Consider the following 55,588-nt stretch of genomic DNA (forward strand, 5'->3'; position numbering starts at 1 on the left):
CGCGTGTAGCATCCTACTTCCGGCATGAATCGATTAAATATGCAGCATAACAGAACTATTTGTCCGCCGGGTTAATAACTGCTACTCCGAATAAGAATAAAACGCCACTCAAAGCATTTTTTTGAAGAATGACTTGGCTAATGCCTCTGAAGAGACTGATAAGGAAATATCTGACTTTTATAGGTGTTGGCTTTGCCATAATCTTTTTGCATAGCGATTCTTCGTGTAACTTAAATAGCTATCAGTCATCGTTTAGTGGTTCATGATCGAGCCCCAAAGATCTCCTTACTCTTCTCGGCTTTTTTATTAACGATTACAGTCCTAAAGATCCGGTATCGACCTCACGTTTCATGTTATCAAACGATAGTCTGGGGTGATAATGCTCTTCCTACCTATTTATAGGATTAAACCAAGGTGAAAAGCCAAAGTTGTCGTCCTTGTATAGGTTGCGGGTGGTGAAGAAGCGGATAATGTTAGCCTCCAGATATTAAAAGCCCAACAGACCGAGTCTACTCAGGTCGTCTCTTTATTCATCGGAGAGGTGCCATGACTGATTATCGAATTGGATGAAACTGATATGGACCCTGCTCGCTCACTTTCCCATTTGTTTGAATGGAAAAATCTGTGTTTGCACAGAATAAATAATAATTCACGTAATTATAGCTTTCGCCCACAATGAATATCTTTTGATGCCGGAACATATTTTTAATAATTACTATAAAATAAGCACCTTTAATACGTGTATGGTTGGCGGAGCGCTTTATAAAATACTAGAAGATAATGGGCATACTGGACGTGTCCTTGTTGGATTTTAAATAAATAACCCAGGGGCCATATGGCTATCCCGATATTTTCAATATCGATTAAATTTATATAGGTCATTACCCCGAAGTCTCAAATCAATGTGAGAAACCCGGTCTCGCCAAGATTTCCCCGCCTTTAATTTAGCAATTCTTGCAGAAACAAATTTCTCGACTAATTAAATATCTTGCCCTTGTCTAAGGCGGAGGGCAAATCTGTTTTTGCCCGTTCCATTCGGCCTTTAGAACTGGTCGGAATTTCAATAAAAATTCCGCTATCAAATTTGGAGAATACACATGCAGAATCCTTATCGGTGGCTTAGTTGCGGGCTTGCCGCAATTGTTAGTTTTTCAGCTATATCTCAGGCAGCTCTGGCTGGGGATAAAGACACCCTTATTACCAATCCGGCTACGCTGGAAGCTATGGGCTTTGAAAAAGAGGCGGATAACGTATATGTCGTTGAAGGCGCTGACCCGGAAAGGCCCTTTGATTCTTCCTTGTATTCCTCTGGCGACCTTGATACTCAAGAGGGGATATTCCCATCAGGGAGTACAGATTATTCACCCATTACACCGAAGGCATTTATTGGTCGGCAGGATACCACTGGATCGCAATGGTTATATTCTGCAGGAAATGGTGTTGAACTGAGCCGTCTAGGTACTGAGCAATTTGCAGACGCTCAGTTTTGGGACCTACCAAACGGTGGCACTTTGGAATTTTTTAGGTGGTGGTGGTCTGATAATGACCCGAATGCGGCGATGGCAACGTTTCTTTTTGAGGTTTGTCAACCTGCCTTTGGCGCCGGCGCTATAACATACACACTGGTCACTAATAGCACGAGCACTGATGCGGCAAATGGATCAACGGCGATTAACATACCAAGCCGCCCCATTAATACGCAAGGTTGTTACTATCTTGCTCGTGTACGGTTTGATACAGCAACCACTCTTTTGAGGCTGCAGAAAGTTCGACTCCAGTTTATTCATCCGTAAGACTGCCCACGCTTAGCAAATCCACTGGCAAAGCCCGGCCAAATGGGCCGGGCTTTGCCCCCTACCCTCTCTACTTAGGCTCAGGGGATTCCATACTTTTCTGCCAAGCGGTCAATATCTGATTGAGCTCGGGAATTATTTGGGCATTTCGCTCTGAACCATGGATTGAGATCAGAGTTTTTGTTACTAACAGGTACGTCTTTAACATCCCAGCAGCGATCCCCGATTTGAACAAATCTACCTGTTGAGGTCTTATATCTTGCATCTTTAGGTAAAAACTTACGCACTTTATTGCGGTCACGAATTAGCTTTTCTTCGAGTTTTGGGTCAAATACAGTGGATTGACTTCCGGCTCGAGGATCTGTAGGGACGCTCAACTGCGGGTTGATTACAGTGGGTACTGGATGTTTTTCTGGTCTTAACTTGGTCTTCACCTGCACCTTGTAATTTTCCCGAATTGTAGATTTTCTTCTCGGCTCAACTTCGCTGGATCTTTCTTTTGTATTATTCTCCGGTTTTTGAGGGCTTATTGAATGCGTAGAGTTAGGCTCTACCGTTAAATAATCAATCTTGGAATTTGCAACTGGTGGAACTTTTTTTATATCCCTGCGAATCAGTATAATTTCAATCGGGGTCCTGCTGGCTTCCCTGGTTTCTAGGGCTCGTGGAGCTAATGCTATTGGGATGCAGATCAGTACGGCATGTGCACCAAGAGAAAGTGTCAAAGAAATTATTAGACGCCAAGTTTCTGCTTTTTTACTTTTATTTTGCAAATCAACTCTATTACTCAGATCCATCGGTATTGATGACCATTTCCTTAATGGGGTTGGTCAATGTCCTTTAATAAAAACCAAATGCTGATTGTGAGGCAGCAGATATGACTCTTACGGGAGGGAAAAGTTCTTCCCTCATGGACTCAATTCCCTTGCCTTTTATTTTCAAGTGAATAGAGAGAAGAGACTGATGACTGTGGGGAAGGATGATAGTAGAAGCTTTTAAATACATTCGGTTGTAAATTTAATAAAGCTTGAGGATTGTGGCTACTGTTATCTGATGGTTTCTACTCCGACAACTGTGTGCCAACTAAAGTAAAGAAAACGGTACTCGTCGAAGACTATTTGGCCTCGTTTGGGCCTCACGGCCCTAACCCCAGTATAACGATTTTCATTCAAGTACGAACACAGTGGGCTATCTTCAATTTTTATGACAGCAGATGTAATCCGGTAAACTACCTGTGACCCACGGAGATACGTAATGCGCATACCAGCCACCCCGCCTGGTGATCTTAACGAGGAACAAAAACCACTCTATGAAGATATGGCCACTGAGATGAAAGGCTATTTCTCTGGTTTCATCAAAAAGCGCAAAGATGGGGCTTTGCTCGGCCCCTGGGCCCCGGCACTTCGCTATCCCAAATTTGGCAAACCCTGGTGGGATTACGTAAAAGCGATTTCGGATAATCCCTCGTTGCCAAAATCTGTACGTGAGGTTGCGATCTTGGCTACAGGTGCACATTTTAAAGCGGGTTATGAACTGTACGCTCACTCCGCTATTGGTGAACAGATCCATTTAGCATCCGATAAGATTGCCACTATTGCAGCTGGGGAGCGCCCGGTTGACCTGACTTGTGCAGAAAGTACTGCGTACTGTGTTGCGGTATCCCTTGCTGCGGGTGGACGTTTACCTGAGGCCACATGGCAAATGGCGGTAGAAGCTTTTGGTGAAGGCGGTGCTGCAGAGCTCATTTTCCTGGTTGCCGGATATCATCAGATTTCTGCACTCCTAAATGGTTTCGATGTTGGTATTCCCAGCGATAAGGATTAATGGAAGTTTAGGTTTGGTGCTATACAAGTCCGGGTACGAGCCTCAGACGTAGCTCTCGCCGCCCGACTCCTGGCTACAACTCTCACCCTGCGTTCCGAATTGACTATCTTTGTCTATCGCAATGTTGGTTTGAATGTCATAACCACTTTGTGTTCTTGGCCATCGTCGATTAGCGGGATCTTATTGGTGGAAATTTCTTCGTTATCCAGTGTCAGTTTGGCAATGTCCCGCGGACACCCGCCGCAGTGCTGTACTTCAATGGCATAGCGGCTGCCGCCAAAACGCAGAGACAGGTGGTAGTTATCCCAGGACTCAGGCAGACAGGGCTCGATGACAAGGTGATCGCCGTCGAGGATTTTTACCCCCAATAAAGCCTCCAGTGCGCTCCGATAAAGCCACCCAGAAGCACCGGAATACCAAGTCCAGCCGCCGCGCCCAACGTGAGGCTCTACACCGTAGACATCACCAGCCAGCACATAAGGTTCGGTGCGGTAGCGCTCTACGGCTGCAGGTGTGTTCGTATGGGTAATCGGATTTAACAAATTAAAGTAGTGCCAGGCACGTTCACTCTGGCCTAGTCCGGCGGCGGCCCAGACCGCCCAGGTGGCCGCATGTGTATATTGGCCACCATTTTCGCGGATACCTGGAGGATAACCTTTGATGTAGCCGGGGTCTTTCTTAGTGCGGTTAAACGCTGGTTTGAGGAGCAGTATCTGTCGCGCGACCTCGTTGACCAAATGCCTGTCGGCGGATTCCATTGCGGTGCGTGCGCGTTCGGTTGGTTCCTGCTGGGAGAGTACGGACCAGGTCTGCGCGATCAGGTCGATTCGGCATTCATCACTTTCCTTGGCGCCAATCGGAGTGCCGTCGTCGTAATAGGCGCGTCGGTACCAGGCCCCATCCCAGCCACTTTCCTCCACCTGCTGGCGAAAATTCTCACCCAGCAGGCGATAGTATTCCGCCAGGGCGGAGTCCCCAATATAGTCGCACAGAGGCGCCATATCGCGGCAAACCCGTAGGAGAAACCAGCCCATCCACACGCTTTCGCCGCGGCCGGTGGTGCTAATGCGGCTGAAGCCGTCGTTCCAGTCGCCGTTGCCGATCACTGGCAGGCCGTGGGGGCCCACTGCTCCGGCGCGCTCAATGGCGCGACAGCAGTGTTCGTAGAGGGACCCCGATTCGTCACTGTTATCGAACTCCGCGTAGCGCTCGTGCTCGTCCTTCCCAAGAGGTGCCCCAGAGAGGTAGGTGACTGGCTCATTCAAAATGGCGTAGTCGCCGGTGGTGCGGATGTACTGCGCTGTGACAAAGGGCAACCACAGTAAGTCATCGGAGCAGCGGGTGCGCACACCACGTAAAGGATTTTCGTGCCACCAGTGCAGTACATCGCCATCTTGGAACTGTCGTGAGGCCGTGCGCAAAATATGTTGGCGGGTCCATTCAGGCTCTGTCCACAAGAGCGCCTGGACATCCTGTAGTTGATCGCGAAAACCAAAGGCGCCGCTGGACTGATAGAAGCCGCTGCGTCCCCACAGGCGGCAGGCCAGGGTCTGATACGGTAGCCAGCGGTTTACCATCAGTTCGGTGGCCTTATCCGGTACTTGTACCTGCACGGAACTCAGATAGTTTTCCCAAAATTGCTCGAACTGAAGCTGCGAATCTGCGGCTCTGTTCGGGTCCTGAAACTCATCGGCCAAGGCCAGCGCCTGAGCGCGATCCACACCCTCCCCCATCGCGAAAAACACCTGTTGTGTCGCGCCGGCCGCTAAGTCGATATGAACCTGATAGGCGGCGCAAGGGTCGCCACCACTCTGCACTCGGCCGGTGAGGCCGATGCGAAACAGAGCCTCCGGTGCCTGCGAACTTCCGGCGCTGCCAATAAATTCGTGGCGGTCTGTGGTTAGGCCGTGGGGTGGTAGGCTGGCGGTGAGAAAGGCCACGCCGGGCTTGGCGTCTGGGACGAAGGCGTTGCGGGCCAACAGCGCATTGCTTTCGGAGACGAATTCGTTGACCAAGTGCGCCCAGCTGCCGCTTCGGGTCAATCCCTGCACCCACTCCACATAGTAAGTAGCTGTCAGGCGCCGAGGTTTGTTCCAGCAATTTTTCAGGGTGAGACGCCCAATTTTGACTGGGGCAACACGATCGACGGTGATATGCCAGGACTGTTCCAGGCCGTGGCTGTTATGGCGGTATTCGGTGTAGCCTGCGCCATGGCGCACTTGGTAATCGGCGTTGGCGGGGCGCGGTGCTGGGGTGGGACTCCAGACCTCAGCGCTCTCTTCGTCGCGCAGGTAGAGAACTTCGCCGCTGGGATCGCGCACCGGATCGTTATTCCAGGCCGTCAGCCGATGCTCCCCGCTGTTGCCGCTCCAAGTGCAACAGGAGCCACCCTCGGACACCAGGCAGCCGAAATCGGGATTGGCGATAACATTCACCCAGGGGGCTGGAGGCCGCTGGCCCGGCTCCCCAGCTTTGCCGGCCTGTAGATGCAGGACGTACTCGCGGCCATCGGCCGTGAAGCCGCCGAGACCATTGTCGAACAAGAGGTCCTTTGGTCGCTCCAGTACGGGGGTGGGTAGTGACGTATAGTCGGCAGGCTGCACTGGAACGAAAGGCGGTAGCGGCTGTAGCTGTGCCTGCAGTGCTGAGGCGCTGTTCTCAAGCTGTGCGGCGACAGAACCCGCAGTGGAATCGAGCAGTACGCGGGCCGCGGCCAGCAGGCCCATGCGGTCAGATTCAGGCAGTTCCTGTCCCGGTACCATTACCACTGAGCCATCCAGTTTACGCAGAGTGCGCCCACGGATATCGGCGATCATCTCCTGCAGTCGGTCGCGAGTCTGCTGAGAATAGCCGGCGGAATCCTCGTCGATTATCACCAGGTCAATCGCCAGGCCGCGGCCACTCCAGAGGGTGTGCGCCTGCAATACCAACTCGGCAAAATCGATTCCCGGCTCACTGCGGACTTCGACCAGTAGTATCGGATTATCCCCAGAAATACCCCGGCTCCAAAGGCAGCGCTGAATATGATGGCTGTGAGCCAAGACCCTGGAGGGCGGGCGGAGCCCCCCCGAGGGGGCCAGTACCGCCGACAGTAAATCCATCATCCAGTGTACGTCGACAGGAGAAATGTGCAGGTTGTGCAGCTCCTGTTCCGACTGCATACGTGCAAGGTCGAACACCCAGCGCGCTTTAGGGCGCGATCGATAGGAGCGAAGCACCGAAAGAAGCTCTCGCCGGGATTTGCTCGCCCCGGTCAGATAGATCACTTCGATTTCAGATTGTGGCGGTATGGTTACCTCTTGAGCCGAGGCGATTACCGGGTCGAGCACCGGTCCGGTGGTGCCGGTGAAACCGGCCATCCCATGCTCCAGTGCCAGAGGGCGAGCGGGTGAGCCACCGCGCCCCAAAAAGCGCATTCGGTCGGTCTCCCACCCCAGGCGGTGATGCACCGCATTGGAAACCAATGCACAGTGGGCCATGTAGATGGGCTTTTCATCACTGCTGCGAGGTCGACGACGATAGAGCATCACCTGTTCCTCGGGCAGGTACTGGCTCTCTACAAACAGTTTGGCAAAGGCGGGATGGCGTTGATCTTCGCGCTCTGGTGCGAGTACCACTTCTGCGTAATCTGCCAATAGCAGGTGGCGCTCACGATCGCTCTCGTTTTTGATGACCAGTCGACGGGCTTCGACATCATGCTGAGAGCTGAGGGCGATATGCAGGCGGCAGAAGAGATCCGATTCCCGGCGTTGAAACTCTGCGCTCTGCGGGGAGAAGTTGGTCATGCAGTGGCCGGCATCGCCACCACAGGGCGCTAGGCCCACGGAGAAGAGTTCGCCGCTGTCGAGGTCGCGGACATAATTCCAGTGGCCCCACTGGTGCTTGGTCGGATCCGCCTGCCAGCGTGTCAGAGCGATGTTGTGCCAGTAGCTTCCCCCCGCACCGTCCGCCCCTAACAGCAGGCTGTGGTGCCCATTGGACAGCAAGTTGTACTGTGGATAGGGCCGCCCAGGCAGAGCCGACCAGCTTCGCAATGCCCCTTCGGCGTGGAAACTGCGTTGCAATCCGGGCTGTTGCCAGGGCCTCAATGCGGGCCGCGCGGTGGGCACGCGTTCGTGCAACAGCGGTGTCAGACCGGCGATACGCACATCGCTGTGGAAGCGCGCCTGCATGATGTCGTCGTGCAGGTAGTTGTTGATCGCCAGCAGGATCATTCCCTGATGGTGGCTCATATAAGAACGCACAGTGCGCGCACGGCGCGGTATTGGCTTGGCGGTACGGCCGTAGTCGATCGCTTCATAGAGGCCGAACTGGCCATAGCCGCCCTCGGCACGCAGATGGCGCAGGTTTTCCATTACTGCGGCGGCGTCGAAGGGCAGCGCCATCATGGAGGCGTAAGGTGTAATGACGAGACGCTCGCCGAGGTCGCGGCGAAAACCAATGCCCGGCACCCCAAACGCGCGGTATTGGTAATGCAGTTGGCTGTCCAGCTCGTAATATCCGGACTCGGCGATACCCCAGGGCAAGGCAAAATTAGCGGTGAATTTGCGGTGTATCTCAATTGCATTGCGACAGGCCCGCCCCATCAAACTGTGGTCTGGGGTTTCCATCAACAGCCGCGGCATCAAGTACTCGAACAGGGTTGCGCTCCAGGACATCAGCACCACTCGCCGGTGCAGATGCCGGAATGGACGCTCCAGGTGACGCCAGTGACGCGCGGGGATATCGCCCTTGGCAATCGCCAGGAAGCCGGTCAGGCGCGACTCTGAGGCCAGCAGGTCGTAGTGATTGGGGTCCAAAGCGGCATCGGTGACGTTGTAGCCGATATGGAAAAGGTGTAGTTCGCGGTCATACAGGAAGCCGAAGTCCATTTCCTCAACCCACGCGCGCGCGCGCGTGGCCAAATCCGAGATGTCGAGGAGGTAGTTGTCAGCGTTTTCCCGCGCCCTAACCAGTGCGAGGTGCAGCTTGTCGCACCAGGCAATGACTTCATCCTGCCGTTGCTCAGCGCCGCCGATGAGGAGCGCCTGGAGCTGCTGCAATTGGGCCCTCGCCTCTGCGCAGACGTCCGTCATTGTCGCGAGTGAGACGGGCCTACTCAACAGGGTTTTAAGGGTGGTGAAGCTTTCGGTCACCCGTTCACCGCCGTCCCGGCAGGCTTTCGGGGGTGACTGCATCAGCCGCAGCCAGGGTTCAAGCTCTTCCTGATAGCGGCGTGCTGCGACGGCGTGGCGGTGCAACTCATCGAGCCATTGGCGCAGGCGCCCCAGGGCCTCAGCGCTGAAATTCTTTTCATCACCCTCAATCAGTTTCAGCATCTGCTCCTGCAGCCAGGGCACATCCCGTTCGTAGATATCATCGATGGTTTGCCACCAACGATTGTGTTCCGCTCCAGCTTGCAGGCGTTTGCGGAACTGCGCAATTTGCGCGTTGATCTCGTGGACGTCATCGGAAGCGGAATCCGGATCGACGGGCTGTAGGGTTTCCGCCATTGCATCGAGAGTATCGGTGATACCCAACACCAACTGGCGGCCGCTTAAAGGCTCAGTTTGCAGCACCTGCAGACCACTGGCCAGGGTCATTAAACTGCCGGCCAGATTTCCACTGTCCACGGTGGAGACATAACGCGGATTGAGCGGGCGCAATTCGCGCGTCTCGTACCAGTTGAGAAAATGTCCGCGATAGCGCTCCAGCCCGCGCATTCTGTCAAAGCTGTTATTCAGCCTTGCCAATAGCAGGCTGAGATCCAGGTAACCGAAATCGTAGGCACTGAGGATGGAGAGTAAGCCGAGGCCAATATTGGTGGGCGAGGTCCGCCGGGCCAGCACTGCGAGCGGCTCTTCCTGGTAGTTATCCGGCGGCAGCCAGTGGTCGTCTGGGCCCATGAAATGTTCGAAGAAAAACCAGGTGCGGCGGCTTAACAAGCGCAGTTCGCGTTTGTCCTCTTCTGTAAGGAAGGAGGTCTCCAATGGACGCGGCTGATTAATATGCTGCACCAGCTGCGGGGCGAACAGCCAGGCCAGTATCAGAGGCGCCGCTGGTAGTAAATTGGCGGGCGCGCCAAAAAGAAGACCGGCGATTGTCAGCAATGCAATTGCCGGGGATACCCACAGTTCCCGCCAGCTGCCGCTGGCGCTTAGGGATCTACTGACCGAGCGATTCACATGCGCTGCCGAGGTCCACTGCAGTAGGTGACGGTGAGAGACACCCAGTCGGTACAGTGTACGAACTATCGCGTCCAGTGCATTGACTGCCAGTACTGGTAAAAGGACCAGGGATAGTAACCAGTGTAAAAAGCGCTGCTGTAAGGCTGCCGGACCTCCCCGCAGGTGCAGGTGGGCGCGGCTGGGGTCGGCGATGCTGCGCCATATCATCGAGAGCAATTCCTGCCACACCGGCGCGGATGACAAAAACAACAGCCCCAGGGTCCAGGCCCAGGGGTGGCCCGGTAACCAACCGCTCCAGGCTAATAGGAAAAGTGCGAGAAGGCAGGGCGCATCCAGGCTGCGGCGCAGATTGTCGACGATCTGCCAGCGCTGAATAGGCGGTAGAGGGTTACTGACGTTTTCACCCGTATCGATAGAGACACGCTTGCGCAGCCAGGACAGCAATTGCCAATCGCCTCTTATCCAGCGGTGCGAGCGGCGCAGCATGGAGAAAATATTGGACGGGTACTGCTCGTAGAAAATGGCATCCGAAAGGAGCCCGACACTGCCGATGGCACCCTCGAGGAGATCGTGACTGAGAATGGCGTTTTCCGGGAGTTGCCCGGCCAGAGTCTGGGAAAAAACCCTGGGGTCGTAGATACCCTTACCGGTGAATATGGCCTCACCGAACAGGTCCTGGTAGGCATCGGATACCGCATGGGTATAAATATCCACTGTGCGATCACCGGAGAAAATCTGGCTGAATACGGTTCCATCGGAACTGGCCGGATCGGTTTCCACTCGCGGCTGGAGAAATCCGTAGCCAGCGACTACCCGCCGGCAGCTATCGTCGATGACGGCACGATTGAGCGGATGTGCCATGGCCCCGACAAGTCGCCGCGCAGTCTCCGGCGGCATCTGGCTGTCGGCGTCCAGCGTAATCACATAGCAGGTATCCTGCAGCAGTTCGCGGTCGCCAAAGCAAACGGTGAAACTGTGCTCTTCCTGACCCGACAGCAGATGGTTGAATTCGATAAGCTTGCCGCGCTTGCGCTCCCAACCCATCCAGCACTTTTCCACTGAATTCCAGCGCCGCTCGCGGTGCAACATGAGAAAGGGCGCCCTCCCCTCGCTATTGGTATGGCGCTGATTCAAAGCCTCAATGGAGGCTTTCGCGTTTTGCAGTAGCTCATCATCGCCTTGGGCATTTTGTGCATGGGCATCTGCGAAGTCGCTGAGGACGGCATATACAAGATTCTCATCGCCATTGTTGAGGTAATTAATCTCCAGGCACTCAAGAATTCTCTGCATATCCTCCGCATCAGCAAACAGTACCGGCATAACGACCACTGTGCGGCACTCTCCCGGTATCCCCTTTGCGAAATCCATTTTAGCGAGCAGGCGTGGCGGCAGGCAGTGGGTGATCAGGCCATTGACCAGTGCCAGGGCCATACCGACCACAGGTACGACAGCAATAGCTACAACCAGCAGGGTTAAAGCGCTAGAGGTCCCACCGAAAAGCAAGTAAATAGCCAGAGCGAGAAGCGGTGGAATGGAGAAAAGCGCCAGCCCGGAAAAAAACACCGTGGGCGCCCGGTGTAATAACTGCCAATGCAGGCGTGCGAGGAAACCCGGTTGGTATCCCAGCGCGGCTTCCAGTTCAGGCCGCCCTTCGTCTATCAGGTAGTAACCCACATGCCGTGTGCGCATACCGGGCGCTTGCTCAGCGCACAGATCCACTAGACACTGTGCAACCTGAAGCTCGGTTTTGTCACTGCCACGGGCCAGCTTCTCAACTACATCCCGGTAACGGTCACGTGTTTCAAAGTCCATACCGCTATAGGCGGTTGATGGATCTGTACACAGAATTCGCTCTACGCGACTCAGGGATTCGACAAAATCCCGCCAGTTACAACTGCGCAGCTCCCGTAAACTGATAATGCCACTGGCGATGCTGACACTGAGTCCTTCCTCCAATTCTTCGTTTCCCGCCAGCGCATCCTCGGCGCGTTGTGCCAGGTGTTCCAGCAGACAAAGTCGCAGCAGTGCGGGCAGTGCCCAGAGTTCACCAGTCGTTAAAACCGCGTCTTCCTGGTAGTAGTCGACTAACTGGTGAATGGATTGGATATCCAGCGGCTGTGAGAAGTCGATAATCAGGGCATTGGCCAGGGCATGGATTCGTAAATCCGAGCTTTTATTGCGCGCGGTAACCTGGGGGAGCTGCTTTATGTAGTTCCCCGGCAACGACTCGCACACCAGCTGCAGAGCCTCCTGAACCACGTGGCGATTATCCAGCAGCCACTCCTCGCTGCGGGTACTCTTTTCGCCCGCTTCGACTCGTTCGGCCAGGTGTTGGTATATTTTCTCGAAGTGTTTTTCCAGCTGCCGCAAATGGGCTCTCAAACGATAACCTCCACCCGCGCGAGCGGGCTGGCGATGACGCTTGGCCAGTGCGGCTATATCTTCAAGGCGCTGCTGTTCGTTATCCCTGCTTGGGTTGTCGCTCTCTAACTGTGCGGCAGCCTCCGTTTTGGGCGTGATTTTCTGAGGTTTGGGGTGCACAAAGAATTTGTCCCCCTGGCCGGAATCCTTCCTTTTCCAAAACCGCAATTTCATCGATGTGCTTCATTTCTAACCGGGAGAGTCGGATGGCGAATTTGGCTGGCGTCAGTGCCGGCGCGAAGGGCTTGCAACTGGGATTCTTGTAGGTCCTGGAATACGAGCACCGGAAGATCACTGTGTGACATCACGGTGTGGCAAATTGTGCCTGTTACCTGTTGCTCACCAGTCTGCCAATCGTGCGCGCTCATGGCGATCAGATTGACCCCCTCATCAGCCGCGGTGGTATAAATGGTTTCGGCGACATTTTGGGCAACAAGTAATAGTGGGCGTACTTTGATGCCGTTTTCCAACTGTCGAGCTATTTCCTCCAGATAGGCCTCTCCTGCGCGGCGATTACACTCGACAAACTTTTCTCGAGTGGCGTGTTCCTCGCGCGTGATGGGCATACGCCGAGGCATTTCGGGTACAGCAATGACCTGCAGCAGGATCATTTCCATCTCTTGTCCACGCATCATGGAAGCTGCCTGGCAGGCTACCCACTCGGAATGTGAAGAGCCATCCATCGATACCAAAATACGGCGATAGGACATGTTTTCCTGATTCGGTGGTCTCAAACCAGGACGCACTATGATGAACGAGCGCCCCGAACCACTGAACAACTTTTGGGCGGTGCTTCCAAAGTCGAAGCGGCTAACCCCTCCCTTGCCATAGGCGGTAAAAACAATCAGGTCGATATCCATTTCATCGCAGTACTCGACAATCTGTTCGGCTGGGCGGCCCTCCACTACAGATTGGGTTACGGCAATTTCCTTTTCGGAGATACGCTCGGCAAGGCGGTTCAGGTAGCTACGTAATTCCACCCGGCGCAGGCGCCAATCCACTGGATCGATACTCTGTTCGTCAGACATTTGTACATGCAGGAGATGGATTTTCGCACCGCTGTTGCGTGCGAGCATCACCGCATGGGCGATGGCTTCCTCGGCAATGGAGGAGCCGTCAAGAGGAAGTAAAATGTGTTTAAACGGCATGTCAGTACTCCCAGCCGGGGGCCGGCAATGGATATTCGATGAATCTCAAAGAAATTGGCGACAGATGGTTTTGGCTTTGCGATTTTTCCCGGTTTTTAAGCGAAATTTGCATCGCGATCGCAGCTCAGTCTGGCTAAGGTCAAGGGTATTTCAACTTGCCGGGCACGGTGTTGTTTCTAGTGTCAACCTGAGAATCTGGGTACCACATAACTGAAAATGAAGGCTGTCGCTGATTCGCGACGCCAGTTTCGAAATGATTCTGGTGATATCACTGGCGGGTGTACGTCCTGGGGGGTCGACAGCCTGGTATTTAAATGCCGATGAGAATAATACGTAGCTGTGGGGAAAACCGTTTCAAGGTGAGGAGGTCTGGTAAAGATAGGTACAGGTTCCTCCTAGAACCCGGGGAAAGTTCACTGGCGTAATCCCATCCCTTAAGGTTTATCCCGAGTATTTAATCGGGCTCCAGGCGTGAACCGCTGAACGCTGCGTGCTTGAAAAGGCGTAAGCGTATCTGTTTCTCGGTCTCGACGATCGCAAAAAGCACTACCCCTATACCCACGATCAGTATTCCATCCGCAAATGATACCGCCTCTGTGGCGAATATTTTCTGCATTGGTGGGAGGTAGGTCATGGCAAATTGGCCCGCACACACCACTAGCACGGCAAGCCATACTACAGTGGTGCCACGTACGGCCTTCCAGGTCAGCGACGTGCCATACATGTTGCGAATAAAGAACAGGTGGAATATTTCCATCACCACTAAAGTGTTCATCGCCATGGTCCGCGCCATATCCAAAGAATACTGCCGCTCGGTGGCGTAGGTGTAGACCCCAAATACACCGCACAGAAACAAAATGCTTACCAATGCGATATGCCATACCAGTACATTCGTTAGCAGTGGTTCGCTGCGAAGTCGGGGTGGGCGGCGCATGGTGTTTTCTTCGGTGGGCTCAAAAGCAAGTGCGATACCGAGCGTAACGGCGGTAATCAGGTTCACCCATAATATCTGAATGGGGGTTATTGGCAGCACCATGCCAAAAACTAAGGCCACGATAATGGTTGAGGCCTCACCGGCGTTCGTCGGCAGGGTCCAGCTGATGACCTTCTTTATATTGTCATAAACCGTGCGCCCCTCTCGCACTGCGGCGCCGATAGAGGCGAAATCATCATCCGCCAGGACCAGCTCGGAGGCTTCCTTGGCGGCTTCACTGCCCTTTTGACCCATTGCGATGCCGACATCGGCACGCTTAAGTGCTGGTGCATCGTTAACGCCATCGCCGGTCATTGCCACGGTTAAGCTGTGTGCCTGTAACGCAGCCACCAGTCGCAGTTTGTGCTCGGGTCGGGTGCGAGCGAAAATATCTGTCTTCAGTACTTCCTCGCCCAGGGTTTTGTCATCCAGGTTATCGATGTCTGCACCGGTCATCGCCCTGTTGGGGCAGAGCAAGCCGATCTGCTGCCCGATGGCTTTGGCGGTTGCAATATGATCGCCGGTGATCATTTTTACCCGGATGCCGGCTTTTCGACACTCTGCCACCGCCGCAATGGCTTCCTGGCGAGGTGGGTCGATCAAACCGACGAGACCCAAAAGCGTCAATGTTCCCTGCACGTCCGAGTGTTCCAGAACCGTGTGTTCCGGCGTCACTGTCTTGATGGCGAGGGCAAGTACACGTTGGCCCTGTGCAGCGAGCGCTTCCGCCAACCTTCGCCAATCGTTTTCTTTCAGTTCTGAATCGCGCCCTACCGTTATGCGACAGGTTTCGCACATTGTCAGAATCTGTTCGGGTGCTCCCTTAACGGCGATAAGAGCATGGTTTTCATGATCGTGATTCAGAGTGGCCATAAATTTATGCCCCGAATCAAAGGGGATGATATCGGTGCGGGCCCAATACTTCCGTGTCTGCGCAGCATCCATTCCCGCCTTTGCGGCAAAAGTTAACAGCGCGCCCTCCATAGGATCGCCTTCGACTGTCCAGGTATTTCCCTTTTTCCTGAGCTCTGCGTCATTGCACAGGACTGCGATATGGGCGAGTTCAGACAGTGGCAGGCGGTTGGGAGTAGACTGGGGATTATCTGCCGGCTTTATCTCTCCTAGCGGTTCATAACCATTCCCGCTAATCGTGTAGTGCTGGCCATCGCCAGTGATCACTGATGCAACACTCATTTCGTTGCGTGTAAGGGTGCCGGTCTTGTCGGTGCAAATCACCGAGACCGATCCCAGAGTTTCGATGGCAGGAAGGCGACGAACAATGGCGTTGCGTCGCGCCATAGCCTGCACTCCTACGGCCAAAGTAATCGTCAGTACCGCGGGCAGACCTTCTGGGATAGCCGCTACGGAAAGACCCACAATGGCCATAAACAGCTCGGCAAAATCGTGCCGTAAAACAAACAATCCGAAGGCCAAGATCAAGGCGGCAACGGCCAGAATAAAAATGGCAAGCCACTTGGCAAAGTTGCCCATCTGTTCAATCAGTGGAGTGGTTAGGCGTTGGACATTGGCGAGCATACCGCTGATGTGGCCGATCTCGGTCTCTTCGCCAGTGGCGAACACCACTCCCAGGCCCTGGCCAGTAGTGACATTGGTACCGCTATAGGCCAGACAAGAGCGGTCCCCCAGTGCTGCGTCGATGCTTACCGGGTCGGTGCGTTTTTCCACGGCGAGGGATTCTCCGGTCAGAATGGCTTCCTGAATCTGCAAACCGTGGGCGGTTAGTAGGCGCAAATCGGCAGGTACCTTGTCCCCGGCTTCAATGAACACAAGATCGCCGGGGACCAGGTTTCGGCCGGGCACGGTTTGCCTTTGCTTATCCCGTATCACGGCGGCCCGCGGTGCCAGCATATGGCGGATAGCATCCATTGCTTTCTCGGCTTTTCCCTCCTGGGCGAAACCGATCGCTGCATTGACGATAACCACGGCAAGGATTACCGCGGTGTCTACCCAGTGTTGCAGTACACCGGTGATTAGTGCCGCAGCCAACAGCACATAGATCAGAATATTGTTGAAGTGTGAGAAGAAGCGTCGCAGTAATCTTTTGCGAGGAGGTGCCGGCAGGCAGTTGGGGCCATGGGTTTCTAGCCGCGCTGTCGCCTCGGGCTCGCTGAGCCCGAGCATTGATGTACCCAGCGCGGAGAGCACGGCCTTTTGTGGTAGTGCGTGCCAATTCTTTTCGGGCTTCGTCTGAGGCACGGATCACCTTTACTCGATTACCTTTCCTGGTATTTGCCAGAGAATAGCAATGGTCAGAAAAGTACATGGGTCCCGGCTGTGAAAAGATCTTCACCCAGTAACGCAGTAAAGCGCCGCCAGCGGCGCGATATCCAGATAATGAGGGTGTTTAATGATCAAAGAGTGCCCGCCCAGGGCTTCAGCCAGTAGGTACCCCAGTAGTAGATACCCCAAGTAGGTATATCAGGCGCAGGGCGAGAACAGCGCAGAATTCAGCCGGACTCAGCAAATTCTTGGCAACTGTTCCCCTGGCAAGCGCTGTAACAGCCGGTCACATCCCAGGTTGTTTCTCAGGGTTACCTGAGCATCGGTCTTGTCGGTGACCCGCCCAATCTTCGCACAGGAGGATCCAACCTGAGTTTCACGCAGAATCGAGCTGGCCAAATCTACGGATTCCTCTGGCACAAATGCGACAAAACGGCCTTCATTGGCAACATAGAGAGGGTCCAGCCCAAGCATTTCGCAGGCCCCTTGCACCGATTCGCCGACGGGTATTTGGCTTTCCTCCACTTCAATTGCCCTGCCACTGGTTTCGGCGAGTTCAACCAGTGCCGTGGCCAGGCCACCGCGAGTGAGATCCCGCAAGCAATGCAGAGTCACTCCCCCTCGTATCAATGCTGAAACAGCGCTATTGAGCGGGGCGCAATCACTGTTCAGTGCGCTTTCGAAATCCAGGCCCTCCCGGCTTGCCATAATGGCAATACCGTGGCGGCCGATATCGCCAGATAACAGAATTTGGTCGCCGGAGCGGATGCGGCTGGGGGCGATTGGTTGACCGCCCATTAGTGTGCCCACACCGCTGGTATTGATATAAATACCATCGCCCTTGCCTCTCTCTACGACTTTGGTATCGCCGGTCACCAGTTTTACCCCAGTCTCCTCCGCCGCGACGGCCATGGATTGCAGCACTTTTTTGAGGGTTTCCAGTGGCAGTCCTTCTTCCAATATCAGGCTGCAGCTCAAGAATTTTGCCTCGGCGGCGCCCATGGCCAGATCGTTTACGGTGCCGTATATGGCAAGTTTGCCGATATCCCCACCGGGGAAAAACAGTGGGGTAATTACAAAAGAATCTGTGGTAAATACCAGGCGATCGGCGCCCCAAGGTAAGGTTGCGCTGTCGTGGGCCTGATCGATCCAGGCGTTGTTAAATAGGGGTTGGATATATGTGCTCAACAGCTGCTGCGTCATCTCCCCACCGCTGCCGTGTCCGAGTCGAATAGTTTCCCTATGGATTGTTGGGAGTGGACATTGGATGTTCACTGGCTTTCACCTGTTGGCTGTGGCGGTAATACGCGGAGCAGGCTCCCTCGGAGGAAACCATGGGGGCACCCAGGGGGCGCTCGGGGCGGCACTCCTGGCCGAAATGTGGGCAATCGTGTGGTTTTTTGTGGCCGAGCATAATGTCGCCGCTGATACAGTGGTTTTGCTCCACCGGATTGATATCGGGCAGAGCAAATCTTTGCGCAGCATCTAAGCCAATAAACGCTTGATGTAGCTTTAAACCACTGGCAGGCATTTCTCCCAGCCCCCGCCAGTGTTGGGAAGAAACCCTAAACACCCGGTTCAGCAGCGCCTGTGCCTCTCGGTTGCCCGTTCGATCCACCGCCCTTGTGTACTGGTTCTCCACCCGACATTCCTCTCGCTCCAACTGGCGCAGGCACATCAACAGCCCTTCGAGAATATCCAGGGGCTCAAACCCGGTGACGACGATGGGCACCCGATACTGTTCCGCCAGAGGCCGGTAGCTTTCGTACCCGGTTATCGAGCACACATGACCAGCGGCAAGGAATCCCTGAACTCGCGTATCCGAGGCGGAACAAATGGATCTAATCGCCGGTGCCACCAGAAACTGGGAGACAAGCAGGGAAAAGTTTTGCAGCGATTGGCTGTGGGCCTGAGTGACGGCCAGGGCGTTGGCGGTTGCGGTGGTTTCGAAGCCCACAGCAAAAAAAACCACTTGCTTTGCGGGGTTTTCCTCGGCGATCTTTACCGCCTGTAAGGGCGAGTACACGATGCGGATATCGGCCCCACCGGCTTTGATATCGAGCAGGCTACTCTCCGAGCCTGGTACTCGCAACATATCGCCGAATGAGCAGAAAATTACCTCTGGTAGGGCGGCAATGGCGATGGCTCGATCAATTTGCTCCAGAGGTGTGACACACACAGGGCAGCCTGGGCCGTGTACCAATTCCACTGCTGGTGGTAACAACTGATCGAGTCGGTTTTTAACGATAGCGTGTGTCTGGCCGCCGCAGACTTCCATAATTGTCCAGGGTTGGGTGGTAACTTTGCGGATTTGTGCGGCAACTTTCAGAATGCTATCGCTCTGGCGGTATTCACTCACAAATTTCACCGCATCCCCCCTGATTGCTTGCTCTGTCCAGTGCTTCCAGGTCACGGAAAACCCGGCCCGCTTCTTCTTCCTGTATCCGGCTGATAGCGATGCCCACATGTACGATCACATAGTCGCCAACGCCGGCATCGGGGACCAGTGTTAAGTTGACCTCACGCGCAATACCGCCAAAACGTACTTTTCCCAGGCGCTGCAAGGGGGAATTGTCGTGGATATCCTCGATAAGGCCTGGGACGGCTAAACACATCCTGGGTTAGCCCTCCGAAGTTTGCCCGGCAGCGGCCATACAGTGGGCATAGTGCAACTGTCCCAGAGCAATACCGCCATCGTTTGGAGGTACCTGGCTGTGGCTGTGTACGGTGAACCCGTGCTCACGAAGCAAGGTGGAGGTACTTTCTGTAAGCCGTCGGTTTTGAAAAACACCGCCGGAGAGAAAAATATGAGGCTGACCCATTTCGCGAGCCACGGACAAAATCATCTGCGCCAGGGTATTGTGGAAAACGGCTGCCCGTTGCGGCAAAGACCGGCCCTCATCGTGAATCAAGGCGTTGATGCAAGGCGCCCAGTCTAATTCCCATTGGTCCCCGTGTGCATTGAGGGCGAACGGGTAGCTGTCACCATTTTGAATGCCGCGGGCGCTATGCTCTAGCGCCATGGCCGCCTGCCCCTCATAGCTGGATTGGCTGCAAAGCCCCTGTAGTGCGGCTACCGCATCAAATAAGCGGCCCACACTGCTGCACAGGGGGCTGTTAACCTCCCCTTCGAGCATGGTGATCAGGTTTCGGCGCTCGCTACGGGTAAAGCAACACTTGAGCAACCGGTGTTGCAGGGCGATATAGCCAGAGATCTCGTAGAGTAGCCCCGCTGCGGCACGCCTGGGTTCGCGTATGGCTTTTTCCCCGCCTGGCAGGGGGAAAGTACGCAAGCTGGCAATATGCTCGACCTTTGCAATACCGTCCCAGTAAAGAAATTCCCCTCCCCGTACTATGCCACTGCTGTCGTAGCCAGTGCCGTCCCAACAGACCCCAAGTGCGGCACCGCTGTGACCGTGTTCAGCCATACAGGAGAAGAAATGGGCCACATGGTGTTGCACTTCCAGCCGCGGAGCCCGTTGTTTCAAGGCCCAGCGGTGGGAACTATAACCAGGGTGCTGGTCGTGAATCAGGGTATGTGGCTGGCGCTGCTGCAAGCCGGTGAGGTCTTCAATGGTACGGCCAAAGCGCTCAAAGGCACTGGCGCTGCCCAGGTCGCCAATATGTTGGCTGGGGTAGATCCAGCCGGAGTGCGACAGGGCCACGGTATTTTTCAAGTCCGCGCCCAGGGCCAGGAAAGGTTGTGCCATAGCCTGTTGTGACAGCTTTGCCTGGGTAATGGGCAGGGGAGCATAGCCACGGGCGCGACGCAGCATCAGCGGGCGGTTTTCAACCACACGCAGCACTGAGTCATCCAGCGGCCGGACAATACGGCGGTCGTGCAGAAGAAAGTGATCCGCGATTTTGCCCAGGCGCTCCAGGGCTTCGGTGTTGTCGATGCAGATCGGTTCCTCTGCGAGATTTCCGCTGGTGGCCACCAGCGGAGCGCGATATTTTTCTGCCAAAAGTAAATGTAGCGGCGAGGCGGGCAACATCACCCCCAGTTCTGGCGAGCCCGGCGCCACCTGGTCGTCTATTTTGACGCCAGGCTTGGCCTCCAGCAGCACGATGGGTCTTTCACTCGATGTCAGCAGGCTCGCTTCAAGTTCGGAGACCTGACAATCCCTGCGGACCGCCGTCAATGCGGCATAGAGCAGCGCAAAGGGTTTGTGCGGGCGCTGCTTGCGCTTGCGCAGCGCCCGCAGTGCATCGACGTTGTTAGCATCCACCAGTAGCTGAAATCCGCCCACGCCTTTGATGGCCACAATCTGCCCGTTGGCAAGGCTGGTGAGCGTTTCGTGCAGGGCTTCCTGCTGGATACAGAGCACTTTACCGTGCGCATCGCAGAACTGAAGCTGTGGGCCACATTGTGGGCAGGCGTTGGGCTCTGCGTGGAAACGTCGATCCTCGGGGTTTCTGTACTCATCCTGACATTGCGCACAGAGAGGGAACGACGACATGGCGGTATTGGCGCGGTCATAGGGCAGTTTATCGACAATGCTGTAGCGCGGTCCGCAATGGGTACAATTGATAAAGGGGTAGCGGTAGCGGCGATTCTGTGGGTCCTGCAGCTCCGTTTGGCAGTGCTCACACGGAGCCAGGTCTGGCAACATGAGCGTGGACTGTTCCGCAGCGACCTTACTTTCATGGATTTCGAATCCGGTGCTCGCCTGTGGCGCAAGGACCTCGGTTTTAAGTTTGAGAATCAAACTGTGGGGCGGCTTCTCCAGTGGCAAGCGCTGCAGAAATTGGTCGATATCACCGACCTTCCCTTCAATCTCTATCTGCACACCACCACTGTGGTTGGCGACCCATCCACTTAAAGAACAATTCAGTGCCAGGCGATAGACGAATGGGCGAAATCCCACCCCTTGTACCAGCCCCCTAACGGCTATACGGCGGCGTTCAATACCCATCACGGGCCTCGAACTGCAGGTTTTCCAGGATAATTTCCTGGGCTTCGATGTGGTGGATATCTGTCCGCACTTCAATATCGAGACGCAGCCCTTCGAGGGGAGTGCCGTGAATTGCCTGCTCAAAGTGCTCCCGCAGGTGATCGGCGGAAATATGGGCAAGTGCGCCCAGGCGCAGTTTGGCGCCAATTACTTTGGCATCCTCATCGGCAGCGAGCTGCTGTATCTTTTCAACCAGATTCTTAATCAGGGACTGTTCGTGCATGGCTGACCTCCGTTGTCAGCGTGTAGGAATGCGATTATTGCCTGTTCGGCGCGCTGGGCGCCGGTTTTCACCTTGGGGGTAAGGCGATCACTGCGAGTAAGGTCCTCGGCGCAAATAGCAAAAATGTCCAGGCGACGAGGCAGTGACTGCAGTATTTTGCCCAGTTCAATAGCCTCGCCGAGGTTGAAGCCATGACTGGAGGTACTGCATAAACTGGGCGCGATAAAATCCGCCAGATCGTTGTCGCCAATGATATTGACGCGAACCAAATTGCCGGCGACATACTCATCCGAGAGAAACGCGTCCACAAGGCAGACCTGCCGGCCTTTCCATTCGCCCACCAGGCGAGCCATATCGCCCCCACTCTCCAGGAAATCCACCAAACCTGCGAGACGACTGCGGAGCCTATCCAGTAAATAGGGCCCGACGCCATCGTCGCCCCGGTAGCGGTTGCCAAGGCTGATCAGCAACCAGCGCTCAGGGACTTCCTCGTTGCTCATGTTGCAAATGTAGCTGCAGGAAATGGGTTGAGCAGGAAATACAGGGGTCGTAATTACGGATGGCGCGTTCACACAATCCCTGTAGGTGTTCCTCGGAGAGGTGCATAAATTTGGGTAGCATCAAGCGCAGGTCATTTTCAATGGTTTTTTGGTTTTGTGAGGTGGGCGCAACAATTTTAGCAAAAGCAATTTTGCCATCCCGGTCGATGCTATAGCGGTGATACAGCAGCCCGCGCGGTGCTTCGGTGACAGCACAGCCGCTGGATGCCCGCGGTTCCGCGGTCAAGTAGGGTTCTCCACCGGCCTGGTATTGATCGATTAAACGCAGGGCTTCCTCGAAAGCATAAAGTACTTCGAAGCAGCGCAGCACAATACTTTTGAACGGATTGTTACAGGGCGGCTTAAATCCCAGTTCCCCGGCTATCCGGCGCACCGGCTCCGAGAGTTGAGGAAAATTCAGGTTGTAACGTGCCATGGGCCCCACGAGATAGGCCCCGCGCTCAATCAACACACTGTGCAGAGCGGTGCTGTGCGGCACCTGCTCCTCACGAAAATGTTTTTCATAATCCTGAGCTGTAATATTTAATCCCCGGTTAGAAATAATTCGCCCCTCATTCATTGGGTACTCGTTGGGGTTAGATAGGGCGACATATTCGTAGGCGTATTCGCAGTGAGGAAATGGCAGGCGAGCGGCCCAGCGGGCCATCTGCTCGGCCAGCTTGCGGGCTTCGGCCAACTGGGGACGAAGCCCATGCAGGGACGCTAGGCTGGGCAGCCGATAAAACCCGCCCACGCGCACATTGATCGGATGGACCTCCCTACCCCCGATCAGGCGCACCAGAGCATTCCCCGCTTTTTTGATCTCCAGGGCCTGCCGCACAATATCGGGGTGATCCCCTGCCATGGCAACGGCACTGGGGTAGCCGAGGAAGTCTGGTGCATGCAGCATGCTGATATGCAACATGTGGCTTTCGATCCATTCCCCACAGTAGAGCAAGCGACGCAGGGCCCTTATGGTCTCCGTGGGGACTAGGCCCAGGGCACGCTCCATGGCATGCAACGCACTCATCTGATAGGCCACCGGGCAGATACCGCAGATACGCGCAGTAATATCCGGCGCTTCGCTAAAGTCGCGGCCGCGCAGAAAGGCTTCAAAGAAACGCGGTGGTTCGAATATCTTCAGCTGCACATCGTGTACCGTGTCGTCGTCGTAGCGAATGAAAAGTGCGCCTTCGCCCTCGACCCGAGCTAGGTAATCGACTTTGATCGTCTTACTGTTTCCGCTTGCTGGTATCTCCTTCAAGCTTTATCCCCCCGCTCACGATGCTCACTAACTTCTTTAAAATGTGGTGCTAGTGCATTGAAATTACGCAAGTTTTCTATAACTGTAGACTTGTTAGCACCCAGCTTTTGCTCCCACCAGTGACACAGGGAGTCACTATTGGGGTTTTCCTTGGGACCATAGCAGGCATAACAACCACGGTTGTAACTGGGGCAAAGTGCACCGCACCCGGCGTGGGTTACGGGGCCCATACAGGGCGTACCGTGGGCGACCCACACACAAACATTGTTTTTGAGTTTGCATTCGATGCATACCGAGTGGGGGGGCACCTGGGGGGCTCGGCGATTCAGAAAAGCGCTAATCACCTCGAGCAGCTGAAGCTTGTTGATCGGGCAGCCCTGCAGTTCAAAGTCCACCGAGACGTGGGTGGAAATGGGCGTGGACTCTTTTAGGGTGTCGATGTAGGCGGGCTGGGCATACACCACCGAAGTAAATTCACTGACATCGGCAAAGTTGCGCAGGGCCTGAATACCACCGGCGGTGGCACAGGCGCCGATACATACCAGGAAGTTTGACTGGCGCCGCACTTCCTGAATTCTCAACAAGTCCGCCGGAGTTGTGATGGAACCCTCCACCAGGGAAATATCGTAGGGGCCTTCCACCACGGCGCTGGAGGCCTCCATGAAATAGGCAATCTCTACCTCTTGTGCCAGCAGCAGCAACTCATCTTCGCAATCCAGTAAACTGAGTTGGCAGCCATCACAGGAGGCGAATTTCCACACGGCCAGTTTGGGCTTGTGGGGCTGCTTAGTTATAAGCTGCGAATCTGCAGCCATGGGCGAATGTCCTCATAGCAAAACACAGGGCCATCCTTACAAATAAAGTTTGGACCCCATTGACAGTGTCCGCAGAGACCGGTGGCGCACTTCATATTGCGCTCCATAGAAAGAGAAATCGCCGACGCCGGCACGCCTTTGCGCAACAGGGCCTGGATGCAAAAGCGCATCATGATTTCAGGGCCACAGAGAAAAGCCACTGTATTGGCTCCATCTATTCGTGCCGCTTGCAGAGGATCGGTGATCACCCCGATGTGCCCAGGCCAAGTACCATCACCGTGGTCCACAGAGATCTCTTGTTCGATCTGCTTGGCCCAACTTTCCAGTTCCTCACGGTAGAGCAATTCGCTGGGGTGCCTAGCGCCATAAAAGAGGCGAACCTTGTTGGCAGCCAACCGTCCTTCCAGGGCGGCATAGATCACTGGGCGCAGTGGCGCCAGGCCGAGACCGCCGGCAATGATCAATAACTCTTTGCCCTTTGCCTTCTGCAGTGGCCAGCCCTGGCCAAAGGGACCTCGCACTCCCAGCGTGTCCCCCTCCCGCAGACACTCCAAGGCTCGGGTCACGTTGCCTTGAGCCCGGATGGTATGGATGAGTATGCTGCCCTCCCCCTCTAGCTCACGACCGCACGCCAATCCGCTAAAGGAAATTGCCGATTCACCCGTACCAAAGGCATACAGCATATTGAATTGGCCTGGGTTAAAACGCATTGGTGGGTTTGTACGGTTCTTTCTCTGAACCTGCAGGCGCAAAGTGAAGGTGCCTGCAAACTCCTCTTGTCGGTGGATCACTTGGTAAATCGATGGCGTCATGTGGCATGGCTCTGAGCTGAAGGCGAGCCATAGATATCCAGCAGCTGGATACGTGCCGACTGCAGGCGCTCAGTGGCAATTTTGGCAAAACGCTTCATCAGCTCGAAGCCCAACTTTGGGTCTTCTTCGCATTTGTTGCGCAAACATTCGCCGCCTAAACGCAAGCTGCGCACATCTCCCTGAGCGCGGGCATCAAAGGCCGAAATGTAGGGAGGGAACAGCCAAGACCAGCCGAAGATATCACCGCCGTGCAAGGTGAGCAGGCATAGGGCGCCGCGATTGGGGACAAATGTCTCAACCGTGACGCGGCCACTGCGAATCAGGAAAAAATGGTTAGCCGGGTTGTTTTCTTGCGCAAGGTAATCCCCATCATGGTAGACACAATTTTCTCCGCACGAGGCCAAAAACTGCAGATCACACTCCTCCAGGCCGTGAAAGAACGGGTGTTCGTGCAACAAATCGGCAATGGTTTTCACGGTTGCTCCTGACTTCCAGCTTGTTTGCACTCCAGGTCACGGATGCTGCGCACTTCCTCGGTGAGATCGATACCTACCGGGCACCAGGTGATGCAACGACCACAGCCCACACAGCCGGAACTGCCAAACTGGTCCTGCCAGGTAGCCAACTTGTGGGTCATCCATTGGCGGTAGCGGGAGCGGGTGTCTGAGCGAACCGGACCGCCAGTGAGATGGCTAAGGTCCGCAGTAAAACAGGAATCCCAGCGCTCCCAGCGTTCACTATGCTCGCCACTTAGGTCGGTCGTATCTTCAACCGTCGAACAAAAGCAGGTTGGGCAGGCCATGGTGCAGTTGGCACAGGAGAGGCATCGCTCGGCCACCTTGTCCCAGCTGGGACTGTCGAGATTCCTGTAGAGCAGCTCCTTGAGGTCCGAGCTGTCGAAATGGCGTGGCCCTTTACGCATCTCTTCATCCAGCTGTTGCACCCGTCCGTTCGCCAGGTTCTTCTCACGCATTCCCGCTGGGCGTAAAGAAAGCTCGCTCAATATTTGTGCGCCAGACGCCGATCCGCTGCGGATCAAAAAGAAATGCGCTGCGCCCTCGATCACCTCTGTCAGGGTCAGATCACTGGGCAGCTTTACTTCGGGACCAGTATTCATTGCGGTGCAAAAGCAGGTAGCTGCCGCCGAAGTACAGTTCACAGCAACGGTGAAAAGTTGTGCCCGCCTCTGACGATAGTTCTCATTGGTATAGTCTCCCTCGGTAAGAACTCGGTCCTGAATGGCAATGGCATGGAGTTCACAGCTGCGCACACCCAGGAAAGCGAGCTTGGGAGCTGTCTCCTGTATTTCGATAACTTCAATGTCTTGATGTTGCCTTGATGCTTTCCAGATCGGCCTATGCGGTAACTGCAGGTATTTTTTCCAGGAATGCGGCCCTACGGCATAGCCAAAGAAAGCCTTGTCTGTGCGGCGTTTAAGCCGGTAACGCCCACCTTCCTGGATATCGGTCCAGCCCTGGGGCAAATCTGCACTGGAGCTAATCTCTCCGTAAGTGATGGCCTTGTCGTTAATGGTGGGGCCAAAGATCTGATAGCCATCTTTGTAGATCGCCTGGATCAGTCTTTCCAGGTCGGATGCATGCAGCAAATAATCCATAGTGCTTATCAAAAATGCAGAGTTATTTTTGGGCATCGTTACTATCTTTAGTCTGACCAATGCACCGCGTATTGAGGTCGTCGTCATTTTGAACAATATTGAAAGTATAGGCAGTACCCCCCAGTCGCGTAGGGAGCTAACGGTGATTACTGTTTTGAATTACCGAGTGACTACTGAAGGGCCAGAAAGGCCTTGGAGACAACAGAGTTCTGTATTTTACTCTGAGAAGATATTCTCAATGCTCTATACAGGGAATGCCGAGGATAATGGACTCTGAATGATTCAAAAAACATTCAAAGAGCTTGGCGGTTAATAAGAGTGCTCCTGAATAAGCGCAGATATATTTATTTCACACTTTGAATGTTAATGCCTATATCGACAGTACGAACCAATATGCGGAAAGCAGAATCATGGGGTATATTGGTTTAATTGATCAGGTGCTTTGGTCAATATAGAGCTGAATATAATCTGGCTAGTGAGTGATTCGATATTTGTCAAATATCCAATAAAAACCACAGGCTTACTCAGCCATTCCTTTCAAAAAAGCAAGTGCACTGTATGCTTATTTCAAAACCACCATAAGGAATTAGTATCAAACTCTATCGGCGGATAGCGGATAGCGGATAGCGGATAGCAAAAATCGAGTGCCATCAATATCCACTCTTGATATATTCCCAATCAAAGGACGCTACTTAAACAGGCTGGAGATGCCAGGTTGAAAGAACGCAATAATGAGGTTCCCGACATGGAAGGCCCCGAGCTGGCAAAGGGGTGGCTGCGCTGGATCTGGGGAGCCTTAGCCTGCCTCTTTATTCTTGTCGGGGTAATTGGTGCAATCCTGCCAGGGCTCCCCTCAGCCGTATTTATTGTTGCCGGCGCATGGGCAGCCTCGAAAAGCTCTGAGCGCCTGCACCAGTGGATTGAAGAGCACCATCTCTTTGGCCATTTATTGAGAACCTGGCGCAGTGGTTATATTAGCCGGCGCACCAAACTGCTGGCCACCTTAACCATGGCGTTGTCTATGGCTTTGGCGGTTCATCATATTGCCAACCTTTACTTATTATCCTTTGCCGTTGCTGGTATTGCTTCTGGATTGTTCTGGGTTTGGAGCAGGCCTGAGCCTAATCGATAAGGGCGCTCCCTCTGCAGAAATAGCTTTGTGCTTTCATACCACCTAATAGGTATTGATTAATTTTGCTTACAACTTAACGGTGAGCAACCGGTATGAATTCGACTAAAAACCCGTGTTTCGAGTTTTATTTCGCATTGTCATAAAAATGGCGGATGAATTGGTTGACTTTACCAAGGATCGGAATATCCTCTGCGCCCTCTCGTTGATTGGGGCGCCCTTGCATCAATATGCTTCTAACCACAAGAGAGTATTAATAGACCTGAACCAGTAGGGTAAGGCCTTTTGACGCAGTTATATTTGGCGAAGTGACAACAATAGGGATGTTTTCATGCAGGAACTCTACCGGGCCCCAGATAGTGCCCTTGGTAACGAACCTTTAATTTATAAGCCAAGTGTACTCTGGAAGATCTTGTTTCTGATCCTGGTCCCGATAGAAGTCACATCTCAATATGAAGCCTTTGCCTACAATGAGTACGATCAGTCAATTTGGTGGCTGATAGCGAGTCTAATCATTTACACTACTTATTTTGTAGGTCTCTTTGGATTAGCTTTTGCCAAAAAAATTGGCACTGTAAGATTTTGGACGTTTTTCCTGCCTGTAATCATTGCTACCGATATTTATGAGTTGGGGACAGTGATTATCACAATGAATATGGCTGTATTAAAAAATCAAATGGCCGTATTGATGATTACACCACTTGCCTTATTTCTTTGGTTTATTATCTTTAGGTATCGGAAAGTTTTTCGGTATATAAAATAACGTAAAACACTTTTATTTCTCGCTTCTCTCAGATATTGATGTAAGCGTGTGCCTGTAAATATAAAAGGGGTCCGTTGATACACTTGGCGTTAGCGAAGAGGGCCAGCTGGCTCAAGATGGCTATTTGCAATCCTGGTTGATCGAGTCTCCAAACTGTTACTTACTCGTATAACATCAAATAAGAATAAGAATAAGAATATAGTGATTCGTGTGATCTACCACTTTGCGGATATGTTTTACCAAAAATTAGACCCAGAACATTGGCAAATCCAACCCTGTAGGAATAGCGAACAACTTCCACAACAACTTTCACAGCAGTTGGATTGCTTTTGAAGTCGGTAATATTTATACGAGTCTACTCAGAATTAATAACTATATCGCTTGCATTCAAGCGAGTGATTATGAAGGACTAATTTGGGCGAAGTATAAAATCGGTATACTGTTCCTGTTTTTATTTTCACCGCCATATTTATGACCCCACCCAATTTAAGTGTAAATATCGAGCACATCGATCAAAAAGCATTCCTATCCGATTGGCAATGGCTCGCTGGTAAAAATAAGCACTTGCTACTGCTCACAACTCTTAGTGATTTTTTGTACAAGATAAGAAAAAAGTTCTTGTTCATCTCGTTAGTGTTTCGCAAGGCCGAAAAATACTGGTGGCAGAGTCTCTAGAGGACGTTAAAAAGAATTTACAAAGTAGTGCGTTTGTCTATGAATATTTTGTTCCTCATATAGTCGAACATTTAAAAGAGTCCGGGATATGCTTGAAAGAGGGAGAAGTGTACGGATTTATCAAACCACTGATATTTGGTGGATAAGCGGTTGCCGAAAATGTTGAGACCATCAACCTTGAGGTCTATATTTCGCTGCAAGGGCAAATCCATGAAAAACTTCAGGGCGTCCCCTAGGCACCAAAATTGCTAGTATCGTCTCTTAAAACCCAAGAAGCCTTGGTGGAAATTTGGGGGTGATTCCCTGCTCCTGCCCCTCTACCACTGAGCACTTTCAATAGGCCAAATAGAGAGCTCTGATTAACTAACTTTATGGAAGATATACAGGCGCTTACCCCGGTTATTATTCTCCTGCTCCTCGGTGTAGTGGCGATCATTTTAATGCGCCCGCTCAGATTAAGTCCCATCGTCGGTTACCTGATCGCCGGTTTAGTGGTCGGACCCCACGCACTGGGTCTGATTCCCGAGAGTAATACCACACACTTACTGGCGGAACTCGGGGTTGTCTTTCTTTTATTTGATATCGGCCTTCATTTTTCCCTGTCAAATATTTGGGATGCGCGACGGGATATTTTTATCCTGGGGCCTCTGCAAATCCTGCTCTGTGGCGTGGTTTTTGCCGGTATCGCTCTGACTCTGGGGGTGGCTCCAGCTTATGCTGGTGTCTTGGGGGGCGCACTTGCACTCTCCTCCACAGCCGTTGTGGTGCAGAGCCTTGCGGAGCGGGGGCAGCAGGACTGCCCCGTTGGTCGCACGGGCACTGCTGTGCTTATTTTTCAGGATATTTGCGCAATTTTTCTCTTGGTGTTGGCCAGCTCTTTGGAGGGCGGAAATACATCTTCCAGTACGGGTGGCCTGACTGCGGAAATTGGGGCTGCGGTGTTGAAGTCGGCTATCGCATTTGTGGCCTCAGCTCTTCTCGGCCGCTATGCCATCAAGCCCCTATTTGGCCTGCTGTCGAAAACAAGATACGAAGAAATTTTCACCGCCATGGCGCTTTTGATTGTCCTTGCCACGGCGGCAGCAACAGGGGCTGTCGGGCTATCGCTGACACTCGGTGCGTTTTTGGGAGGCATGATGATCAGTGAAACCCCCTACCGCCATGTGATTCAGACTGAGGCCAAACCCTTCCGTAACCTGCTGCTGGCATTTTTCTTTATTACCGTCGGTATGTCCCTGGATTGGCGTATTCTGCTGGAGGAATGGGCGAAGATTTTGATCTTCATCCTTATTCTGGTCAGTATCAAGGTGCTGCTAGTCGCTCTGGCAGCGCGCATTTGCGGCTGGTCTCTGCCGGGCTCGTTGCAGTTGGGTTCTCTTCTGGCGCAGGGCAGTGAGTTTGTTTTTGTGATTATTGCAATGCCACTTGCACGGGAATCCCTAGGGGAACAGACCGTAGGTATTGTGATCACCGCGGTAGCGGCCAGCTTGGCGCTGACCCCTACGCTGTCCAGCCTGGGAAATCGTTTGGCTAAGTTTCTTTGGCGGCGATCTTCTTCCCAAGCACCAAGCAATGAATCCAAGCCGGTCACCTCAACGGCCCCTGTGGTCATTTTTGGTATGGGCCAAACTGGGCGTTTGGTTGCCGATGCCCTTGAGGCACAAAAGATAGCCTATGATGCGATTGAAATGGACTACGATCGCTTTCTACTCGCCTGTGCCGATGGCTACCCAGTGGCTTTTGGGGATCTGGCTGATATTCGCATGATGGAAACCTTCCGGTATGCGGAGCGCTCTGCCATTGTTATCACCATTGTTCGCTACGAGTTATCGAAGGCGCTAAAGCCGGTTGTCTCTGAGCGCTATCCCGATGTGAAGCGTTTTGTAGCCGTTAACCACAAGAAGGACTACCAACGGTTTGAATCTTTGGGAATGTATCCGGCGGTGAGTCGAAGTGTCCCCAGAGGGCTTGATCTCGCGACGGCTGTATTAAAATCCCAGGGGGTTGAGGATAAGAAAATCAAAACCTGGATCGTGCGCCGGCAACAGCGGGATTTGGACACCAAAGATATCACTTCCAACCGTAAGCAAACCTTGCAAGCTCGCTAAATGGGGTGTACCCAAGGCATCTCCTAGAAAGTTATCTCAACCGGGATAATGCTTCGGCAATCGGCGTATCCCCTTCAATAAACTCAAATACGGCACCGATGGTTTTCGGCACCTCCAGTGATGTGGCAATCACCTCCGCCACATCAGTTCGACTGACTTGAGCATCGAAGCCCTCGAATGAGTCATCAATTCGGATAGCACCAGTCCCCGAAGAATCGGTAAGAGCGCCAGGCCGCAGAATCGTGTAGTCGAGGCCACTCTTTTGAACGTAAACATCGGCCGCATGCTTGGCCTTTAGGTAGGGCTGTATTTTCTCCGGGCCTTTTTCCGGGCTTCCGGCAAAAATTGAGCTCAACAATATAAAACGCTGTATGCCTGCGGCTTTCGTTGCATCACAAAGATGAATGGCGCCATCCCGGTCGACAGACTCCAGCGCCTTGCCTTTAGATCCCGCCACAAAGATAACCACATCCTGACCCTTTACAGCTGAATTCAGAGAAGCTTGGTTGGTGAGATCTGCCAGGATAGGTCGCACACCGGCTCGACGCAGATCCTCAAGTTGAGACTCCTTGCGTACCATACCGGCTACTTTGCAGCCCCTTGCGACCAATTTTTTGATCAGTATTTGGCCGATATCGCCTTTTGCGCCGGCAACAAGTATTTTCACTGAAATTTCCTTGTAGCTATTTATCCGGTTGCGATAGAGGGCTCTGCGAAGCTCTAAAAGACCCACGTCCAACCAGATGTTTTAACAACCCCATAATATTCAATCAAAGTGTCGAATAAGTTTCTGATTAACAAACTCTTTGATCCCCAGCTCCCCCAGCTCCCTCCCATAACCTGATTTCTTTACGCCGCCCATAGGCATGCTCGCATAGCTGGAGGCCGCATGGTTCACAAAGGCTGTGCCGCACTCCAGTTGCTCAGCCACACGATGTCCTCTTTCATGGTCCCGGGTATAGACGGAGCCGCCCAAGCCAAACGGACTGTCGTTCGCCATTTTAATTGCGGCCTCCTCATCGGGCACTATCCACACACAGGCTATCGGACCAAATAGCTCTTCCTCCGCAGCTGGGGAGCCTTCTGGTATTTCTGTCAGAATACCTGGCTCAATAAACGCCCCCTTGCGCTTTCCACCGACGAGTAAACGGGCACCAGCGGCAACCGATTGATTAACCTGCTCTTCCAATTGTTCGGCGGCTTTCTCAGTACAAAGCGGCCCGTAATCAGTGGATTCTTCAAGGGGGTTACCCGGTTTCAGCGCTTGAAACAGCTTGGTAGCACGCTGGAGAAACTCTTTCGCGATAGGCTCAGTTAAAATAATTCTCTTTGCGGCGAGACAAATCTGGCCACAATTGCCGAGCTTTCCCTCCATAAAACGCTCAATCGTTAAGTCCAAATCGGCATCTTCAAGGACAATAAATGGATCAACGCCACCAAGCTCCATAATAGTTTTCTTTACATTACGCCCCGCTTGCTCCGCCACCCTAGCACCTGCGGCATTGCTACCCGTAAATGAAATTCCCTTTACTCGATCATCGTCAATAATCGATGCGGCACCACCAGAGGTAACTGGCAGATTGGTGTAGACAGCTTCCGGTACGCCAGCATCAAATAACAGTTGAGCAAACGTCTCTGCACATTGGGGAACATTAGAGGCGTGTTTGGTAAGCACCACATTGCCGGCAATTAGGTTGGATGCGGTAAAGCGGGTGGGCTGGTAGAAGGGAAAATTCCAGGGTTGTATACCATAGACAACCCCTAAAGGCTGGAACAACAAAGTGCCCTCTCCTTCACGAGTGGAGAGGTGTTGTGGGGCTAAAATTCTCTCCCCCTCCTCGGCATAGTAACGGAATATCTCTGCACAGAGTGCTAACTCCCCACGACCGTCGCTCATCTTCTTGCCCATCTCCTGAGCCATTAAGCGCGCAAGGGCTTCGGTGCGCTCCTCAAAGAGTTGGCCGGCGCGTTTTAGTATTGCGGACCGTTCATCGAAGCTGCGATTGCTCCACTCCAGGAAGGCCTCATCCGCACGGCCAATAGCCTTCTCAATGTCTTCACTAGACATCTCTTGGAAAGTTTTCAGGGTTTCACCATTGAAGGGATTGATGGAGATCAGTGGGCGCTTGGAATTGGCCATGAATGGGCTCCCGGCGAATGGTTTGCTTTGACAGATTGGAGAAAACAGCTACGGGTCACCAAATAAAGGAGTAAGGTTCCCTGTAGAGCGTTTAAAAATTGGCAAAAGGTGCCTCAGGGTTTGGCCAAAGTGTAGTCGCTACAAGTTGTGGTAGGAGCCCGTGACGAGATTCTTGCTGCAAAGGGAAGTGCTGTATTAGTATCCAGCCTGAATTCCCCAATCCTTCATTTCCAAGCTTGCTATGGAAACAGCTCGACAATTTTATCGCCGCGGGCCAGATAAGCGTGATAGTGACCAGGTATCCTTTGTTGATGTCAGGCGACGCTTTGGTTTTAGATCTATAGCGATTGGCCGCTGGGTGACTGAGCGGGAGCGCAATCGGGCGGCTGGCCTCTTTTTTGACGCCCTATCCGACTTAATGGTCATTCTGCAGGGGCCTGAGATACTAATTTCCCTGCGCGGGACGCTCTCTTTTCAATACGGGATTGGTGGGCGCCCGGGAATCTCCGCTTTCTATGACCCCTCAGCCAAAACGTTTTCCCTGGCCAAAAATGCCGGGCCAGGCGCAATCGCCCACGAATGGTTTCACGCATTGGACCACTACCTTGCTCAAAAAGTGTTTCGTGATGCTTCGGGAAATAGGTATGCCTCGGAAGCTTGGCTGTGTGACGCCACACCAGTATCCCACCCTCTAAACGATCTTCTGTTGGGCTGCTTCCAAGCAATTATGCTCGACGACCAAACCAATAGACCCAGCGCGATGGTGGAAGCGTCTGTTGAATTCGATCAGCGAAACGGATCTAACTATTACAGCGAACCGGCTGAGCTTTGTGCCCGTGCTTTTGAGGCTTTTGTGCAAGATGCCAATATTAGCAATAACTTCCTGGTGGCTGGCACCAAGGCCAGTGAAGAAGCTCGACTGGGTCTCTACCCCAGGGGGCAGCAAAGGCAGAAGATTAACCGCGCATTTACCGAGTATTTTACCTGCCTGGGCAGGGCACTATGGACGAGCGTCCAAAAACAACAGGTTCAGTTGCCAGAAAAATGATGGCGCCTGTTACTGGGAGAGGTATTATTATTTCAAAATGCACTTCAACAACCCGTTATATATAGCAGTCTATCTTTTTTACATGCCGCTATTTAGGTTGGAGCTATTGAAAGCTCTAAAACTATATCAAACTGAGGTCAAAGAGATGCTGGAGAACATTTACGGTGACAGATGAGTGAATCAGTATCACTGTGATAAGGTTGAAGCAAGAGTGGCCAATAGCTGTACTGTATAGAGTGCTCTTAAATGCAACACTCTATACAAGCTTATCTCTATTCAGACATCAGCTTTTCACGCTGGTAGACGAGAATAGAAGAAATACGCAAGGCTCCAAGCACAAATATAAATGCGGAGAATGCATAGAGCATTTCTGATTTTATTTCATGCTTAAACAGGGATATCAGTATTTCACGCAACACAAAGACTATGGCTGCATCGACAATGTATGTGAGTCTAAGTTTGTGCGTGTGAAAATACTCAATAAGAGATCTGGAGAGCTCTATTAGCACATATAGGGTTAAGACATCTGTGATAATATCAATGTAGTGCCCGGTAATACCTTCAAAGCTAAATAACTTCCAGGTTGTTAAAAACAACTGAAGCGTTCCAATAGCTACACCGATAATAATAAATACAAGAATGATACCAAAAACTATATCAACAGCCTTGTCAAAATAAGTCTTGATTTTCTCGCTGATCATCGCGTCCTTTGTGCTGGACTTCTGATCGGTACTGAGCATAGATAAACCCTTGAAAGGCCTGCGGCCAAAATTTATTGTCAATTATAAGTTTGGTTTTTAGTTGCCCTATTCCCATAAAAACCAACTGGCATTGTGGTGGTGCAAGGGCACTTTGGTAGTGAGCCTGTTAGTCTCAGCCTGACTGAGAAATAGAGATTACCTGTAGGTTTACTTCCCTTTCTTATCGGCCGAATCAGGGTTCTCTGAGTATCCCAAAGCCGCGCCGGACTTTTCCATGGGGGCACCCTGGCGATCTAGGACCCCAATATCTAGTACCGGTGAGGCGTCAATATGCTGGGCATCCATCATTTGGGCCACACGCTGTAGTGAGGCAATGATCATGCTCTGCTCCCATTCCTTCAGATCGCCAAATTGACGAGCAAATTGATCCTGCAGCGGGATGGGGGCATCTCGCAGTGTTTCTGCCGCTTGCTCGGTTAGATACGCATGCACCTTCCGCTTGTCCGCCTGGGAGCGCTGGCGGTAAACAAGGCTTCGCTTCTCAAGGCGATCCAGAATATTGGTCACGGTTGCCTGGCTGAGGCTGACTTCATTGGCGAGTTCGCCAATGGTGACTTCCCCCTTATTGCGTATGGCTTGCAGTAGTAAAACTTGTGGGGCGGTCAATCCAGTAGTTTTAGCGAGATGCTTGGAGTGTAAATCCGTTGCCCTTATCACCCTTCGCAGGGCGACCAAAACTTGTTCAATGCTGTTCAAAGCTACCTCTCAATCTCAGAGTTAGAGTGAATGCTGGGATTATATAGGTGAACCAGTTCATCTCTAAGCGCTTTACAGTTAATGGGAGAAAAGACGGCTTCCCGCTGCAGTTTTGGGGGAGAAGTGCCGCAACCGAGCCGCAAATGTTTAAATTTTGAACTGCAGGTTCGATTTTGATTCGCCCATGACGCAGTAAAGTTCCGTTTCAAGAAGAATTTTAGAGCCCAGTTTGAGTAAACCCTCCTAACCTCGGCCCCGCATGTAGGCCAAGTACTACCTCTTACTTCACTCCCATAGTACTGGACTTTGCCTTCCATTCGTGTACGATATTTAGCGTTCGAAGCATTTTGATGGGAGATTTTCGGAAAAAGCCACAAAAAAGCGTGCTTTTCGTTCTTTGTGTGTATTTTTCAACCCGACAAATGTTTAGACGTGAAATAATATTGTGCCGACTAGGATGGTTTTTTGTCTAGATTAGAAAATATTTCATTTAGGACTCCTTGCCTCGAAGATGGCTTGGCGGTACACCGCCTGATTGAGAGCTGTCCACCGCTGGATACCAATTCCAGCTACTGCAACTTTCTTCAATGCAGTCACTTTGCCAACACCTCGGTTATAGCGGAGGCCGGCAAGGACCCAGTGGGCTTTATCTCGGGCTATATCCTCCCCGAGCGCAATGACACTCTTTTCATTTGGCAGGTTGCCGTTGCTGAACGAGCGCGGGGCTTTGGCCTCGCCTCCCGCATGTTGAATCACATCATCAGCCGCCCCCAGTGCAAGTTTGTTAGCTACCTCGAAACAACAATCACAAAGAGCAATCAGGCTTCGTGGGCGCTGTTTAGACGCGCGGCACAAAAGCTCTCTAGCAACCTTAACTCCTCAGTGTGGATTGACGGTCAACTCCACTTTGACGGCTTGCACGACTCTGAACACCTTGTTCGTATCGGGCCTTTCACTCAAGTAACCAACTTTCAATAAGAGTAAAGAATGAAAATTTTTGATGAGATTGAATCTGAAGTGCAAAGCTATGCCCGCTCTTTTCCGCGGGTTTTCTGTCGGGCTAAAGGCGAATTAATGTGGGATGAGGAGGGGAATCAATATTTAGACTTCCTCGCCGGTGCTGGCACCCTGAATTACGGGCACAACAACCCGCTATTTAAAGGCGTACTGTTGGATTACATACAGGCGGATGGCATTACCCACGGCTTGGATATGCACACTAAGGCCAAGGGTGAATTTCTGCAGGCACTCAATGAGAAGATCCTGAAGCCCCGCAATATGGAGTATGTGGTTCAGTTTACTGGCCCCACGGGGACAAATGCCGTTGAAGCCGCGATGAAGATCGCTCGCAATGTCACGGGTCAGCAGAATATTGTTACCTTCACCAACGGCTTTCATGGAGTGAGCCTGGGCTCCCTGGCAGCCACAGGAAATTCACATCACAGAGATGCCGCTGGTGTGAGCCTGAATGGCACCCACCGCATGCCCTTTGATGGCTACCTGGGTGAAAATATCGATACCACGGAATACCTCGATAAGGTTCTGTCTGATTCCAGTAGTGGTATTAATTCACCGGCCGCAGTGATTGTCGAGACTGTCCAGGGGGAAGGCGGTATTAACGCTGCCAGCGCAGAATGGCTGCGCAACCTCCAAAGTGTATGCAGGAAACACGGTCTGCTATTTATCGTCGATGATATCCAGGCGGGCTGTGGGCGCACGGGCGACTATTTCAGCTTTGAGGAGGCCGGTATCGAGCCGGATATTATTACCCTATCCAAGTCTCTTGGCGGTTATGGTCTGCCCTTCGCGGTTGTATTGATGAAGCCAGAGCTTGATCAGTGGAAGCCCGGTGAGCACAACGGTACGTTCCGTGGTAACAACCTGGCATTTGTAACGGCGAAGGCCGCGATCGAACACTACTGGAATGATGATAAGTTCTCCCAGGAAATTAAGCGCAAAGGCAAATATATCGCCGATCGCCTCGATAGTATTGTCAGCAAATATGGTGAGGGCAACTTCACTAGGAAAGGCCGCGGCATGTTTCAGGGAATTAACTGTGTCAGTGGTGAAATCGCAGGAAAAATTACACGTCTCGCATTCAAGCAGGGCTTGATTATTGAAACAAGTGGTGCCGATGACCATATTGTCAAATTGTTATGCCCACTGATTATCAGTGATGAAAATCTTAAAAAGGGTATCGACATTATTGAGTCGGCCATTAGGGAAGTTTGCGCAGGTGAAGACGGTATGCCGGAAGAAAGGGTTTACTTCAAAGCGGGATAGGCTAAATTTATCCAGACAGATTCCGCGTCGTACACATTAAAATTGCTGTGAGCGAGGGCAACATGGGTTGCCCTTGTGAGAAAAGGTGGACCACCAATGATCGTTAGAAAATTACCCGAAGCCAAAGACTCAAACCGAAGAATAGTTTCTCCTGATGGCAATTGGGAGAGCACGCGTCTGCTCCTAAAAGACGACGGAATGGGTTTTTCTTTCCATATTACGACTATTTACACCGGTGCGGATTTCCAGATGCACTACCAAAATCACCTGGAAGCTGTTTATTGTATTTCCGGTCGCGGTGAGGTGGAAACACTGGAAAATGGGGAAAAACATCCTATCGAGCCCGGCACGATATACGTTTTAGATAAACATGATCGTCATGTCCTGAGAGCCTTTGAGGAGATGACAATGGCCTGTGTTTTCAACCCCCCTTTGAACGGCCAGGAGGTCCACAATGCTGAGGGTGCCTATGAGCTGGAGGCGGACTCTATTCAGGAATAAATAATTGCTGACGAGGGGGGGGATATGAACCATCTGCCAAATAGCAGATATTATACTATTTCCAAGTTGCACCACTCGCGAACATCGAGCCTTCGATGTACCGAAGCGCGGCAGAGAGACTCTGCGGTCTTTTGTGCGGCACCCTCCCCCACTTTCTTCAGCTCCATTCGAGTTGATGCCCGCCGGCTTCAGAGGTGCAATCCTTTAAAGGGGTATGTTTTCTTCTGGCGTGGACGCTTATCAAAAGGTCGCAACACTTCGCTTTTCTCACCCTCTTCCCACCCCTATGGCGAGCATAAAGCAATGAGGCTGGGGGCAGGCGAACCCAACAGTTCAATTATTTTGAGGGGTAATGGAAGGCTTGGTTTGGGCGACTATTCTGACTTAATACACCCTTTAACTTCTTTTTTGTCTGCGCTATCTCGAGCAGCAAGGGAGAGACCCAATTTGTAATATTCCGCTGCAACCATAAGACGCTTGCACAAGGAAAGCAGCCTCTGCTCTCTGTCAAGATAGCTAACCCGGCCTGATCTGATGTGTTTATTCCAGACTTGCGGGCTGACCCCTAGAGTACAAAAGGATCTATAAGAGACGATGCATACGATAGAAAAGATTGGCGGCACCTCAATGACTGATTATGAATCCGTCAGAGACAATATTATTAAGGGGAGTCCTGGCGATCTCTACAATCGGGTGTTTGTGGTTTCTGCCTATGGTGGCATTACAGACCTGCTGCTCGAACATAAAAAAAGTGGCCAGCCCGGAATCTATGGACTGTTTTCCAGCGGTATAGAAGATGATAGTTGGCTGGATAAGTTTGATGAGCTGCGCTTAAAGCTGTGCGAGATTAATGAGCGCCTCTTTAAGGGTGGAGATCTGCTGGAGGCGGCCAACCTGTTCTTGGATGAGCGCCTTGAAGGCGCACAAAAGTGTTTGCGGGATTTGCAAAGCCTTTGCCAACACGGTCACTTCGCCCTGGATGCCCACCTCGGTACCGTCAGGGAGATGCTTGCCAGTTTGGGGGAGGCCCACAGCGCATGGAACACCTCCAAACTTCTGCAGAGGGACGGTGTTAACGCCTGCTTTGTCGATTTAACCGGCTGGCGTACAAACAAGCATATCCCGTTGGATGAGCGCATTCGCGATGCATTTGCCAACATCGATTTGAATAAGCAGCTTCCGATTGTCACGGGCTATGCGCACAGCGATAAGGGTCTGCTGATCTCGTTTGATCGGGGTTATAGTGAAATGACTTTTAGTCGCCTAGCCGTCTTAACCGGGGCGAAAGAAGCTGTCATCCATAAGGAATTCCACTTAAGCAGCGCCGATCCCCGCTTGGTCGGTGCCGATAATGCCGTTCCTATTGGTAGAACCAACTACGATGTGGCCGACCAGCTCGCCAACCTGGGTATGGAAGCCATCCACCCCAAGGCGGCAAAAGGGCTTCGCCAGGAGAACATTCCTTTGCGGGTTAAAAATACTTTTGAGCCCGAGCATGCCGGCACATTGATTACCGGCGACTACATCAGTGACTCTCCCTGTGTAGAGATTATCGCTGGCTGTAAAGGTGTTTACGCTCTGGAAATGTTTGATCAGGATATGGCCGGAAGCCTTCAAGATTACGATCGAGAGGTTCTGTCAGTGATAAAGAGATTCAAAGCGCATATCATCTCGAAAGACACCAATGCCAATACGCTGACCCATTTTCTGTCCACTAATCTGAAGACTATAAAGCGCATCCAGGCCTCCATTGAAGAGCTATTCCCTGAAGCGGAGTTGAATCAGCGCAAAGTCGCTATTGTTTCCGCTATAGGGAGTGACATGCAGATTCCTGGGGTTCTTGCCAAAGCGGTTCAGTCGATTTCCAGGAAAGACATCAGTGTTTTGGCTGTACATCAATCTATGAGGCACGTGGACATGCAGTTTATTGTCAATGAATCCGATTATGATGCGGCGGTGAGAACCCTGCATGAAGCACTGGTAGAGATACACGATCACGGAACCGCTATATGTCTCGCATCCTGAGTCTGATCTTTTTTGGGGTTCTATTCGCCCCCTCTGGCCTGCTTGCCCAGGAGGCGAATGATAAAAAGGATGTTGAGAAAGAAGTAGAAACCTTGAGCAAGGCGATGTACACCCCCTTTGTGGAGAGGTACATACTGGATGAGCTGAAGCAGTTACGTGTTGATCAGGCGCAAACCAAACATGAGCTGATCCAGCAAATTGTAGATCGCGAGCACAATTCTGTAGATAGAGCGGTCACTTACGCTACCGACACTGTCACCTACTTCTTTTACCTGATTGCCGGTGCCACCTCAATTTTGGTGCTGGTGGGCTGGCGTTCATTTCAGGATATCAAGGAGCGGGTGCACTCTCTGGCCGATGAGGAAATTTCCCGGTTGGTTCAAGAGTATGAAAAGCGGCTTGAGGTTATCGAGAGTCAGCTTCAACAGAAAACCCAGCACATCGAGGAAAACCGTGAGGAAATTGAGCTGACACAGGAGGTTCAGTCGCTCTGGCTCCGCGCACAGCAGGAATCGTCAGTGGCCAATAAAATTGCAGTCTACGATGAAATTTTGCAGCTGCGCCGAGAGGATGTTGAGGCGCTGACCTATAAAGCCGATGCCGTTTTGGAGCTCAATGAGCCGCAGTGGGCTATAAATCTCTGCCACCTGGCTCTCAGTATCGACCACGATAATGGCCATGCGTTTTATCAGTTGGCCTGCGCGCATACCACCATGGGCCAATTTGATGAAGCGCTGCGCTATCTGGCGGAAGCCATTATCCGGAGTGAGAGTTACCGTGAGGAGACTCTTAGTGATAGCGCCCTACAACCGTTGGTAGAGAGTGAGTCTTTTAAAGAACTCGATAAGATCATCGCCATGAAAAGCCATGATCATGACAAGGGTGCTTAATTTCCTTACCGGCTTTAGGGGTGCCGCACTACTGACTTCGCGGTTCTGAATGCATTTGTACTTTTGTTGGCTTTAAAGTCATAGGTGTCGAAGGTTGATTCAGGCTTTGCCTGAGGCCCAGGCGCGCTACTTTTCCGAGGTGGCTTGAGGCACGGATGTCGCTTTAGCCTTCACAGGGATGTATTCATTTTGTACCCCCTTTCAAGGGGGTCCTCTTTGCTTCTGACCTGTCAGTAAATAACAGTATCTTCAAATCTATAACTTATAACGAGATAGGGTCTGCAGGTGATTTACGCATTTATTGGATTTTTATCGCTGTTTACTCTGGTAGGCATTTCCTCAGCGCTATTTAGTCGCGGTACCAAGGCCGATTATTACCTTGCCAGCGCGGGTATTCCTCCCTGGCTGGTTGGCTTGTCGGCAGTGGCGACAAATAACAGCGGTTACATGTTTATTGGCGTAATTGGTTATACCTACATCACCGGGCTGGCATCCATCTGGTTAATGGTGGGCTGGATTGCCGGGGACTTTATTGCCTCCCTGTATGTACACAAGCGCCTGAGCTGTGCGACCAATTCAAGCGGAGAGGTCAGTTATGCTGGGGTGCTCAGTAATTGGTACGGGCAAAATCACTCTACTCTGCAGCGCATGATTGGGGTTATCTCCCTGTTGTTTTTGCTGATCTATGCTTCCGCGCAGATGGTTGCCGGTAGCAAGGCCCTTCATGTATTGCTGGACTGGCCACTTTGGTCCGGTGCTGTAGCGGGGGCGATACTAATTTGCCTCTACTGTTTTGCCGGAGGTATTCGTGCCTCCATCTGGACTGATGCCGCGCAATCTCTTGTGATGATCGGCGCAATGGGCACCCTGCTGGTCGTTGCCCTGGCAGATTTAGGTGGACTTTCGGTTACCCTCGATAGAATGCGGGCCGTGGAAGGGTTTATGGACTGGTTCCCCCAGGCACTGGTACTCCCCGGCTGGAGTGGGGTGGCTCTCTTTGTGGTGAGCTGGCTCTTCGCTGGTTTTTCTGTGATTGGCCAACCCCATGTCATGGTGCGTTTTATGGCCCTGAGTGACTCCAGCAAGATGCATCGTGCCCGGGCCTGGTATTACCTCTGGTTCATCCTTTTTTATTGTATGGCGACCGGTGTAGGCTTATTGTCCAGGGTTTATATCGCTGATGTCGGTAGCTTTGATGCGGAACTAGCCCTGCCGACTATGGCTATAGAACTGCTCCCGCCCATGCTGGTCGGTTTGATTCTTGCCGGAATCTTCGCCGCTACCATGTCGACAGCTGACTCACTGTTGCTCAGCTGCTCCGCAGCTATTACCCACGACATACTTCCACACAAAACAGAGAAAACCTGGCTGCTGAAGCTCGCTACGGTGTTTATCACGGCTATAGCGCTCTTATTGGCGCTTACGAACAATCAAAGTGTTTTCAGCCTGGTGATTTTCTCCTGGTCGGGGCTCGCTAGTGCGTTTGGGCCACTCATATTGGTGCTGTGTCTCGGCTGGAAGCCTTCGCAGCTCGTCAGTATTACCGCTGTACTGATTGGTTTTTCCTCTGCCATTGTATGGCGCGGACTTGGATTTCACGGCGCAGTTTACGAAGGGCTGCCCGGAATTCTCGCTGGACTATTGGTGTTCTACTTGGCCCGCCAGTTTTGTCGCCCCGTCGAACTGGGCGAAGTGAACTCTTTGGAGAGCACTCGCTAACACCCAGAATCAGCGGTTGATAGCTCATAGTATTTCCCTCAAAGCTCTCAAGGCTCTCAAGGCATACGCCCTTGGGGGCTTTTTTTATGATTTTCAGTCCTTTGTAATTCTTGCCGATGGCCTTCGCTTTACTCCAGATTTGATCAAATATTGACCGCATTTTGGATAGAGTTCAAACGAGATGCCCAACCTTTAAATGGGGCATTTATAGTAAGAATATTCCGGAAAAACCCGGCATTTGTTGAAAAATAAATCTCCTTTCTCCCCCTCTGCCAGCATGGATTCAGCGGAAACAATTAGAGTTCAAACTAATAGCATGTTATATTTCGCGTCAAATAGCCTAGTCTGAAGGCGTGCGGCCCGGGTTTTCGCCCCACTTTTGCAGGCAGAGTTTCTGCTGCGGGAGGCCCGAGCTTCAGAGATTTAATACAGTGATGACCATGGGTCCAAATTCCTTGTTCAGCAGGGTGACCCTCGGCTTTATCGCTTGATAAACAACCTATTGACCCTCTGTTAAGGCAGTATGGAGAGACAGATGTCATTGGAAAAAGAACAAAGTTTTGTGGATGGTCGCTACCTGGCCAACGAAAGCGGTGAGTGTTTTGATGTATTCAACCCGGCAACCAATGAGGTTAGCTACCAGGTAGAGCAGGCCGATGAAAAGGTACTCGCTGAGACCATCGAGAGCGCCAAACGCGGTTTTGCGCAATGGTCAGCCATGGCGCCGATTGAACGCAGTCGTATTCTATTGAAAGCCGTAGCGCTGTTGCGCGAGCGAAACGACGAGCTGGCGGCTATTGAAGTTGCTGACACCGGTAAGCCTTGGCAAGAAGCGAGCGTTGTCGATGTCGTGACAGGCGCTGATTCCATTGAGTTCTTCGCCGGCCTGGCTGCAGGCATCGAAGGCAACCAGCAGCAGGTGGGTGAGGATTTCTACTATACCCGTCGCGAGCCCTTAGGTGTTTGCGCCGGTATTGGTGCCTGGAACTACCCCCTGCAGATCGCCTGCTGGAAAGCGGCACCGGCGCTGGCCTGTGGTAATGCCATGATCTTCAAGCCTTCCGAGGAAACGCCCAAGGGCGCCCTGAAGCTGGCCGAAATTTTTATTGAAGCGGGCATGCCCCCTGGCGTTTTCAATGTAATTCAGGGTGACGGTGCTGTTGGCGCCTGGCTGACCAACCATCCGGATATCGCCAAAGTGTCTTTCACTGGCGAAGTAGGCACTGGCAAGAAAGTGATGGCCGCAGCGGCCTCCAATTTGAAAGAAGTAACCATGGAGCTGGGCGGTAAGTCCCCATTGGTTATCTTTGATGATGCCGACCTGGAACAGGCCGTCTCAGCCGCCATGCTGGGCAACTTCTATACCCAGGGCGAAATCTGCACCAATGGAACTCGCGTCTTCGTTCATCGCAATATCCATGAGCAGTTCCTCGCACGCTTAAAAGAGCGTACCGAGCAGAATATAATTGCCGGTGATCCGATGCATCCAGATACCAATTTCGGTGCACTGATCTCCGCCAAGCACCAACAGCTGGTGATGGACTACATCAATCAAGGTAAAAAGGAAGGTGCCACCCTCCTCTGCGGCGGTCATACCCTCTCCCCTGAGAATGCACCCAACGGCTACTTCGTCGCTCCGACGGTATTCACCGATTGTCGTGATGATATGACTATCTGCCGCGAAGAGATTTTCGGCCCGGTGATGTCAGTGCTGGTGTTTGATGAGGAAGACGAAGTCATTCGTCGCGCAAATGATACCCGCCTGGGGCTTGCCGCTGGCGTATTCACTCGCGATATCACGCGCGCCCACCGGGTAATCCACCAGATGCAAGCGGGCATCTGCTGGATTAACGCTTACGGGGCCTCTCCGGCCGAAATGCCTGTGGGCGGATACAAGTTATCTGGTGTCGGGCGCGAAAATGGACTGGCAACCTTGAACCATTACACCCAGATCAAGGCGGTGTATGTGGGTCTGGCTCCACTAGAAAGTCCATTTTAAGCGGTATCCTGCATGAGTGAGTTTGATTACATCATCGTCGGTGCCGGCTCTGCCGGCTGTGTCCTGGCCAACCGCCTGTCGGCCAAGGAAGATAAGAACGTCCTATTAGTGGAAACTGGTGGGAGTGACCGCAGCCTCTTTATTCAGATGCCCACTGCGCTGTCCATCCCCATGAACACGAAAAAGTATGCTTGGCAGTTTATGACCGAGCCGGAGCCCCACCTGGATAATCGCAGTATGCACTGCCCCAGGGGCAAGGTGCTTGGAGGCTCCTCCTCCATTAACGGCATGGTGTATGTGCGAGGGCACGCTAAAGATTTCGACGAATGGGCACAACACGGTGCGGAAGGCTGGGATTACGCGCACTGCCTACCCTACTTCAAGCGCTCGGAGACTTGGGCCTTCGGTGGTGATGAGTACCGTGGTGATGAGGGTCCGCTGGGGGTAAATAATGGCAATGAAATGGCCAACCCCCTCTACGGCGCCTTCATCGAGGCCGGCAAAGAAGCCGGTTACGATTACACCGCAGATTATAACGGTGAGCAGCAAGAGGGCTTCGGCCCCATGCATATGACGGTAAAGGATGGAAAACGCTGGTCTACTGCCAATGCTTACCTGAAACCGGCAATGCAACGCCCGAATCTCACCGTATTGACCCACGCTACCGTGCACCGGGTACTACTCGAAGGTAAGCGGGCTGTAGGTATCAAGCTTGAACGTAAAGGTAAAATCCAGGAGTTTAAGGCGCGACAGGAAGTCATCCTCAGCGCAGGACCAATTGGCTCCCCTCACCTCCTTCAGCTCTCCGGTATTGGGGAAGCTGAGACATTGGCGGAAGCCGGTATCGAGCTTCAGCACGAGCTTCCAGGCGTTGGCCAAAATTTGCAGGACCACTTGGAGTTTTACTTCCAGTTCCGCTGCGAACAGCCGATCTCCCTAAATGGCAAGCTCGATCCCTGGAATAAATTCCTGATAGGCGCGCGCTGGATACTGAAGAAGGACGGCCTTGGAGCTACCAACCACTTTGAGTCCTGTGGCTTTATCCGCTCCAAGGAAAGTGTTGAGTGGCCCGATTTGCAATATCACTTCCTTCCTGCGGCAATGCGCTATGACGGCAAAGAGGCCTTCGATGGGCACGGCTTTCAGGTACATATCGGGCATAACAAGCCCAAGAGTCGCGGCCGAGTTAAAGTGGTTAGCAGTGATCCAAAAGTATCACCTTCTATTCTCTTCAATTACCTTCAGGAGAAAGAGGATATCGAAGGCTTCCGCGCTTGCGTACGCCTGACCCGTGAGATCATTAACCAGCCGGCTTTCGATACGTTCCGCGGAGAAGAGATTCAGCCCGGTACCGATATTCAGACTGACGAACAGATCGATGCTTTCGTACGTGAATCTGTCGAAAGTGCCTACCACCCGTCCTGCTCCTGCAAGATGGGCACCGATTCAATGGCTGTGGTGGACCCGGAAACCCGCGTGCATGGCTTGCAGGGTTTGAGGGTCGTTGACTCTTCTATCTTCCCGACAATTCCAAACGGCAACCTGAACGCACCCACCATCATGGTGGCAGAGCGTGCTGCCGACCTGATTTTGGGGCGCCCAGTATTGGCCCCATCCGAAGCATCGGTGGCCCTTGCGGCGACCAGCACTCAGCGACCTGGCCGCCCCAAGCGACCAGCGAGCTAATTACCACCGGCGTCCTGTCAAGATTTGACTATCCCCTTCATTTCGGCGGGGATACTCAAATCTCGCACAGTTTAGCCTTCCGGAGGCGCCGGTATACCAATAACATAGCTGGAGACACAGCATGACGTTTTGGCTTTCTGCGGGGATATTGTTTACTTTTACAGCAATAATCTTTGCCTTAATTCGTTGGGGTAACGTGAAGCTGGTTGGGGTTACACCTGTCCACACCTTCACCTTTATCGCCATTCTGTTTACTTCAGGCCTGGATGTTGGCCTGATCATGTTCCCACTGACCGAGTTTGCCGGTTACGCGGACCTGGCAAACAGCCCCGAATACGGCTTCACCAACCCACTTGCCATTGAGTTTGGCTTTTGGGCATTCTTGATTTGGGGTTTTTATTTCCTCACTTGCTTCTACTTTTGCGTAATCGAGCCGAAAGTAAAGTTCTTCGAGATAGGCCTGGTTAAGCTGATCAACAATGTAGTGATCATCGGCACCTGTGCATTTACAGCCTACCTGCTGTTGAGCAACCTGCCCTGGTACCTGCCTCAGGTTGGCGATGGTGAAACCATTGTTGGCACCTTCTATTTGATCGTATTTGCTGTAATCGCTGCCGCCGTGTACTCATCCACCAGTCTGCGCTATGTGCGCCTTCTCAGCCTGGCCACCACTTGGTTGTTTATCGGCCTGATTGCGCTGATGTGGGTTGGTGCCTTTACCGGCGAAAATGGTAGCGTTGGCGATTTTGTCTCCACCTTCAGCCTGCTCGGCAGTTATTTTGGCAATATCCACCAGTTTGTACTGCCTCTGAATGATTACCACGAGTTCTACCTCTTCTGGTGGTTTGCCTGGAGCATCATGATTGGCCAGTTTACCTCCCGCTTTGTGGGTGGCCTGCGCACTTATCAGGTTCTGGCGGCGATGCTGATCTTCCCGTCGATTCCCATCGCGCTTTGGTTTACCGTTCTGTATTACTACTCCAGTCAGGGCCTGGACACCAGCGGCTTTTATAACCTGGCCATGGTTGTTGTGGGCATCACCTTTGTAATCAACTCACTGGATTCTCTGATCCGCTTGTATACCGACAACCTGGGTATGACTGTCGCCCGCCTCGGCAAAATGAAGTACTTCATTTTGAACCTGGTGGCACTGAGCCTGCTCACCCTGCTGTTCAAGCTGGACTTCCTGCAAATCCAATGGATCGGGGCCCTCGTGATCGGCATCTTCTTCTGCTGCCTCGGTTACATCCTGGTTAAACGCTACCGGGAAGTTGCCTCTATCAACGCCTCTCCCGAAGAGAACCTGGTCGACTTCAGAAAGATCGAGATGGTGAATTAAGAATATTGAAGTGTAATACCCTGCCCAAACTGGGCAGGGATAACGAATAAAATTTAAGGGGACAATATTATGAATTTGAAACTATCAGCCCTGGCCTGTGCTTCCATACTGGCCATTTCGCAACAATCTTTTGCTGATCTTTCCTCCACCGTAAATCTGACCAGCGATTACACCTTTAATGGTGTAAGCCAAACAAAAGAGAATCCCGCCCTACAGGCCAGCCTCGATTATGGTTTTGACAGTGGCTGGTATGTTGGCAGCTGGGCTTCCAATGTGAATTTTGAAGGTGACGACAGCACTAACCTGGAATGGGATTTTTACGCGGGTAAGTTTATGCAACTTACCGACAGAGTGAGCCTGGATACCGGTATCGCCTATTACACCTATCATGGCGATAACACTTCTAACGAAGGCAATTACCCAGAAGCCTATGCCAAACTAGGCTACAGCTCTTCTTTGGGTGCGTCAGAAGTGAATGGCTGGTACAGCTGGGACTATTTTGGCACTGGTGGAAACCACCACATTCTGATGCTGGCCCACACCATTGAATTGGCAGATAACCACAATGTGCGCTTCAGTGTTGATCGCTCTACTTCTACAGATAAAGATAAGTGGATTTGGGGTGATGATGAATCCTACAATCACTACCGCGTAGAGTATATGACCTCCTTGAATGGTTTCGATCTCAATATTGCCGCGGAAAACACCAACCTCGATTCCGATGCCGCAGACGAGCGCATAGTCTTCTCTATTGCCCGTACTTTCAACCTGTAAAGTGCGTCTGGGTTCCGGGGGCCGCTAAAGCTCCCGGGCCACCATCTTTGCTGCCTCAAGTGCCGAGTAAAGATCACCTTCTGTAACTCCTTAATGACAACCCGTTAATCGCCCCCTCCTGAACCCCTTCTCTAAAAGCTGACGCAGTATCTGCTAGTTTCTATACCCTGCAATCTATTGACCCAAAACGGCTTGCTACAACAGCTAAACTTATTGGAATGCCTAAATATTAAACCACTGAAAACCCTTAGCTGGCGTAAAAAGTACTGTTTGCTATGGAAAAGCCTGGAAAGGGTATGCTTAAGTCCACTGTCGCTGCCTTACTGATTTTGGTGATCTTCGCCTGCACTAAGAACTCTTTGAGTGATATTAGTGTTGACGACTTTCACCCTGAGGCACAGGTAGGCATTTACACAGTATCTCAAAGTGAATGTGCACTCATGAGATACCGAAAGATTATTAAAAGTGATTCACCTGTTGGATGCGAGCGCTTGCGAAAGGTCGTCTTCAACTTCTTCCCTATTTCCAGTCGACTCATGAGGAGTACTTTTGCGCTCGACAGTTTATACAGAAGCATACCTCCCCCGAGTAGCGGGATTCGCCAGAGAGCGGCAAACAACGTGGTGCCCCCTCCAAAAGGGGCCGTGATCGTCCTCGATGTTGTAGCCGGTGAAGTGCTTAATTTGTTTGGCGAGTTATATCGATTGAAATTTCCTATTAAATCTGCAATTCCAATCGAATATTTCAGCCAACAAGAGAGGGTAACTGAGGATATGAATAATACGCTGGCATTCGACTCTCGATTCATCACCAATGAAACCAGGTGGTCAGAGCATGCCTATGGAGTCGCTATTGATATTAACCCTCTACAGAACCCTTACCTGGATATTGAAAATACCTCCAGGGCTGAAGTAATACCCAGGGATGCTACTGAGGGATATTTAAATAGAGCAAAGTATCGAGTTGGAAAGCCGGTTCGCGTGGGGATGACAGAAGATGTGGCCCTAGTATTTGCCAAACACGGCTTTGCTGTTTGGGGTGGCGATTGGAATACGCCGATTGATTATATGCACTTCCAGGTAGGCTCTCGCCAATTTATTGACTATCTGGTGGCCTTGCCTTTAGAGGGGGCAAAAGTATTGTTTCGCCGTTATGTAAGCCAGCTTAATCAGTGTTTAGAGATGGGTGGCGCGAGGAATGACGCCGCCCTTCTCAGGAAGTCCTGCGTAGAGGAGGTTACGGCAGCATTTGAACCACAATGACCAAAAGTGGGGCAAGAGCCACCGACTCTCACTATCAAGTTAAAAACCGCTTGACCGGAGAGCGAAAATACATATACTGCTGCCAACAGCTAAAAAGTAAGTTACCTTTGTTTACACTCTCCATTTCGTCGCATCTCTGTAGTACTTCGTCCTGTAGATTTTTAAAGTTAAGTCTATTTTTTCGCTATTCATGCCTCATATGAAGGCTTACCCCTATTTGTTTTCAGGATATTATTATGTCTAACACTACTACCGGCACCGTTAAGTGGTTCAATGAAGAAAAAGGCTTTGGCTTTATTGCACAGAAGTCCGGCCCCGATGTCTTCGCACACTTTAGCGCAATCGCAAGCCCTGGGTTCAAAACCCTGGCCGAAGGTCAAGCGGTTGAGTTTGTCGTAACTCAGGGCAAAAAAGGCCCACAAGCAGAAAACATCGTCTGCATCTAACGGCTAGCTACCTTAGCGACTGAGTGACCCTACTGAGTCGCTTTGCGTTTCGCAGGTTGAGATACACTTTTCGAGTATCTCAACCTCGACTATGGGTATCCAATCACTTTGAATACCCACCTATTTTAAGTCCTCAATTTCAATTGAGTGATACCCGCCACCCTGCCTTGCCGAGTTATATCTGATCTGCACCGACACATCATTTAAGCCTTTATCAAGCACAACGTTCCTGGCGGTTTTCTGAGAGAAATTATGAATTCAGCCTTAGTAACGGCGCCCTCCTCCTCTGACACCTCAAAATACAGTAATCCCATCCCCGATCGTGTATTCATTATCAATTTGCTCAAAAAAAGCAATAAAGCATTGGATCGGCAGCAACTGGCCCGAGCATTATCTTTGTCCGGCAAAGAACAGAACGAAGCCTTACGCCGCCGCTTGCGTGCCATGGAGCGCGATGGACAGCTCTCCTTCGATCGACAGCAAGGTTACAGCTTAACTAGGGCAGAAGATTTGATAACTGGGCGCGTGATTGGCCATCCAGATGGCTTTGGCTTCCTTGCCTGCGATGACACCGAAGATGACCTATATCTTTCAAATACCGAAATGTCCACGGTATTTGATGGTGATCGCGCCCAGGTTCGCATAACCGGTGTTGACCACCGCGGCCGACAGCAAGGCGTCATCGTCAAAGTACTTGAACGGAATACCACTCATGTGGTTGGGCGCTTGCACGTCGAAAATCAGGACTACTTCCTTAAGCCCGAAAACAGCCGTATCGCCCATGAGATTGATGTCGATAGCGATCAACTGATGGGGGCAAAAGCCGGCCAATATGTGTCTGTAGAAATCATCGAGGCCCCCTGCCGCCGCTACAATGCCTTCGGAAGGGTGACGGAGCGGCTAGGTGATGCGATGGCCCCCGGCATGGAAATCGAAGTGGCGATACGGGGCCACGACATCCCCCATCGCTGGCCCCAGGAAACCACCAGGGCCGCGAAACACATGGGAGACGAGGTCGCAGAAACCGATAAACTAAATCGCACCGACTTTAGATCACTGCCCTTTGTGACTATTGATGGTGATGATGCGCGCGACTTTGACGACGCCGTCTATTGCGAAAAGACCAGGACCGGCGGATGGCGATTATTTGTCGCCATCGCGGATGTTTCCCACTATGTTATGCCCGGTGGCGCATTGGATCAGGAGGCGCAAAAGCGCGGCACTTCGGTTTACTTCCCAGGACATGTCGTCCCCATGCTGCCAGAAGCACTTTCCAACGGCTTGTGCTCATTAAATCCCCACGTTGACCGGCTAGTTATGGTCTGTGAAATAACACTCACCGCCTCTGGCAAAATGACAGCCTATAAGTTCTCGGAAGGGGTGATTCACTCACACGCCAGACTTACTTACAACCAGGTGAATACATTATTAACCTCACCTGATTCCGGTCCTGGGCTTACCGTGGCTCGCCAATATTCAGCAGTAGTGCCCCATATTCACACGCTGCATAACCTTTACACCGTATTGAGAAAGGCGCGGGCAAAACGCGGCTCAATGGATTTCGACAAGCAAGAAGTACAATTTAAATTTAATAAAGATCGCAAGATTGATCAGATAATTCCCGTCATCCGTCATGACGCACACAGAATGATTGAAGAGTTCATGCTGTGCGCCAATGTTGCGACAGCACGATTCTTAGAGAAGCTGAAAATACCGGCGCTATATCGGGTTCATGACGGGCCCAGAGATAAAAAACTGACCAATCTACGCGTATTTCTCGGCGAAAAAGGACTCAGCCTGGCAGGCGGCGACAAGCCCTCACCTGCCCACTATGATCGCTTGCTGAGGAGTATTGACCAGCGTCCTGATGCCGATATTATCCGCACAATGATGCTGCGATCACTCAGTCAGGCGGAATACAGCCCCGACAATCAAGGCCATTTTGGCTTGGCTTATTCCGCGTATGCGCACTTTACATCACCGATTCGCCGCTATCCTGACCTCCTCGTACATCGAGCGATTCGTTCGGAGATTAGCCAGGCAAGCAGTATAAACCCCTTGCGTCAAGCACTGAGGTTCTTCACTGGCGCTGGCAGAGGTTCCGTGCAGCGCTATAAAAATGCAGAACTTTTAAATCCCGCAACAAGCTATCCCTACGACAAAACGGCTATACGGGATTTGGCTGAGCATTGCTCAACCGTTTCCCGGCGCGCAGACAAGGCGAGCTGGGAGGTGGAAGCCTGGTTAAAATGTGAATATATGCAGGATTTTGTAGGTGACTGCTTTCGTGGTGTCGTCAGCAGCGTCGCCCACTTCGGCCTGTTTGTCGAGCTTGAAGATATCAAGGTTGAAGGACTGGTCCACATCTCCGCCCTAAAAAACGATTTTTATAATTTTGATGCCGCCAGACAGCGACTCAGCGGCGAGCGTAGTAAGACCAGCTACGGTCTTGGCGATGCTGTCGATATTCGCGTAGTTCGAGTCGATATGGAACGGCGCAAGATTGAATTTGAGCTGGAAGGCCAGCAGGGCCGAAAGAAACCATTTAAGAAAAAGTGATTGGAAAATATTGCTCTTTCAACCAGCAACAACTGGCCGTCAGGTTACGTGACCCTGAGTGCGCAAAAGTTTTTAGGGGAGCTTGAGGATTGGCGAAAGCCTTGGTTGAGCTCAACCTAAAAATCAAGCGTCGTGCTGACCGTTTGATCGAACATCACACTCGAATTTCACGGTCGCAGACCAATGTAAGTGTATACAGAGCACCTTTACTGAAGGTGCCCTGTAGATTCCGGTTAAGTCACAAGGGGCAATTTGGTGAATTACCCAGCCTGGCTACAGGCGTGAAGGGTGGCTTCCCGGATCGCCCTCTACATGGGGTTTATCATTATGTGTCACACCGTGAGAGGATTCGGTGGGTAACTCCCAGTCCCCCTCTTTACTCCAGGGATCATCTTCAGGAAAATCTTCAATGTAGATTTCCTTTTCTTCATAGTCCGGCTGGAAACGCAAATCATATTGTGCCGCTTTGACGATAGAGACGGATAACAGAAGCGCCACAATTAACAGTGGAACACCTCCAATAACGCTGGCAGTTTGCAGGGTATCCAGCCCGCCTAGAAACATCAGGGTGACAGGCATAACAGACAAAGCAAATGCCCAGAAAACCCGATTCCAACGTGCCGGTTCTTCATCCACCTCTTTTTGTACTACTGCCGCAAGAATATAAGAAATCGAATCAAAGGTAGTTGCGGTAAAGATCAAAGCGAGCACGGTGTAAACCAATATTACGAGTTTGCTGGCGGGCAACGTCTTCAAGATAGCAAATATTGCCGCGGTTGCCCCCTCCTGATTGAGCATCTGAACAACGTCCAACTCCCCAGAAAACTGCAGATAGACACCGTAGTTCCCTAGCACCATGAAGAACAGGAAGCACCCCAAGGTACCAAAGAATATGGAGCCCACCACCATCGCTTTGATCGTCCTACCGCGGGAGATTCTTGCAATAAAGAGGCCCACGCTCGGTGCGAATACCAGCCACCAGGCCCAGTAAAAAATAGTCCAATCCTGCGGAAAGTGGGTATCTGGAAAACGCTCAAACTGTGCAAAGGGCTCCGTCCAAGAGGCCATATGAAAGATATTGTCTAACACTCGCCCCAGGGCGTCCAAGCCCGTATTCAGCATGAACAGTGTGGGGCCCACTAAAAATACAAAAGCGAGTAGTGTGACCGAAAGCCACATATTGACATTGGAAAGAGCTCTAATACCATTTTTTAGACCGACAAAAGCGCTATAACCAAAAATGAGCGTGCATAGCATGAGCACCAGAACTTGCGTCGTCAGGTCCCTAGGTACGCCGAACAACTCATGAGCCCCCTCTGTAATTAGAGGTGCCGCAATTCCCAGTGTTGTAGCACCCCCCCCAAGCATCCCAAAGATAAAGAGTACATCGACGAACTTTCCGATCCCTCCTTTGGCCCGCTCCTCGCCCAGCACGGGCATCAGAGCTTCACTAATCTTCAATACGCTATGGTTCCTCACGTAGTAAAAATAGGCGATAGGTAAGGCTGGTATGAGATAAATAGACCATGCCAGTGGCCCCCAATGGAATATGCCGTAGGCAACCGCCCAGCGCGCAGCTTCGGGAGTGCCACCCTCAACCTGGAAAGGTGGGGTTTGGTAGTAATAGACCCACTCCACCATCGACCAGTAGAGGATGGAGGCTCCAATACCGGAGCAAAACAACATAGAAGCCCAGGACACCGTAGAAAACTCGGGGTCCTCTTCGGCTGTTCCCAGCTTTATTTGGCCAATATCACTAAATACGATATAGACCATAAAAAGTATGGCCCCCACCCCGAGCAACAGATAAAAAACGCCCAGCTGATCAGTGACAAATTTTTTGGCGGTCAGCACCCATGCGGCACCAACATCAGGAAATATTACGAGCGGAACGGTAACCAGTAATAACAGTGCAAGTGCCTAGATTGCCAACATAAGTGACACACGTTTACCCACCAAAAATTCCAGTGGGCTCAAGTAATTTAACACCTTCCT

General features: G+C 52.0%; 40 protein-coding genes. 19 read left to right on the forward strand and 21 right to left on the reverse strand.

All coding sequences use genetic code 11. The features are described from left to right. Positions 1-55: 55 nt before the first annotated feature. A complete protein-coding gene (locus Q1A69_RS20415) occupies positions 56-199 on the reverse strand; it encodes an urea transporter (protein WP_366525591.1) in 144 nt (47 codons plus the stop codon). A gap of 898 nt (positions 200-1,097) precedes the next feature. Here Q1A69_RS20415 and Q1A69_RS14705 point away from each other — a divergent pair. Continuing rightward, a complete protein-coding gene (locus tag Q1A69_RS14705; protein WP_299586857.1) occupies positions 1,098-1,793 on the forward strand; it encodes a hypothetical protein in 696 nt (231 codons plus the stop codon). 80 nt (positions 1,794-1,873) lie between these two features. Here Q1A69_RS14705 and Q1A69_RS14710 read toward each other — a convergent pair whose 3' ends face one another. Further along, positions 1,874-2,566 carry a hypothetical protein gene (locus tag Q1A69_RS14710; protein ID WP_299586860.1) on the reverse strand — a complete coding sequence of 231 codons (693 nt, stop codon included), beginning with the start codon at positions 2,564-2,566 and terminating at the stop codon, positions 1,874-1,876. A 481-nt stretch (positions 2,567-3,047) separates the two neighbouring features. Here Q1A69_RS14710 and Q1A69_RS14715 point away from each other — a divergent pair, with 481 nt between their 5' ends. Next, positions 3,048-3,617: a carboxymuconolactone decarboxylase family protein gene (locus Q1A69_RS14715; protein ID WP_299586863.1), complete on the forward strand. Its 570-nt coding sequence runs from the start codon at positions 3,048-3,050 to the stop codon at positions 3,615-3,617. Positions 3,618-3,730: 113 nt separating this feature from the next. Here the strand turns inward: Q1A69_RS14715 and Q1A69_RS14720 are convergent, their stop codons facing one another. The 14 genes from Q1A69_RS14720 to Q1A69_RS14785 all read right to left on the reverse strand — a co-directional run bounded on the left by Q1A69_RS14720 (position 3,731) and on the right by Q1A69_RS14785 (position 26,826). After that, the gene (locus Q1A69_RS14720) at positions 3,731-12,379 is read right to left on the reverse strand and encodes a glucoamylase family protein (RefSeq protein ID WP_299586866.1); all 8,649 of its coding nucleotides are present in this window, start codon (positions 12,377-12,379) and stop codon (positions 3,731-3,733) included. Continuing rightward, positions 12,376-13,353: a universal stress protein gene (locus Q1A69_RS14725; RefSeq protein WP_299586869.1), complete on the reverse strand. Its 978-nt coding sequence runs from the start codon at positions 13,351-13,353 to the stop codon at positions 12,376-12,378. Before Q1A69_RS14725 ends, Q1A69_RS14720 begins: the two co-directional genes overlap by 4 nt. Before the next feature lie 454 nt (positions 13,354-13,807). Beyond that, positions 13,808-16,543, reverse strand: a complete 2,736-nt coding sequence (locus Q1A69_RS14730) for a cation-transporting P-type ATPase (protein WP_299586871.1) — start codon at positions 16,541-16,543, stop codon at positions 13,808-13,810. Positions 16,544-16,804: 261 nt separating this feature from the next. Beyond that, on the reverse strand, positions 16,805-17,842 hold the full coding sequence (hypE, locus tag Q1A69_RS14735; RefSeq protein WP_299586874.1) for a hydrogenase expression/formation protein HypE: 1,038 nt from the start codon (positions 17,840-17,842) through the stop codon (positions 16,805-16,807). Then, entirely contained in the window at positions 17,808-18,926 is a 1,119-nt protein-coding gene (hypD, locus tag Q1A69_RS14740) for a hydrogenase formation protein HypD (RefSeq protein WP_299586877.1), read from the reverse strand. The genes hypE and hypD overlap by 35 nt, the downstream gene beginning before the upstream one ends. Then, positions 18,919-19,182 (reverse strand): HypC/HybG/HupF family hydrogenase formation chaperone, encoded by a 264-nt coding sequence (locus Q1A69_RS14745; RefSeq protein ID WP_299586880.1) that lies wholly within the window; start codon positions 19,180-19,182, stop codon positions 18,919-18,921. The genes hypD and Q1A69_RS14745 overlap by 8 nt, the downstream gene beginning before the upstream one ends. Positions 19,183-19,188: 6 nt before the next feature. Next, complete coding sequence (gene hypF, locus Q1A69_RS14750) at positions 19,189-21,483, reverse strand: carbamoyltransferase HypF (RefSeq protein WP_299586883.1); 2,295 nt, start codon at positions 21,481-21,483, stop codon at positions 19,189-19,191. Next, positions 21,473-21,745, reverse strand: a complete 273-nt coding sequence (locus Q1A69_RS14755; RefSeq protein WP_299586886.1) for a hydrogenase/urease maturation nickel metallochaperone HypA — start codon at positions 21,743-21,745, stop codon at positions 21,473-21,475. The genes hypF and Q1A69_RS14755 overlap by 11 nt, the downstream gene beginning before the upstream one ends. Next, positions 21,727-22,245, reverse strand: a complete 519-nt coding sequence (locus Q1A69_RS14760; protein ID WP_299586888.1) for a hydrogenase maturation protease — start codon at positions 22,243-22,245, stop codon at positions 21,727-21,729. Before Q1A69_RS14760 ends, Q1A69_RS14755 begins: the two co-directional genes overlap by 19 nt. Further along, positions 22,223-23,548: a Ni/Fe hydrogenase subunit alpha gene (locus tag Q1A69_RS14765; RefSeq protein WP_299586891.1), complete on the reverse strand. Its 1,326-nt coding sequence runs from the start codon at positions 23,546-23,548 to the stop codon at positions 22,223-22,225. The genes Q1A69_RS14760 and Q1A69_RS14765 overlap by 23 nt, the downstream gene beginning before the upstream one ends. Further along, the gene (locus Q1A69_RS14770; protein ID WP_299586893.1) at positions 23,545-24,363 is read right to left on the reverse strand and encodes an oxidoreductase; all 819 of its coding nucleotides are present in this window, start codon (positions 24,361-24,363) and stop codon (positions 23,545-23,547) included. The genes Q1A69_RS14765 and Q1A69_RS14770 overlap by 4 nt, the downstream gene beginning before the upstream one ends. Next, positions 24,339-25,175 carry an FAD/NAD(P)-binding protein gene (locus Q1A69_RS14775; protein WP_299586896.1) on the reverse strand — a complete coding sequence of 279 codons (837 nt, stop codon included), beginning with the start codon at positions 25,173-25,175 and terminating at the stop codon, positions 24,339-24,341. The genes Q1A69_RS14770 and Q1A69_RS14775 overlap by 25 nt, the downstream gene beginning before the upstream one ends. Further along, positions 25,172-25,651, reverse strand: a complete 480-nt coding sequence (locus Q1A69_RS14780) for a cyclic nucleotide-binding domain-containing protein (protein WP_299586898.1) — start codon at positions 25,649-25,651, stop codon at positions 25,172-25,174. Before Q1A69_RS14780 ends, Q1A69_RS14775 begins: the two co-directional genes overlap by 4 nt. Next, positions 25,648-26,826 carry a 4Fe-4S dicluster domain-containing protein gene (locus Q1A69_RS14785; protein ID WP_299586901.1) on the reverse strand — a complete coding sequence of 393 codons (1,179 nt, stop codon included), beginning with the start codon at positions 26,824-26,826 and terminating at the stop codon, positions 25,648-25,650. Before Q1A69_RS14785 ends, Q1A69_RS14780 begins: the two co-directional genes overlap by 4 nt. A 679-nt stretch (positions 26,827-27,505) precedes the next feature. On the opposite strand from Q1A69_RS14785, the gene Q1A69_RS14790 reads away from it, so the two are divergent. The 3 genes from Q1A69_RS14790 (at position 27,506) to Q1A69_RS14800 (ending at position 31,465) form a co-directional block, all read left to right on the forward strand. After that, positions 27,506-27,922 (forward strand): YbaN family protein, encoded by a 417-nt coding sequence (locus Q1A69_RS14790; RefSeq protein WP_299586903.1) that lies wholly within the window; start codon positions 27,506-27,508, stop codon positions 27,920-27,922. A 328-nt stretch (positions 27,923-28,250) separates the two neighbouring features. Then, complete coding sequence (locus tag Q1A69_RS14795; RefSeq protein WP_299586906.1) at positions 28,251-28,682, forward strand: hypothetical protein; 432 nt, start codon at positions 28,251-28,253, stop codon at positions 28,680-28,682. A gap of 1,046 nt (positions 28,683-29,728) precedes the next feature. Continuing rightward, the gene (locus Q1A69_RS14800; protein WP_299586909.1) at positions 29,729-31,465 is read left to right on the forward strand and encodes a cation:proton antiporter; all 1,737 of its coding nucleotides are present in this window, start codon (positions 29,729-29,731) and stop codon (positions 31,463-31,465) included. Between the two features lie 31 nt (positions 31,466-31,496). On the opposite strand, the gene Q1A69_RS14805 is transcribed toward Q1A69_RS14800, so the two are convergent. Beyond that, positions 31,497-32,132 carry an SDR family oxidoreductase gene (locus Q1A69_RS14805; protein ID WP_299586911.1) on the reverse strand — a complete coding sequence of 212 codons (636 nt, stop codon included), beginning with the start codon at positions 32,130-32,132 and terminating at the stop codon, positions 31,497-31,499. Positions 32,133-32,231: 99 nt separating this feature from the next. Continuing rightward, a complete protein-coding gene (locus Q1A69_RS14810; RefSeq protein ID WP_299586913.1) occupies positions 32,232-33,605 on the reverse strand; it encodes an NAD-dependent succinate-semialdehyde dehydrogenase in 1,374 nt (457 codons plus the stop codon). Between the two features lie 241 nt (positions 33,606-33,846). On the opposite strand from Q1A69_RS14810, the gene Q1A69_RS14815 reads away from it, so the two are divergent. Further along, entirely contained in the window at positions 33,847-34,653 is an 807-nt protein-coding gene (locus Q1A69_RS14815; RefSeq protein ID WP_299586915.1) for a CLCA_X family protein, read from the forward strand. Positions 34,654-34,925: 272 nt separating this feature from the next. Here Q1A69_RS14815 and Q1A69_RS14820 read toward each other — a convergent pair whose 3' ends face one another. Both Q1A69_RS14820 and Q1A69_RS14825 read right to left on the reverse strand, forming a co-directional pair. After that, positions 34,926-35,393: a phosphate-starvation-inducible PsiE family protein gene (locus tag Q1A69_RS14820; protein WP_299586917.1), complete on the reverse strand. Its 468-nt coding sequence runs from the start codon at positions 35,391-35,393 to the stop codon at positions 34,926-34,928. A 168-nt stretch (positions 35,394-35,561) separates the two neighbouring features. After that, a complete protein-coding gene (locus Q1A69_RS14825; RefSeq protein WP_299586919.1) occupies positions 35,562-36,110 on the reverse strand; it encodes a MarR family transcriptional regulator in 549 nt (182 codons plus the stop codon). Positions 36,111-36,575: 465 nt separating this feature from the next. Between Q1A69_RS14825 and ectA the strand changes: the two genes are divergently transcribed. From ectA to rnr, 13 genes are all read left to right on the forward strand, one after another. Further along, positions 36,576-37,088, forward strand: coding sequence for a diaminobutyrate acetyltransferase (gene ectA / locus Q1A69_RS14830; RefSeq protein WP_299586922.1), 513 nt, complete (start codon positions 36,576-36,578; stop codon positions 37,086-37,088). 9 nt (positions 37,089-37,097) lie between these two features. After that, the gene (gene ectB / locus Q1A69_RS14835; RefSeq protein ID WP_299586925.1) at positions 37,098-38,393 is read left to right on the forward strand and encodes a diaminobutyrate--2-oxoglutarate transaminase; all 1,296 of its coding nucleotides are present in this window, start codon (positions 37,098-37,100) and stop codon (positions 38,391-38,393) included. Positions 38,394-38,489: 96 nt separating this feature from the next. Beyond that, on the forward strand, positions 38,490-38,894 hold the full coding sequence (locus Q1A69_RS14840) for an ectoine synthase (RefSeq protein WP_299586928.1): 405 nt from the start codon (positions 38,490-38,492) through the stop codon (positions 38,892-38,894). A 594-nt stretch (positions 38,895-39,488) separates the two neighbouring features. Further along, positions 39,489-40,919 carry an aspartate kinase gene (locus tag Q1A69_RS14845; protein ID WP_299586931.1) on the forward strand — a complete coding sequence of 477 codons (1,431 nt, stop codon included), beginning with the start codon at positions 39,489-39,491 and terminating at the stop codon, positions 40,917-40,919. Further along, positions 40,904-41,809 carry a hypothetical protein gene (locus Q1A69_RS14850; RefSeq protein ID WP_299586934.1) on the forward strand — a complete coding sequence of 302 codons (906 nt, stop codon included), beginning with the start codon at positions 40,904-40,906 and terminating at the stop codon, positions 41,807-41,809. Before Q1A69_RS14845 ends, Q1A69_RS14850 begins: the two co-directional genes overlap by 16 nt. A 285-nt stretch (positions 41,810-42,094) precedes the next feature. Continuing rightward, positions 42,095-43,528: a sodium/proline symporter gene (locus Q1A69_RS14855; protein ID WP_299586936.1), complete on the forward strand. Its 1,434-nt coding sequence runs from the start codon at positions 42,095-42,097 to the stop codon at positions 43,526-43,528. A 535-nt stretch (positions 43,529-44,063) separates the two neighbouring features. Further along, the gene (gene betB, locus Q1A69_RS14860; RefSeq protein WP_299586938.1) at positions 44,064-45,527 is read left to right on the forward strand and encodes a betaine-aldehyde dehydrogenase; all 1,464 of its coding nucleotides are present in this window, start codon (positions 44,064-44,066) and stop codon (positions 45,525-45,527) included. Positions 45,528-45,539: 12 nt separating this feature from the next. Next, positions 45,540-47,213 (forward strand): choline dehydrogenase, encoded by a 1,674-nt coding sequence (gene betA, locus Q1A69_RS14865; protein ID WP_299586941.1) that lies wholly within the window; start codon positions 45,540-45,542, stop codon positions 47,211-47,213. Positions 47,214-47,334: 121 nt separating this feature from the next. Then, positions 47,335-48,552: a BCCT family transporter gene (locus Q1A69_RS14870; RefSeq protein WP_299586943.1), complete on the forward strand. Its 1,218-nt coding sequence runs from the start codon at positions 47,335-47,337 to the stop codon at positions 48,550-48,552. 69 nt (positions 48,553-48,621) lie between these two features. Then, on the forward strand, positions 48,622-49,326 hold the full coding sequence (locus Q1A69_RS14875) for a TorF family putative porin (protein ID WP_299586945.1): 705 nt from the start codon (positions 48,622-48,624) through the stop codon (positions 49,324-49,326). A 296-nt stretch (positions 49,327-49,622) separates the two neighbouring features. Next, positions 49,623-50,588 carry a M15 family metallopeptidase gene (locus tag Q1A69_RS14880; protein WP_299586947.1) on the forward strand — a complete coding sequence of 322 codons (966 nt, stop codon included), beginning with the start codon at positions 49,623-49,625 and terminating at the stop codon, positions 50,586-50,588. Positions 50,589-50,824: 236 nt separating this feature from the next. Beyond that, the gene (locus Q1A69_RS14885) at positions 50,825-51,034 is read left to right on the forward strand and encodes a cold-shock protein (protein WP_299586949.1); all 210 of its coding nucleotides are present in this window, start codon (positions 50,825-50,827) and stop codon (positions 51,032-51,034) included. A gap of 252 nt (positions 51,035-51,286) precedes the next feature. Continuing rightward, positions 51,287-53,593: a ribonuclease R gene (gene rnr, locus Q1A69_RS14890; RefSeq protein WP_299586952.1), complete on the forward strand. Its 2,307-nt coding sequence runs from the start codon at positions 51,287-51,289 to the stop codon at positions 53,591-53,593. A 273-nt stretch (positions 53,594-53,866) separates the two neighbouring features. Here rnr and Q1A69_RS14895 read toward each other — a convergent pair whose 3' ends face one another. Continuing rightward, positions 53,867-55,504 carry a BCCT family transporter gene (locus Q1A69_RS14895; RefSeq protein ID WP_299586954.1) on the reverse strand — a complete coding sequence of 546 codons (1,638 nt, stop codon included), beginning with the start codon at positions 55,502-55,504 and terminating at the stop codon, positions 53,867-53,869. Between the last annotated feature and the right edge of the window lie 84 nt (positions 55,505-55,588).

Origin of the sequence: uncultured Microbulbifer sp. (assembly GCF_947498635.1) — a bacterium.
GTDB classification, from domain to species: domain Bacteria; phylum Pseudomonadota; class Gammaproteobacteria; order Pseudomonadales; family Cellvibrionaceae; genus Microbulbifer; species Microbulbifer echini.

What these genes read in the sequence shown, in the direction of transcription:
- Q1A69_RS14770 (WP_299586893.1), bottom strand. Translation starts at nt 24,363, where the DNA reads ATGGCTGCAGATTCGCAGCTTATAACTAAGCAGCCCCACAAGCCCAAA.
- Q1A69_RS14715 (WP_299586863.1), top strand. Translation starts at nt 3,048, where the DNA reads ATGCGCATACCAGCCACCCCGCCTGGTGATCTTAACGAGGAACAAAAA.
- ectB (WP_299586925.1), top strand. Translation starts at nt 37,098, where the DNA reads ATGAAAATTTTTGATGAGATTGAATCTGAAGTGCAAAGCTATGCCCGC.
- Q1A69_RS14775 (WP_299586896.1), bottom strand. Translation starts at nt 25,175, where the DNA reads ATGACGCCATCGATTTACCAAGTGATCCACCGACAAGAGGAGTTTGCA.
- Q1A69_RS14885 (WP_299586949.1), top strand. Translation starts at nt 50,825, where the DNA reads ATGTCTAACACTACTACCGGCACCGTTAAGTGGTTCAATGAAGAAAAA.
- Q1A69_RS14755 (WP_299586886.1), bottom strand. Translation starts at nt 21,745, where the DNA reads ATGCACGAACAGTCCCTGATTAAGAATCTGGTTGAAAAGATACAGCAG.
- betB (WP_299586938.1), top strand. Translation starts at nt 44,064, where the DNA reads ATGTCATTGGAAAAAGAACAAAGTTTTGTGGATGGTCGCTACCTGGCC.
- Q1A69_RS14720 (WP_299586866.1), bottom strand. Translation starts at nt 12,379, where the DNA reads ATGAAATTGCGGTTTTGGAAAAGGAAGGATTCCGGCCAGGGGGACAAA.
- Q1A69_RS14880 (WP_299586947.1), top strand. Translation starts at nt 49,623, where the DNA reads ATGCTTAAGTCCACTGTCGCTGCCTTACTGATTTTGGTGATCTTCGCC.
- Q1A69_RS14845 (WP_299586931.1), top strand. Translation starts at nt 39,489, where the DNA reads ATGCATACGATAGAAAAGATTGGCGGCACCTCAATGACTGATTATGAA.
- Q1A69_RS20415 (WP_366525591.1), bottom strand. Translation starts at nt 199, where the DNA reads ATGGCAAAGCCAACACCTATAAAAGTCAGATATTTCCTTATCAGTCTC.
- Q1A69_RS14725 (WP_299586869.1), bottom strand. Translation starts at nt 13,353, where the DNA reads ATGCCGTTTAAACACATTTTACTTCCTCTTGACGGCTCCTCCATTGCC.
- betA (WP_299586941.1), top strand. Translation starts at nt 45,540, where the DNA reads ATGAGTGAGTTTGATTACATCATCGTCGGTGCCGGCTCTGCCGGCTGT.
- Q1A69_RS14810 (WP_299586913.1), bottom strand. Translation starts at nt 33,605, where the DNA reads ATGGCCAATTCCAAGCGCCCACTGATCTCCATCAATCCCTTCAATGGT.
- Q1A69_RS14795 (WP_299586906.1), top strand. Translation starts at nt 28,251, where the DNA reads ATGCAGGAACTCTACCGGGCCCCAGATAGTGCCCTTGGTAACGAACCT.
- Q1A69_RS14850 (WP_299586934.1), top strand. Translation starts at nt 40,904, where the DNA reads ATGTCTCGCATCCTGAGTCTGATCTTTTTTGGGGTTCTATTCGCCCCC.
- Q1A69_RS14705 (WP_299586857.1), top strand. Translation starts at nt 1,098, where the DNA reads ATGCAGAATCCTTATCGGTGGCTTAGTTGCGGGCTTGCCGCAATTGTT.
- Q1A69_RS14870 (WP_299586943.1), top strand. Translation starts at nt 47,335, where the DNA reads ATGACGTTTTGGCTTTCTGCGGGGATATTGTTTACTTTTACAGCAATA.
- Q1A69_RS14820 (WP_299586917.1), bottom strand. Translation starts at nt 35,393, where the DNA reads ATGCTCAGTACCGATCAGAAGTCCAGCACAAAGGACGCGATGATCAGC.
- Q1A69_RS14785 (WP_299586901.1), bottom strand. Translation starts at nt 26,826, where the DNA reads ATGCCCAAAAATAACTCTGCATTTTTGATAAGCACTATGGATTATTTG.
- Q1A69_RS14815 (WP_299586915.1), top strand. Translation starts at nt 33,847, where the DNA reads ATGGAAACAGCTCGACAATTTTATCGCCGCGGGCCAGATAAGCGTGAT.
- hypF (WP_299586883.1), bottom strand. Translation starts at nt 21,483, where the DNA reads ATGGGTATTGAACGCCGCCGTATAGCCGTTAGGGGGCTGGTACAAGGG.
- Q1A69_RS14800 (WP_299586909.1), top strand. Translation starts at nt 29,729, where the DNA reads ATGGAAGATATACAGGCGCTTACCCCGGTTATTATTCTCCTGCTCCTC.
- Q1A69_RS14875 (WP_299586945.1), top strand. Translation starts at nt 48,622, where the DNA reads ATGAATTTGAAACTATCAGCCCTGGCCTGTGCTTCCATACTGGCCATT.
- rnr (WP_299586952.1), top strand. Translation starts at nt 51,287, where the DNA reads ATGAATTCAGCCTTAGTAACGGCGCCCTCCTCCTCTGACACCTCAAAA.
- Q1A69_RS14745 (WP_299586880.1), bottom strand. Translation starts at nt 19,182, where the DNA reads ATGTGTTTAGCCGTCCCAGGCCTTATCGAGGATATCCACGACAATTCC.
- Q1A69_RS14840 (WP_299586928.1), top strand. Translation starts at nt 38,490, where the DNA reads ATGATCGTTAGAAAATTACCCGAAGCCAAAGACTCAAACCGAAGAATA.
- Q1A69_RS14760 (WP_299586888.1), bottom strand. Translation starts at nt 22,245, where the DNA reads ATGAGCAACGAGGAAGTCCCTGAGCGCTGGTTGCTGATCAGCCTTGGC.